The organism is Chitinophaga sp. LS1 (genome assembly GCF_034274695.1).
Classification (GTDB): Bacteria; Bacteroidota; Bacteroidia; order Chitinophagales; family Chitinophagaceae; genus Chitinophaga.
Map to the genome: position 1 here is coordinate 2,479,875 of NZ_CP128362.1, position 57,671 is coordinate 2,537,545.

Genomic DNA, 57,671 nt, shown 5'->3' on the forward strand with positions numbered 1-57,671 from the left:
CAAAACAACCTGAAGAACATAGATGTGGATTTTCCATTGGAAGTACTGTGTGTGGTAAGTGGTGTGAGTGGCTCCGGCAAGACCACGCTGGTAAAGCAGATCCTGTATCCGGCCCTCATGAAACTGAAAGGCGAATTTGCAGAAAGGGTAGGACAGCACCGTGCGCTGAAAGGTGCGCTGGACGATATCACTCAGATCGAAATGATCGATCAGAACCCGATCGGTAAGTCATCCCGCTCCAACCCTGTTACCTATATCAAAGCCTACGATGAGATCCGTGATCTCTTCTCCCGTCAGCCACTGAGCAAGATGCGCGGCTTTCAGCCAAAGCACTTCTCATTCAACGTAGACGGTGGCCGTTGCGATGCTTGTAAAGGGGAAGGGGAAGTAGTAGTAGAAATGCAGTTCCTGGCAGACGTGCACCTGCAATGCGAAAGCTGTGGTGGCCGTAAGTTCAAGGACGAAGTATTGGAAGTGACTTACAAGGGAAAGAACATCTACGACGTATTGGAAATGGGTGTGGACGAAGCGCTGGATTTCTTCAAAGATGAGAAGGATGTAGTGAATAAGATCCGGCCGCTCAGCAATGTAGGTTTAGGTTATGTAAAACTGGGCCAGAGTAGCGATACCCTGAGCGGTGGCGAGGCACAGCGTGTAAAACTGGCTTCCTTCCTGGGTAAGGGTAAGGCACAGGGGCACATCCTTTTTATATTCGATGAACCGACCACTGGTCTGCACTTCCATGATATCAAGAAACTGTTGGGATCATTCAATGCATTGATCGAACAGGGGCATTCAGTCATAGTGATCGAACACAATACAGATGTAATAAAAAGTGCTGACTGGGTCATAGACCTGGGGCCTGAAGGCGGGGCCGGTGGCGGACAACTGCTATATGCAGGGGTGCCGGACGGACTCAAAAAAGTAAAAGAAAGTTATACCGGACAATACTTATAAAAGAAAGGCAATGCTTATATAAAGAAAAAGGCGGACCATCTGGTCCGCCTTTTTTCTGAAAATGGGTTTCATCTTCGTTGGTGAATTCCCTCTTTCATGAATGTTTTTATGTTATCTCAATCTATCCAGAGATTTAATCAGTTTTTCATCCTTATAGATACCTCTCGCTGCCATGATCAGGAAGATCAGGATCAACACCGGTAGAAACGCACCTGGCAGGTAAGTAGACGAAGCAATCGTTTTGCCTGCTGACGCGAATGCATTTACAAAATCCTGCACTTTAAAGTACTGCAACGCGATCGCCACTATCGCCAGAAAAATATCCAACACCGTCAGTCTGAACTGTAGTTTCCGGTTTTTAAACAGGAAAATACAGAACACGGATAGCGCTACAATCAGCATGTAGACTACAAACACCATAAAATTTGACTGGGCATTGAAATACTTAGGTACCTGATCATCACTCAGGGTCACTTTGAAGATATCCAGAAACCATGTTCCTACAGCAGCTCCGGCAGCTACCAGAAGGTAAAGACTTTGAATGCGTTGTATCATGTTATTCAGGCAGATTAATACGCGGTAAAAGTAAGTAAATATTTCATTTATGGCCGTGAGCCACCTTAACATAGGATAAAAATATGGATAACCTGCCCATAACCCGGAGATAAGCCGTAGATAAGCCGCCTCTATATAGATGCGGCTTATCTACGGCTTATGGGCGGCTTATATGCGGGTTATAGGCGGGATATCCCCGGGAAAGACCTATAGTCGTGGTATAGCTGGTATAGCCCGATAGGATGTAGTCTGGATAAGGGTTTTCAAAGCCGTTAATTCATCAGGGAAGTGGTTGTTTTTATAATGATAATATACTGACCGGTATAATAATGTTGTTAAAAGTGTCATCCATACATATAATACTGACATATTACAGCATCCTTTCCTCCAATACTTTGTATATTTGACGCCCAAGAACAATCTCATTTTGAATTATGGCAAGAAAACAGAACAAGCAGGATGCTTTAGACTATCATGCTTTAGGTCGGCCTGGGAAGATCGAAGTAATACCTACTAAAAACACCAAAACACAATGGGACCTCTCACTCGCTTATTCTCCTGGAGTAGCAGAGCCCTGCAAGGAAATTCACAAAGACGTAGAAAATGTTTATAAATATACTGCCAAGGGCAACCTGGTAGCAGTCATCAGCAATGGTACTGCTGTACTGGGGCTGGGTGATATCGGCCCTGAGGCTGGTAAGCCGGTGATGGAAGGGAAGGCGGTATTGTTCAAGATCTTCGCAGATATTGATGTGTTTGATATTGAATTGAATACCAAGAATGTAGATGAATTCGTGAACGTGGTAAAAGCCATGGAACCTACCTTCGGTGGGATCAACCTGGAAGATATTAAGAGTCCTGAGTGTTTTGAAATCGAAGACCGCCTGAAAAAGGAACTGAAGATCCCGATCATGCACGATGACCAGCATGGTACGGCCATCATTTCCAGTGCTGCGCTGTTGAACTCTATGGACCTTGTGAAGAAAGATATTGCAAAGGTAAGGATCGTGTTCAATGGCGCCGGTGCGGCAGCTATGGCCTGTGTAAAATTGTATGTAGCCCTGGGTGCCAGAAAAGAGAACATCATCATGTTCGACAAAGATGGTGTAATTAGCACCAGTCGCGAAGGTTTGTCAGAACTGCACCGCCAGTTTGCAACAACAGCGAATGTAAACTCTCTGGCAGATGCGCTGAAAGGGGCAGATGTATTTGTTGGTTTATCGGTAGGTAATGTGGTCACACCGGAGATGATCAAGACAATGGCTGAAAATCCGGTCGTATTTGCGATGGCGAACCCTGATCCGGAGATCGCTTATGATCTGGCGATTGCGTCCCGTCCTGATGTGATCATGGCGACAGGTCGTTCCGATCATCCTAACCAGGTGAACAATGTATTGGGTTTCCCCTACATCTTCCGTGGTGCGCTGGATGTACGTGCCACACAGATCAACGAAGCCATGAAACTTGCTGCTGTCAATGCACTGGCAGAACTGGCGAAGGAACCGGTACCAGATATCGTGAACCTGGCTTACAACGAAAAAAATATCTATTTCGGTCCCCGTTATATTATTCCAAAACCCCTGGATCCACGCCTGCTCAGTCATGTAGCACCGGCAGTGGCAAAAGCAGCGATGGAAAGTGGTGTTGCGCAGCAACCAATAGCGAACTGGGAAGAGTATACGAATGTACTGAACAAACGCCTTGGACTGGACAACCAGCTCTTCCGCGTAATTGGTACCAAAGCCCGTCAGGATCCACGCAAGGTAGTATTTGCAGAAGCAGATAACCTGAAGGTACTAAAAGCTTCACAGGTAGTAAGAGACGAAGGTATCGCTTACCCGATCCTGCTGGGTAATGAGCAAAGGATCAGGACCCTCGCTGCAGAAAATGGTATCGAGCTGGAAGATACTGTGATCATCGATCCTAAGAGCGATGAGATGACAGAGAAACGCCATGAATATGGTGAACTGTTTTTCCAGAAACGTCAGCGTAAAGGTTTTAACCAGTACGAAGCGAAGAAGGTAATGCGTGAGCGTAACTACTTCGGCTGTATGATGGTGGAAACTGGTGAGGCAGATGCATTGATCTCTGGTCTGACACGTAACTATCCGGATACCATTCGTCCGGCATTGCATGTAATTGGCACTGCGCCAAATGTAAAGCGTGTGGCAGGTATGTACATCATCAATACCAAGCGTGGTCCGCTGTTCCTGGCCGATACGACAGTCAACTTTAACCCTACTGCCGAAGAGCTGGCCGAAATCACACTGCTGGTTGCTGAGGAAGTAAGACAATTCAATATCACCCCACGCATTGCGATGGTATCTTATTCCAACTTTGGTTCCAGTCCAACCCCTGAGGCACAGCTGGTAGCCAAGGCAAGAGATATTGTGAAAATGAGGGAACCGTCACTGATCGTAGATGGTGAAATCCAGGCTGCGATGGCGTTCAATAAAGAGATCCTGAAGGATAGTTATCCGTTCAGTGAGCTGATAGACCAGGAAGTAAATACCCTGATCTTCCCGAACCTCACTGCGGGCAACGTAGCCTACAACCTGTTGCAGGAAGTAGCGGGTTTTGATGCTATCGGGCCTATCCTGCTGGGTATCAAAAAACCAGTACATATTCTGCAGTTGGGTAGTACCGTAAGGCAGATAGTGAACATGGTGAATATCGCTGTAGTAGAAGCACAGCATAAATGCTGCAAATAATATAATTTACAGGTCTCTGTCCACGGGCAGAGATCTGTATCTTTATAGTAAAAAGCATGCAGTACATCTCCCGGAAAAAGACCTTCTTTCCACTGAATCCTGCATTTCGCGGGTACCTCAAATTGTACGAGCGGGAGATCCGGTTGCCGATATCTTACGAAGAGCTCCGCTATTATGATTCCTCCATTCCTGTGTATGACAAAGACGGGAAGGATACCCTCTGGGAATCTGTATTTTATCCTGATAGTATGTATGGTCAGCTGAAAGCGGGCCTCAAAAGAATTTACTCCATCCTCAAGGCTGGCGGTGATCAGGCTGCAGAAGAACATTTGCAGGTAGAGCGGATTGATTACTGCACATTTGGGAATTCACACCCTTTCCGTATCAGGATTGTCAATACCTACAACGAAGTTTACGATTATTTTTATATCAAGACGGCCGATGCTTCACGCATTTACGGTTTAGAACTGGAACATATTTTGTCTCCTTACTGGATGAGTTACATTGTAGATGGGAATACACTGGTAGAGGAGCATATTGCGGGTGTACCGGGCGATCAGTTTATAGACCAGTATTTACAACGGCCGGAGTTTAACCCTAAGCGTATAGCAAAGGAGTTTGTAAAGTTCAATGAACGGTGTTTTGTACGCTTGTTGGGGGATATGCGATCGTACAATTTTGTGTTTGATATCACACCTGATTTTGATGATGTACAGTTCAGGATCAGGGCGATTGATTTTGACCAGCAGTTTTACGAGGGAAAGCGCACATTGTACATGCCGCAGTACTTTAAGGAGAACAGGATTTTCGTAGAGCTGGCCATCAAACATTTAAATGCAGAGGTAGTAAAGCAATATCAGCAGGAGGAGCGATCGCTGATAGCCCGCAGGATTAAGGCGCACAGACATCGGATCAAGGATCTGAGGGATGTGATCATGACGGATAGGGTGTCGTTTCCTGAAAAGATTACGCAATTGGGAGAAGAGCTGGCGCAGTATTATGATGATGCCGTATTTGGGAGGTGTAAGACAATGGGGGAGATCATAGAAAGAAGTTTGAAGCGTTTATTGGTAAAAAGTTTAAAATAAGAATCAGCTGGCCACAGGTAAAAGCGTTCTTGAAAAGAGCAATATCTTTTGCGGCCGTAAGCAAAAGCGTTCTTTGCAAAAACCGTTTTCTATAGCCGGCCGCAGGCCTTACCGCCGGCGCGAAAAAGCGGCTGCTGCCGAAGGCGGAAGCCGTTTTCTCGCTGTTCTTCGCTCCTTAATGATTTAATTATTATTTAAATGGATACATTATCTTTGGCCCGTTATGGAATTTAGATTCTTTCATCATTTCGGCAGCTACCTGCTTATGCTCAAAGGAATGTTTTCCCGCCCGGAAAACATGAAGATGTATTGGAAAGAGTTCATCAGGCAGTGTGTGGATATCGGTATTGGTTCATTGGGTATTGTATTCATCATCTCCCTCTTTATGGGAGCTGTAACCACTGTACAGATTGCCTACCAGCTGGTCAGTCCTATCATCCCCAAAGCTACAATAGCCCAGGTGGTGAGGGATACCATCATCCTCGAATTCGCCCCTACACTGACCTGTATCGTACTGGCAGGTGTAGTCGGTTCCAAAATTGCCTCTGAGCTGGGTAACATGCGTGTATCCGAGCAGATTGATGCGCAGGAGATCATGGGTATCAACACCCGTGGTTACCTCATCATGCCAAAGATCGTCGCTTCACTGATCATGATACCATGTCTGATCTGTATCGCTGGTTTCCTGGGTATATGGGGTGGTCTCAAGGCCGGTGAAATGGGCGGCATTCTTTCTGCAGAACAATTCTGGCAGGGTTTAAGACAGGAATGGAAACCTTATAATATCTTCTTCGCACTATTCAAATCATTCGTATTCGCGTTCATTATATCCAGTGTACCATCATATTACGGATATTATGTGCAGGGTGGTGCGCTCGAAATTGGTAAGGCAAGTACCCGTGCCGTGGTGGTAACCTGTGTATTGATATTATTCATGGACTACATACTGGCGGCAATACTGCTGCAAAATTAACCTGGACAACATGATCGAATTAGTTAATATAAAGAAAGGCTTTGGGGAAAAGGTGATCCTGCCAGATGTGTCGGCAATTATGGAGACAGGCAAGGTGAACCTGATCATCGGCTCCAGTGGTAGTGGTAAGACGGTAATGATGAAGTGCATGGTTGGGCTGATGGAAATAGACGGTGGCAAGGTCCTGTACGATGGACAGGATTTCACGAACATGCCTGAAAATGAACGAAAAAATATCCGCCGCCAGATCGGGATGCTTTTCCAGGGATCTGCACTATTTGATAGTTTGACGGTAGAGCAAAACGTGATGTTCCCGCTCGATATGTTCTCTAAAGAATCAATAAAGCAAAAGAAAGCCCGTGTGATGGAGTGTCTCGAAAGGGTACAACTGAAGGACGCCGCTAAGAAATTTCCGGCAGAGATCAGTGGAGGTATGAAGAAAAGGGTCGGTATTGCACGTGCTATCGTTTTGAATCCCAAGTACTTATTTTGCGATGAGCCCAACTCCGGGCTGGATCCGCAAACTTCCCTGCTGATCGATAAGCTGATTAAGGAAATCACACACGAATTTAACATGACCACGGTCATCAATACACACGACATGAATACGGTAATGGAGAGTGGAGATCACATCGTATACATGTACCAGGGTATAAAACAGTGGGAAGGCAGCAATAAAGATATCATTTTCAGTAAAGATGAGCGGCTGAATGACTTCATTTTTGCATCAGACTTCCTGCGTGATGCGAAGGAAATGAGGCAAATGGAGATGTTCCAGGAGAAGGATTGGAGAAGTAAACTGAAGAAAGAGTAGTGCCGGAACTGAACAGGGTAGTGCTGAAAATTGAACCGTGTGAATACTGAAACGAAAAATGGCTGATGCCAGACCGGGCAATTTGACCCGCCCTGAGATAAAAGTTGCCAAAACATGACGACGGACATTAAAAAAACGTGAACAGGACCACAATCAGTAAATTATTGATTGGGAATGTGGGATTAGCGGGTTATTTTTGCCAATAACATTACAAACACATAAACCAAGCGCGATGAGTGTTTTAGTTAATAAGAACAGCAAAGTGATTGTACAGGGTTTCACCGGTACAGAAGGCACATTCCATGCCACACAGATGATAGAGTATGGCACGCAGGTAGTAGGCGGCGTTACGCCGGGGAAAGGCGGCACCAAGCACCTGGATCGTCCGGTTTTTAATACGGTAGATGATGCCGTAAAAGCAACCGGCGCCAATGTATCCATCATTTTTGTACCGCCAGGATTCGCTGCAGATGCGATCATGGAAGCTGCTGAAGCAGGTATAGAACTGATAGTTTGTATTACAGAAGGTATTCCTGTACAGGATATGGTTCGTGCAAAGAACTTCCTGGTAGGTCGTTCTTCCCGTCTGATCGGTCCTAACTGTCCTGGTGTAATCACTGCTGAAGAAGCTAAAGTAGGCATCATGCCAGGTTTCATCTTCAAGAAAGGTAACATCGGTATCGTATCTAAATCCGGTACTCTGACATACGAAGCTGCTGACCAGGTAGTAAAAGCTGGTCTGGGCGTATCTACAGCTATCGGTATCGGTGGCGACCCAATCATTGGTACCCCTACCAAAGATGCGGTTGAACTGCTGATGAACGATCCTGAAACCGTAGGTATCATCATGATTGGTGAAATCGGTGGTAGCATGGAAGCTGACGCTGCAAAATGGATCAAAGAAAACGGTACTAAACCAGTAGTTGGTTTCATCGCTGGCCAGACAGCGCCTCCGGGCCGTCGTATGGGTCACGCTGGTGCTATCATCGGTGGTGCTGACGATACTGCTGCTGCTAAGATGAAGATCATGGCAGAGTGTGGTGTGCACGTAGTAGAAAGCCCTGCAAACATTGGTAAAACAATGGCAGAAGTGCTGAAAGCTGTAAAAGCTTAATAATAAACTAACTGTATAATAATTATCCTCCTGTCAGGCTGTGGCCAGCAGGAGGATTTTTTTTTGGCCCGAAGCCTGTGGCTCTTGCCAGCATAAGACCTATATTTTTATAACTATCTTTATGGAATAGGACCCCTCACCTGCATCCTATCTGTGACGGAAATACACCAGTTATTCATATAAATGCTATCCACATATGCGCCTGATCGTAGCTTTTTTCATTCTATTTTTCATTAGTACAAATAGTACCATGGCTCAGTTTAACTATGACAACCACTGGAAAAAAGTCCAGGAGTTAGATGACAAAGGCCTCCCCAAATCTGCCCTGGAAGAAGTCAATGTAATCTACAGGAATGCACTGCAACAAAAAAATGAAGGTCAGCTGCTAAAAACCCTGATCTTCCGCATTAAGTATGTAAACGTAAAGAACGAAAACCCTGCTACCGACGATAACTTCAAGGTAGTAGATGAACAAAACGTCGTTTTTACCCCAGCGATCCGCGCCATCCTGCAAAGCATGCGGGCGGAACTGCTCCACAATTACCTGGAGAATAACAGGAGCAAACTCTATAGCCGTACTGCTATAGAAAGCGATACTTCTTCAGATATCAGCACCTGGACCTCAGACCGGCTTAATAAAGAGATTGCAGCAGCTTACCTCTCTTCCCTGAAAGATGTGGAACTGCTCAAAAAAGTGAATGTCAAAGATTTCGCAGTCATCATCGAAAAGGGCCAGAACAGCGAAAATCTTCGCCCTACATTATATGACCTGCTGGCACACCGCGCATTAGATTATTTCAAGTCAGGAGAGTACAATTTCAGACAGGCAGCCAAACAGTTCGAACTGCTGGACCCTGCTGCTTTTGCACCTGCTGCTACTTTTGCGGCACACACCTTTACATCTGCTGATACCACTTCTTATCAGTACAAAGCCCTCTTACTGCTGCAGGACCTGATCCGCTTCCATGCAAATGACAAAGCAGCCCTGCTGGATGTAGACATCGAGCGTATTGCCTACATAAAGGATGTAGCTGTGATGCCCGACAAAGAAGAGCTGTACGTACAGCAGATCAAAGCTATGCAGCAAACCTATGCTGGTGAAAAAGGTGTGACACAGGTGATGTACCTGGTAGCACTTTACTACCAGGGTGTAGGAAACGGTAAAGAGAATGTAGGCGAACTGACACCTTCCGCTGCTATGAAACAAGCTGTGGCTTTGTGTGAGCAGGCCATCAAACAAGTGCCTGTTTCCGTTGGCGCAAACAATTGCAGAGGACTGCTGCAAAGCATACAGGAAAAATCTATCGAAGTCACTACTGAACAGGTGAACCTGCCAGATGAACCTTTCCGCGCACTGATCGGCTATAAAAACGTGAATAAACTGTACTTCAGACTGGTGAAAATTGATGAGAGCTTCCGCACTAAATTAAAGGCACAGCTGGAATCAAATGAGGCATATGAAGAGCGTAATAAAAAGTACTGGAACCAGATCCTGGGTAAGAAAGCTGACCGTACATGGGACGTTGCCTTGCCTGGTACAGACGATTACAGGCAACATACTGCTGAAGCAAAAATAGAGGCGTTGCCGTTAGGTCTGTATATGTTGGTCGGTAGTATAAACAGTGCCTTTACAAAAGAACAGAATCTTATCGCGCTACAGTTTATACACGTTTCCAACTTAAGCTACATCGCCCGCTCTACTTATGCTGCTGGTGATGGAAAGGAATTGTTTGCATTGCACAGGAAAACAGGTGCACCATTGCAGGGGGTGAAATTCAATGTGTATGAACAGCAGAACAATGGCAAACTGAAGGTGACGCAATCAGCCATTTCAGCAAAGGATGGTTCCGTAACCCTGAAGCCTGAAAAGCAATACAGCACTAACAGATATGAGCTGATACTGAATGCCGATACACTGGCTCCGGATGATTACAATTACATATACAGATACGACTATTCTAATAACAATACAAATACCCCTGATCACCAGACATTCCTCTTCACCGACAGAGGAATTTACCGTCCGGGTCAGTTGGTATACTTCAAAGGGATTGTAGTCAGCCTCAAGGGAGGTGTAGATGTAGATACCGACAGAAAAATATTGGGCAATTATAAAGTAACTGTACGCCTGGTAGACCGCAATAGTCAGAAGGTAGATTCAATGGAATTAACGACCAATGAATATGGTGCTTATGCCGGTAAATTCAGACTGCCGGAAAACCAGTTGAACGGTGTATTCCGTATCGATGAAGATAACAATGGTGGCAGTGTTTCATTCAGCGTGGAAGAATACAAACGTCCCAAATTCTATGTAGAATTCGATACGTTGCGTGGTACTTATCGCCTGAATGATACGATTACTGTAAAGGGGAATGCACTGGCTTATGCTGGTAATAATATCGATGGTGCAAAGGTGACTTACCGTGTGATGAGACAAGCCCGTTTCCCTTACTGGTGGATGTCAAGGAAAGCGCCTGCTTATAGCCCTGCACGTCAGATCGCAACAGGTACTACAGAAACAGCAGCAGACGGTAGCTTTAAAGTAAGTTTTCCTGCATTGCCTGATCTGAGCATTGCTGCTTCGCAGAAACCAGTCTTTACTTATTCTATCGAAGCGGATATCACAGATGTGAATGGGGAGACCCGTACAGGTAATCAAAGCGTGAGTGTAGGTTACCAGGCCATGGAAATCAGCATTGGGCTGACAGACCGTGTATTGCCACAGGACCTGCAAAAGGTAAACATTTTGACTGAGAACCTGAATGGTGTATTTGAACCTGCTGATGTAGCGATTACCCTGAAACCATTACAACATCCGGGTCGCTTACTGCGTAGTCGTTATTGGGAAAAGCCTGATCAATTTATTCTGTCCCGTGAGGAATATGAAAAGGCATTCCCGCATGATATCTACAATGAAGAAGATGAGCAGGATACCTGGAAAAGAGGTAATGCAGTTTTCAATAAACAACTCAAAACTGAAGCAAATACAACTGTGCTACTCGATGCTAAATTACTGGCGCCGGGTTGGTATGAGCTGGAAGTAAGCACGACCGATAAATTCGGTGAGAAGGTGATGCAGAAGAAAACTTTTGAACTGGTGGATGCAAAGGCAACCCGCGTATCGTATCCTGTTTATAGCTGGTCTTATACAGATGATAAAACAGTGAAACCTGGTGAGACGGCGCATTTTCTGCTGGGTTCTTCTGCTTCAGACCTGCATATAATTGAAACGATCAGTACAAACCTGCAGTCTTCTTTAAGTAGTGATTTCTCTTTCAATAATAGTGTTACTGACAGGAAGTATGATGTGAAAGAAGCGGACAGGGGGAATGTGAATGTGCAGTATGCATTTGTAAAAGATAATCGTGTTTTTACTGAAGAAAGAACCATCGTTGTTCCATGGAGTAATAAGGAGCTGGATGTAACGATTCAGTCACATCGTGATAAGATCTTACCTGGTGCAAAAGAAGAATGGCGCATACAGATCAAAGGTGAAAAACGTGATAAGATAGGTGCGGAGTTGCTGGCTGCCATGTACGATGCATCGCTGGATGCATTCAGGGCAAACCAGTGGAGACTGCCTGATTTATATCCGAGTGCATCAAGATTGGCAAACTGGGATGGTCATACAAACTTTAAGCAGGTAAATGCAGAGACTTACAACTTCGTTGAGAATGATACGCATTATGATGATGTGAATGTTTCTTATGATGATCTGAATTGGTTTAGTGCACAACAGTTTGGTGTAACTGTGATTGATTTTGGAGAGGGGATTGGTGTACAGGCAGTGAAATTGACGGGTTATGGACAGCCTCGCTATTACAATTATATGTCCAGGGACGCAGCGCCCGGAGGTAAGGCAAGGGAAATGAAAAAAGGAGTGGCTGCGCCAGCGCCATCAGTAGCTTTTGCAGCACCAATGATGGAAGCAGACAAGGTGTCGAGCAGTAACGGGTTATTTGCCTTACAAGGAATAGCTCCTGGTGTTGTAACAGCGCAAACGGCAGCAACTGCTGAACCCGCGAAAAGCGTTGAAACTGTCACCCCCCGCACCAACTTCAACGAAACCGCTTTCTTCTTCCCTGACCTTCGCACTGATGAAAATGGCAACATCACCTTCAGCTTCACCGTGCCGGAAGCCCTGACCCGCTGGCGCTTCATGAGCCTCGCTCATACAAAAGACGCTGCATTTGGTTATGCTGAAAGCAGTGTGATCACACAGAAACCATTGATGGTGCAGCCAAATGCACCCCGCTTTATGAGAGAAGGCGATAAGATCATCTTCTCTGCTAAGATCAGCAACCTTGCTGATAGTGCATTGACTGGCGAAGCACGTCTTGAACTGCTGGACGCAACCACCATGAAACCTGTAGACGGCTGGTTCCAGAATGTTTATCCTGCACAGCACTTCACTGTATCTAAAGGACAAAGCACTGCTGTTACATTCCCATTAGAAATACCATATAAATTTGGTAGCTCCCTGTTGTACCGCGTAGTGGCTACCGCCGGCAAATTCAGTGATGGTGAAGAAAACGCTGTACCGGTATTGACGAACTCAATGCTGGTGACAGAAACCCTGCCACTGACGATGCGTGGTGATGGAAAGAAAGAATTTACTTTCGAAAAATTACTGAAGAGCGATGCTTCAGAAACTTTACAGCAGCATGCACTCACAGTTGAATACACCGGTAATCCTACCTGGTACGCAGTACAGGCATTGCCTTACCTGATGGAGTTCCCATACGAATGTTCCGAACAGGTATTCAACCGTTATTATGCGAATACGCTCGCTACTTACATCGTGAATAAACTGCCCGGTGTAAAAAGCATGTTCGAAAAATGGAAGACAACTGATACCACTGCGCTGCAAAGCAACCTGCAAAAGAATGAAGAACTGAAGAGTGTATTACTGCAGGAAACACCGTGGGTGCTGGCTGCTAAAAATGAAGCAGAACAAAAACGCAATATTGCCCTGCTCTTCGATCTGAACAGGATGAGTGCTGAACAACAGAAAGCATTGGAGCAACTGCGTCAGAAACAGCTGCCAAATGGTGCTTTCCCATGGTTCAATGGTATGTGGGAAGATCAGTTTGTAACACAGTATATTCTGGCTGGTGTAGGCCGCTTACAACAGGTAGGTGCTGTGAATAGTCCGGATGCGGATGCGATTGTGACCAAAGGCTTAGCCTATGTAGACAAGAAGATGGACGACTGGTACCATGAGCTGAAACGTAACAAAGCTGATCTGAGCAAACAGCATATCGGTTACATCGAATCGCACTACCTGTACATGCGTAGTCTGCTGAACAAACCGGTAGAAGATAAGTACAAAGAATCTTATCAGTTCTACCTGGCACAGGCTAAGAAATTCTGGTTGCAACAGAGCACTTATACGCAGGCCATGCTGGCGATTGTATTAAATGATAAGGGCATTATCCAATCATTGAAAGAAAACGCCACCAACAACGCAGAGATGGGGATGTACTGGAAGAGTGTAACAGCCGGCTACTGGTGGTACCAGGCGCCGATTGAAACACAGGCTATGCTCATCGAAGCATTCCAACGTGTAAGTCATGATTCAGTAGCCGTAGGCGATATGAAAACATGGTTGTTGAAGAACAAACAAACCAATAACTGGCATACCACCAAAGCAACTGCCGACGCTTGTTATGCAATGCTCTTAGGTGGTGGTAACTGGTTGACTGCAAATCCTGAAATCACCATCCAGTTGGGTAAAACAACTGTGAAGGAAGAAAAGAAAGAAGCAGGTACCGGTTATTTCAAAAAGCAATTTAACAATGAAGAAGTAAAACCTGCGATGGGTAAAATTGAAGTAAAAGTAGATGGCAGTAATGGTCAGCCTTCATGGGGCGCTGTGTACTGGCAATACTTTGAGCAGCTGGACAAAATCACCACTGCGGCTACACCAATGACCCTGCAGAAACAGCTCTTCATCGAGAAGACAAATGACAATGGTCCTGTGCTGACGGCTATCGAAGATGGCAATCAACTGAAAGTAGGTGATAAGGTAAAAGCACGTATCGTGATGAAGGTAGATCGTGACATGGAATATGTACACCTGAAAGATATGCGTGCCGCATGTTTTGAACCTACGAATGTGATTAGTCAGAGTGGGTGGCAAAATGGAGTAAGTTATTACCAGAGCACGAAAGATGCGTCTACTAATTTCTTCTTCAGCCGTTTACCAAAAGGTACTTATGTGTTTGAATACAGCATGTTTGTAACACACAATGGAGACTTCAGTAACGGTATCAGTACTGCACAGTGTATGTATGCTCCTGAATTCAGTGCACATAGTGAAGGAATCAGGGTGAAAGTAATAGAGTAAAAAGAATGCAACCTTTTTGCCAGACGGCTGTCTTTATATTAAGACAGCCGTTTTTCGTTAGTGAACATCCCATGTACAAAATCGGGGCAATATTGAATTTCCGGGATTGTCTAAACTATTGAAAATCAATTTTATCACAAAGTGGTATTTTTTAGTCCACACCAAGATTTCCGGGTCATGAAGCAAACCATCAGTATTCTCCTTGTCATGTTTCTGGCGGCCAATGCCACCGCACAACATATGAAGATCATCAGTGATTCCCTTTACTCTGACAACCTGAAAGAGATGCGTCAGATTGAAGTGGAACTACCGGATAATTATGATCCCGCTTCAGGGAAAAAGTATGAAGTGATCTATGTGACGGATGGTGAATGGAACAATGACATCGTTGCACACATGCAGCGTTTTGTACAAATTCAATTTGTACCTCCCTGTATTGTAGTCAGTATGAAAAACATGGGAGTGCGTGACCGGGATTTTACACCCAGCCGTTTGCAAGGCAATTCCCGCTCAGGGGGAGCCGATAAATTCCTCGCCTTTATGAAGACTGAACTGATGCCCTACATTGAAAAAAAATACCCTGCCCGTGCGGACAACCGGGTATATGTAGGCTCATCGCTGGCGGGTTTATTTGGGATCTACGCTTTTCTGCATGACCCAATGCTGTTTGAGTCTTACCTTATTTCAGACCCTGCGATGTGGTGGGACAATGGTTTGCTGCTCAAAGAAACAGGGGAGAAACTGGCGGGTATGAGCCAGGTACATGCATCGCTGTACATTACAGGCAGGGAAGGAGCAGCGATGCGTGATATGGGGGTATCTCAGCTGGATTCTATTTTCAGAGAAAAGGCACCTGCTTCATTACACTGGAAGGTAACACCGTATGCAGGAGAAACGCACAACAGTATGATCTTTAAAACCGTGTTCGATGGGCTGAAATTTACGTGGGCAGGTTATACCACAGATCAACCCAGGTACCATCCAATGACGGGTATTGTGCTGAAAGATAAATCATTCCCGCTCTACATCTGGCCGGACGAAAGGTCTGACTGGCATTATACCACAGATGGTACGGTACCTACAGCAGCATCACCACGCATCAATGGTAAACTGGATCTGACGATACCAGTACAATTTACCATCAAGTCTATTTGTGTGAGAGATGAATATAGTGATACGATACGTGGTAGTTTTAAAGTAGGAACAACATTGAAATCCGAACCATTGCCAAAGCAGTTGAAACCCGGTGGCCTGGATACTTTGCCGGGATTACTAAAAGGCGGGATCAGGATTGATACAGATGGTTATTATATATTTTTTATCGATACAGAAGACAGCGTGAAAGTATCTCTGGGCAATGCGATGAGCAATGTGACATTTGATAAACAAAGTTTTATCGTGCCCTTACAAAAGGGATATTATCCATTGAAAATTTCTTACAAAGGTGCAGCACCCCGAATAGAATGGATCACGCCTGCCAGCCCGGATTCGGGCCCTCTGCCAGCTGCTGTGTTGTACCCTCATCATTAAAGTTATGATCAGGTATCAAAAGATTTTTTAAAATTGGGGCTATTGCGGTACTGCCGGGCCTTATCAGGGGCCTGTGTGCAGAATAAGTCATTTCTTCCATTGACCACTATCATTACGAGCTAGCGATTTTCGCATTATTTTGCATATCAAATGAATGTAGATTATCTGGTAGTAGGTCAGGGCATCGCAGGTACGATGCTAAGTTACAGCTTGATGCAGGCTGGAGCTTCTGTACTCGTCATAGACGAATACAAGGAAAACAGTTCTTCCCGTGTGGCGGCAGGTGTGGTGAATCCGGTTTCGGGCAGACGTTTTACAGTGGCGTGGTTGTACGACGAGATCTATCCGATAGCCCTGCGCACTTACCGTGAAATGGAGGAATTGCTGGGGTTGCCTGTATATAAAGAGCGGGATCTGTGGACAGTGTTGCCTACAGAACAGCTGAAGACGGCATTCTTTGACAGAACGACAGGTCTGGATTATATGCGACTACCATCGGCCGCTGCTATAGCCCATTATGACCAGTGGCTGGATCAACCTTTTGGCGCAGCCATTATAAAAGGGGGGACAGTGCTGCTGCAACAGTTATTGCCCATCTGGAGAGAATACCTGAAGAAACATAATTCCCTGCTGGAAGAGCGTTTCCTGCCTTCCCAGCTGCAAGCAAAGCCAACCCGTGTCACTTATGGCGACATTCACGCCAGGGCAGTGATCTTTTGCGACGGCGCCCAGACTACCCATAATCCCTGGTTCAGTGCTATCCCTTTCCTCCTGAATAAAGGTGAGGTACTGACAGTGCGGGTACCCGGATTTGAAACAGCGGATATCGTAAAAAGAAGTATATCAATGGTACCCATACCTGGTCAAAACGACATTTATTGGGTAGGTGCCACATTTGCCTGGGACTATCCGGATGAAAACCCAACTGCCGAAAAGCGGGCTTTTCTCGAGAATGGACTCCAACAATTATTAAAAGTTCCCTATGAGGTGCTGGATCACCAGGCGGCAGTAAGGCCAAGCGGCACAGATCGCCGTCCTATGCTGGGTATGCACCCTGAAATGCCGTCTCTAGGCTTATTCAACGGCCTGGGAACCAAAGGTTCCAGCCTGGCACCAGCCATGGCGGCCCAGATGACGGCTCATTTGCTACGCAATGCCCCACTGTGGCAGGAAACCGATATAAAACGGTTTTTTAACAGGTATAAAGGTTAGAAATGCTGGCGGCAAACGTTATCTTTGCCGACCGTTCCAGCGAACTGCAGGATCGGTTGAAATGATATTTAAGAGCAACGCATAAGATATAGTATATGTACAGAACGCACACCTGTGGCGAGTTACGACTGGAGAATATAGGAATACCCGTAACCCTGGCCGGTTGGGTACAGACAGTCCGGAAACTAGGAACCAGTATCACTTTCGTTGACCTTCGTGACCGTTACGGTATCACGCAGTTACTGTTTGGCGAATCTCTGAATCCACAGCTGGAAGATCAACCGCTGGGTCGTGAATTCGTTATTCAGATAGAAGGTACAGTTACTGAGCGTTCTAACAAGAATAAAAATATTCCTACAGGTGATGTGGAAATCGCTGTGACCAAGCTTACTATTCTGAATAAGGCACAGACTCCTCCATTCACTATTACTGATGATACAGATGGCGGCGACGAGCTGCGTATGAAATACCGCTACCTCGATCTGCGCAGAAATGCGGTAAGACAGAACCTTGAGCTGCGTTATCGTGTTAATAGAGCAGCACGTAACTTCCTTGACAGCAAAGGCTTCATGGATATAGAAACGCCTTTCCTGATCAAGTCTACACCTGAGGGGGCACGTGACTTCGTGGTACCAAGCCGCATGAACCCTAACGAGTTCTACGCTTTGCCACAGTCTCCGCAAACCTTCAAGCAACTGCTGATGGTGAGTGGTTACGACAGGTACTACCAGATCGTAAAGTGCTTCAGAGATGAGGATCTCCGTGCTGACCGTCAGCCGGAATTTACGCAGATCGACTGTGAAATGAGCTTTGTAGACCAGGAAGATATCCTGAGCAACTTTGAAGAGATGCTGAAGTACATCTTCAAAGAGATCAAGGGTATCGAGTTCAACGAAGCATTCCCACGCATGACTTATGACTATGCGATGGAATATTATGGTAATGACAAGCCGGACATCCGTTTCGAAATGAAACTGGTGAACATGAATGATACTGTGAAAGGGAATAATTTCACGGTATTCGATGATGCTGAGCTGGTGTTGGCGATCTGTGCAAAAGGTGCTGGTGGTTATACCCGCAAGCAGCTGGATGACTTGACCAATTGGGTAAAACGTCCGCAGATCGGTATGACCGGATTGATTTACGCGTTGTATAACGCAGATGGTTCCATCAAGAGTTCTGTGGATAAATTCTTTGACGAAAGCAAGCTGAAAGTTTGGGCAGAGAAAACCGGTGCACAACCGGGAGACCTGATCCTGGTGCTGGCTGGCAAAGAAGAGCGCACCCGCAAAGCGATGAGCGAGCTCCGCCTGGAAATGGGTGAGCGCCTGGGCCTGCGTAATAAAGATGTATATGCACCGTTATGGGTGGTAGACTTCCCGCTCTTTGAATATGATGAGGAAGATAAACGCTGGGTCGCTAAGCACCATCCGTTTACTTCTCCAAAACCAGAACAGATCAGCTGGATGAACGATCTGTCTAAATATGCGGATATTAAGGCCAATGCTTACGACATCGTACTGAACGGTACAGAAGTAGGTGGTGGTTCTATCCGTATCTTCCAACGTGACCTGCAGGAGAAGATGTTTGCTGCGCTGGGTATGGACGAAGAAGAATTCAATCACAAATTTGGCTTCCTGCTGGGTGCCTTTGAATATGGTGCGCCGCCACATGGTGGTATGGCATGGGGCTTTGACAGGCTTTGTGCTTTACTGGGTGGTAGTGAGAGCATTCGTGACTTTATCGCCTTCCCGAAAAACAACTCCGGACGCGATGTTATGCTGGATGCCCCAAGCTCAATCGACCAGAAACAACTGGACGAGTTGCAGATAGCCCTCAAGTAATGGCATGGTATTTGCCAATGGCAGCATGCAGTTAAACAACTAAAATCCCCCTTGAAACTGTGGAAAATGCGGTATCAAGGGGGATTGTTGCAAACTACAAACTATCAGAGGCACAATATTTACTGAATCCCAAAGACTTATGTAAGTATAGCCCCTCATTCCTACAATATTTTAACATTTAAAAATCACATTATAGAATCTTTTAAACTATATTGCCGGTAAGAAGGAATGTTTCTGGCGCCCGATAATGATGAGATTGATAAAACATACATTATTCAGTACAAGAAAAATTACTGCCATGACATTGAACAAGATGTTCAGCAGAGGTTGGTTTTGTGCAGTGCTATGCATGCTCATACTGTTTGGCAACAGTGCATACTCCCAAAGCAAGAACCGTTATGTATCAAAATACAGTGAAACGGCGATTGCATTGATGAATGAGACCGGTATCCCTGCCAGTGTGATCTTAGGGATTGCGATGCTGGAATCAGGTATGGGAACCAGCAAAAATGCCCGTTTGCTTCACAACCATTTTGGTATTGTGGGCAGCAACAAGTTGCATAAAAAGAAAGGCGTGACCTATCGGTCCCGGTACAGGGAATTTGCATCTGACGATGCGTCTTTCCAGTTCTTTGCCAAAATGGTCATGAAGAAGAAGTATTACTCCAAAATGAAGGGGGATGCTAAATATAAAGACTGGCTGAAGCATATGAACAATAGTGGATACTCTGCAGCAGGGCATGAATGGGAGAGAAGAGTAGCAGGTATGATCAGCCGATATAAGCTGTACAAGCTGGATGAGCAAATGGCTTATTCAAAGAAATAAATTTTGTTAAAAAGACGAACTAAACGCATCTGCCTCAGGTAGATGCGTTTAGTTATGTTAAGGAATAGCGCTATCTTTATTAGCTTTAGTAGACCAATCCAATAATCAGAGTAATTCATGTCTGGCAATAACAAATCTGCCTATCCTTTTTATATCATTACGGGGGCTTTAGTGTGTCTGGTAGCATTATCACAGTTTGACAACATTGTGTTTTACGCAGGGTTCAAAACCCGTTCGCTGGATATGCTGGCGGATCTGCGACCTGATTCTTTACGAAAACAACAAGATGAGGATACCCCAGTCGATAGTTCCATGATACCCCAGATCCCTGACGAAGGAGACTCCACAGAAACTGCTGCTGAACAGGTAGCTGATTCTACCCTTGCTACGGCGCTGGCAGACGTTCCGGATCCTGACAACCACCTCGATTTTACTGATTATAAAGGCATTATCAGCTATAACCTGCCTCCAACTGCCGATACGGCAGCTGCCGGGCTCCAGCATTTCCTCGATGCACTGGCCCAGCTGAAACAAGGCAAACGTAAGAAAGTACGTATCGCCTACTTTGGCGACTCCATGATTGAAGGCGACCTGCTTACAGAAGATCTGCGCGATAGTCTGCAAAATGCATTCGGTGGCAGTGGGGTTGGATTTGTACCGATCACTTCGGTAGTGGCGGGTTTCAGAACCACGATCACCCATACTTTTTCCAAAGACTGGAAAGATTACAGTTATAAACAACAGCCACCTGCCAATATCAAACTCGGTATTTCAGGACACACATTTGTACCCGGTAGCAACAGTTATGTGCGCTACGCACCGGTACATAAAAAACGCCTGGACAAGTTTGAGCGCGTCACGCTTTTCTATGGTCCTGCCGGCGATGCGAATATCACCATCAACGATAAGGCATATATATTGAAAGAGCAGAACACGCTCAACCGTTTTGTATGGTCACAGGATCCGGCACAGAACAATGTGACGATCAGGTGGGCGGGTGGTACGACTACGCCATTTTATGGCGTGTCTTTTGAAGGCGATAGTGGTGTGTATGTAGACAACTTCTCCTTCCGTGGTATCAGCGGGATTGAACTGGGAAAGTTGTCAAAATCACTGGTGCAGGAGATGCAGAGTGAACATCCTTATGACCTTGTCATACTTCAGTATGGCGCTAATATATTGTTCAAACCAAAGTTGACAGACTACAGCTGGTATGCGCGACCGATGAAGAAGGTGATTGATTCTTTGAGAAAAGAGATGCCTGGTACTTCATTCCTGGTTGTAAGCACAGCTGATAAATCATATAAAAATGGTGGTGACTGGGTGACTGCGCCGGGTGTAATGGCCTTACTCAAAGAACAGCATGAGCTGGCTAAGCAGCATGGTACTGCTTACTGGAACCTGTATGCTGCGATGGGTGGTGAGGGTACCATGGCAAAGTGGGTAGACGGTGACCAGGTGTTAGCCCAGAAAGACCATACGCATTTTAACAGACAGGGGGCAGCCAAAGTAGCGGCGCTGCTGTATAAAGCTATGATGGATGAATTTAAGCAGGTGGAAATTCAATAAAACAACATTTTTTGCAGGAATACTTATGTTAACCGCCAGTCTGGCCTCAGGTCAGGCAAACCGGATAGCACAGGATTCTGCACTTTTTAAGTTCTTTGCTTCGCTGGACAGGTCCGATAGTATGGTGGTATCCATACTGCACCTGGGTGATTCTCATATTCAGGCCGGATTTTTCCCTGAGGCGACAGCCTCCCTGCTACAGCGGGATTTCGGAGATGCCGGCAGGGGATGGGTTTTTCCCTGGAACCTGGCCAACACCAATGGCCCTGGCGATTATCGTTGGAACAGCACGGCCAGATGGTCTGCTGATCGTATTATTGACAAGTACAGACCTTCTGTATTAGGACCGGGTGCCATCGTGATCAGTTCTACACAAAGCTCACCGGCACTGGCTTATAACAGGAGAGAAGATAGTAAGGAAAATGATATCAGCCAGGCAGAGTTATTTTATGACGCAGGACCTGAAGAGGCTACGGTGGTATCACCGGGAGCAGATATCAATGTCTTCGGACCTCCCTTCAGGAATGCAAGTTCTACGGTGAAGGTGGCCACCCTGAATTTTGAAGAGCCGGTGCAGAACTTCCAGGTTCGCTGGGATGATAAGGGCAGTCAGCCGTTTCATTTTTACGGCGCCCTGTTGTTCAACGGTAAGCCGGGGGTACAGTACAATGCTATAGGTATAAACGGCGCCATGTACAGCCAGTACAATGATGCCAACAATACCCTGATCGCGCAGATGGATGTATTGAAACCACAACTGGTGATCATCTCTCTGGGTACGAATGAGGCTTACAGTTCGCTGAACGCTGCCAATTTCAGGGATCAGATAGATAGTACAGTGGCGGTGATCCGCCGGTATCAGCCGGGAGCAAGTATTCTGCTGACAACGCCACCGGAGTGTAAGAAGGTGAGTAAGCGTGCCTTCAAAAAGAAAGTAGGGAAAAAGTATAAAACCTTTTATAAGATCTCCTATTATCCTAATCCTTACATAGCGGTTGTGACCCAACAGATCATGAGTTATGGTAAAGAGAAAGGTATTGCCTGCTGGAACTTTAATGCGGAGAACAGGTTCAGAGATGCTGAATTCGCAGGCGGTTGGTCGGGGGATCATATCCACTTCAATGTACGTGGATACCAGTTGCAGGGGAAATTACTGTACGAAGCATTGCACCAGAGTTATTTAAAGTATAAAAAGTACGCTACCGCACACTACAACGTGAATGAAGATGACGATAGAGCTGAATAAAATCATAAGTCTACTGACGTATCATAAGGAGAATCCTATCCTGTTTAACAGTGCCTTTTTCATGTACTACTTTGCCGTGTTCCTGCTGTTTTACCTGGCGGCGAGTAGTAATAAACGGGCCAGGGTGGCAGTGTTCACCGTATTTTCATTGTATTTCTTTTACATGGCCTGTGGCGTGTATGTAGGGTTGGTATTGTTGTCGGCGGTCGTGGATTTCAATTTGTCCAGGTGGATATACAAGTCAGAGAAAGCCGGGCTCAGGAAGCGGTTGCTCATATTGAGTATCGTGTTGAACCTGGGATTGCTGTTTTACTTTAAGTATACCGACTTCTTTATCGGGATGATCAATGACCTGGAACTGGGGCATATACATCCGTTAAAGTTGTTGCTGCCGATAGGTATTTCCTTCTATACATTCGAGAACCTGAGTTATACCGTCGATGTGTACAAGCGGGAATTTAAGCCTGTGGACGATTTCATGGACTACCTGTTCTTCCTCTCTTTCTTTCCTAAACTGATGATGGGACCGATTGTAAGGGCGGCGGATTTTATTCCGCAGATAGAAAAGCCGTATGTGCTGGATAGGGAGGATATTGGGAAAGGGATGTACCTGATAGTGAGTGGGTTGTTTAAGAAGGTGGTGATATCGGATTTTATTAACCAGAACTTTGTGCAGTATATATTTGATGATCCAAGTAAGCATACGGGGTTAGAGTGTTTATTGGGTGTGTATGGGTATGCGCTGATCATTTATTGTGACTTCTCTGGTTATTCAGATATGGCGTTAGGTATAGCCCGGTGGACCGGGTTTAAGATTCCACCGAACTTCGATTCTCCCTATCAGAGTAGCAGTATTACAGAGTTCTGGCGCAGGTGGCATATTTCGTTGTCTTCCTGGCTAAGGGATTACCTGTATATACCTTTGGGGGGCAATCGTAAGGGGAAGGTGAGGCAGTTTGTGAATTTGTTCCTGACGATGTTGATTGGTGGGTTCTGGCATGGAGCGAGCTGGAATTTTATATTCTGGGGAGGGTTGCATGGTACTGCGCTGGCGGTGGATAAGGTGAGGATTGATTATTTGAAGAAGAAAGGGGGAGGGCCTTCCGGTTTTTGGGGAGGTGTGTTGAAGGTAGTGGGCGTGTTGGTAACGTTTAATTTTGTGTGTTTCTGTTGGATATTCTTTAAGGCTTCGACATTCTCAGATGCGTGGGCGTTGATACACCAGGTGGTGTATGATTTCCAGCCGGAGGTGTGGTTGGAGTTGTATAATGGGTATACGGCAGTGTTCTGGGTGATGTTGCTGGGGATGTTCCTGCATTTTATGCCGAAGAAGATGGAGTTGGGGACTGAGAGTTTGTTGAGTAAGGTGCCGGTTGTAGGGAATGTGGTGATTATGGTAGTTTTTATTTGGTTGTTGGCGCAGGTGAAGAGTTCACAGACGATGCTGCCGATATATCTGCAATTCTAGTTTAAGTTTTAGTCGCATTTAGGGGCGCCTTTCCGGCGCCCCTAAATGCGACCGCAGCGAAAGGTTCTGGATTTTTCCGAAGGAAAAATCCAGAACCTTTCGCTTATTTAAGAAATTGTTAAATTTTTGCTTTCTTTGCCGCAAATTTCAACTTGAATGCGGCTTAAGCTCCTGCCGATTGTCGGTGTGTTCCTTCTCCTTTCCAGTCTTGCAAAGGCTCAGTTCCTTATGGACATGATTGATACCACCAAGAATCTTGGCAAAGGTATGTTCTCTCTCTACCAGAAATACGACGCTATGCGTTTCAGTGGCTACATCCAGCCTCAATTCCAGCTGGCCCAGGGTAAAGGCATTGAAACCTACGCCGGTGGTAATTTCCCGGATCATGTAAACAATCGTTTCATGCTTCGTCGTGGCCGTTTCCGCCTTGACTACCAGCGGTATAATGCCAATCAGATGCCTGTGGTACAGTTCGCTTTTCAGTTTGACGGAACAGAAAGAGGGGTATTTATTCGTGACTTCTTTGGGCGTTTGTTCGAAAACCGCTGGGATGTATTTTCTGTTACCACCGGTATGTTCGCCCGGCCGTTCGGGTATGAAGTCAACCTTGCCTCCAGCGATCGTGAAACACCGGAACGTGGGCGTATGTCTCAAATCCTCATGAAAACGGAAAGAGATCTGGGTGCCATGGTTACTTTTGAACCTCGCCGACAGGATAATCCTTTCCGCTTTATGCGTATAGATGCCGGTCTGTTCAATGGGCAGGGTTTAAATGCCAGCAGTGATTTTGATAGCCATAAAGACCTCATTGCCCGTGTATCTGTCAAACCACAGCGATTGAATGCTGCCAACTGGCTTTTATCGGGTAGTATTTCCTGCCTGTATGGAGGGTATGAACAGTTCACGAACTACATATATAAGGTTGGTGGCGATGTGTTCAAAGTAGATTCATCTGCTGCTAATGTAGGCAAGATCGCTCCCCGCCACTATTATGGTGCAGATGTACAATTGAAGATCCCTAACGGGAAGAAAGGAGGATTTACAGAGCTCAGGGCAGAATATATTCGTGGGGTACAGACAGCAACGCTCAGTTCTTCTGAATCCCTGTATGCGATTCCTATGAATGGAACAGTCAATGCGCCGTTATACGTTCGCAACTTTGATGGGGCATACTTTTACTTTTTGCAGAATTTAGGTTCACCCAAGGACCTGATAGTATTGAAATATGACTGGTATGATCCTAACAGGGATGTAAATGGCACACAGATTGGTGCTACTGGTGCTGGTTTTACCAAAGCTGATATTAAGTATAATACTTTTGGCGCCGGTTATGTGCATTATTTTGATGCGAATACAAAGCTGATGTTTTATTATGATTGGGTGAAGAATGAAACGACTGCACTGACCGGGTATACGGAGGATGTGAAGGATAATGTGTTTACGTGCAGGATACAATACAGGTTTTAATATTCTCCATTTGGGTTTTCAAGCCGGCTGCAGGTCCGTTTGCAAACAAAACATTCATGAAAGCGGGAATTCACCAACCGGCATGAAACCCATTTTCAGAAAAAAGCTTTTGCCGGAGGCAAAAGCTTTTTTGTTTGATTGTATTTTTAGTTGTGTATTACTCTCCTGACTCTAATGTAAATCCAAACGTACTACCAATTTCCGGCTTACTGCGGATGTTGATCGTTTGTCCATGGGCTTCTATAATATGCTTCACAATTGCTAATCCAAGGCCGGTACCTCCAATATCTCTTGACCGTGCTCTATCCGTACGATAGAACCTTTCAAACACACGTGGTAAATGCTCTTCAGCAATCCCGATACCATCATCAGAAATCTCTACCAGCACGCGCTTATCATCCATAATGTAGATGCTTGCTACCGTATGGCCATCTGTACGACCGTATTTGATTGAGTTGTCAATTAAGTTAATCAGCACCTGTCTTACTTTCTCTTTATCTGCCAATACATGTATTGGTGCTTCACAGCCTTTCTTCACATTGAACTTAATTCCTTTGGTATTCGCCTTTAGTGAAAGGGTGTCGAATACATCCCTGATCAGTTCCTGTATCACAAAGTTCTCTGCATTGATCGTCATCTCTCCACTTTCCAGTTTAGAGATCTCATCCAGGTCATCTATCAAGCGACAAAGGCGTTCAATATTCTTGGTAGAATTCTTCAGGAACAGTTTATTCACTTTCGGATCATCCATGGCACCATCCAGCAGTGTATGAATGTACCCCTGTACCGCGAAGATCGGTGTCTTCAGCTCATGGCTCAGGTTCAGCAGGAACTCTTTACGATACGCCTCGTTTCTACGCAGGCTATCCAACTCTTCTTTCTTTTGACTGGCCCACTTCTCCACATCTTCACTCACCTCTTCAATCGTCTTTAGGGGAAGAATATTCTTGTTGAAGAACTCTTCTCTCTTAGACGCTTTGGTCTGATAAATGAATTTATAAATCAGCTTGATCTTTCTGTAGATAAAGTTCTGTAAGGTATACAGATAGAGATAGTAAGACGTGAGGAAGGTGAGCACGAATGCTGTGACAATGATCTTCCAGTCACTATCAATTAATACAGACCCCAACGTGATGACCGTTGCGAGAATCAGTGCGGTAAAACCCGCTAATTTTTGCGGGGAAAGGTTTTTGGCTTTGAACATACTCCACAATGAGTAATGATTATAATACCGGGAAATTAATCCAATTTTTTCACTTGCCATACAAAGGAATTCCTCCGGATAACTGTTGCAACCTATGATTGCATCAGCTATCCGGCCAGGTTCGGCCTGCTGCCGTTATCAACACAATTTACATTTCGAACTTATAGCCAACGCCTTTTACAGTGGTAATGAGATCGATCCCAATTTTCTGGCGGATCTTACGGATATGCACATCTATGGTACGGTCGCCCACGATGACTTCTGTACCCCATACCTGATTAAGGATCTCGTTGCGAAGGAATACGCGGCCTGGTTTAGAAGCCAGCAGTTGCAGTAATTCAAATTCTTTCTTAGCCAGGATGATCTCCTGTCCTTTGTATGTCACTGTAAACTTCTCTCTGTCGATGATCAGGTCGCCCAGATGTACCTGCATTTCTTCAGTCTTGTGCAGACGGCGGAACAATGCATTGATACGGCTTACGAGCAACTTTGGCTTGATTGGTTTTGCAATATAGTCGTCAGCACCCATGTTCAGTCCATCTACCTCCGATTTTTCATCATTGAGGGCAGTCAGAAAGAGCACCATGGTATCTTTAAATTCAGGAATTTTTCTGATCTCCCGACAAGTGTCGATACCGTTTTTATTGGGCATCATAATGTCCAGCATAATCAGGTCCGGACGGAACACTTTCGCCTTCTGAATCGCCTCGATACCGTCTTTGGCAGTTACTGTATCATATCCTGCAGACTTAAGATTATAACTGATAATCTCAAGGATATCGAGCTCATCATCCACCACTAAAATCTTACCTGCTACCGCTTGGTCCATCATATAGTTTGACATTTTTAGACGGCACAAAATTATATCGCCGGCCCCGCTATTAATGAAAAGTTAATATTATCTAATTGTTAATTCGGACGTATGGCACACCCATAGCCGGTATACGGGAAAATTAAGACATATGAATTTACGTCATTTTCAGGGGATTCAGATGATAGCTATTCTGTTTTTTTGTTATTGCCATTTATTTCCCTGTGATTACCATTCCCTTCGCCACCGAGTTTTTTGATTGCCTGCGACATTTCGGACAGCATTTCGATCTGAGTTTGTTGCATTTCCATCATATCCTGCTGCTGGTGAATGATTAGGTGATCGATTTTTTCATGTAAGATCCTGACTTCCAGCTCGGACTTCAGGTTGATCATATAGTCATTTTTTGCCCTGATCCTGTCCTTTTCTTCCGTACGGTTCTGGCTCATCATGATGACAGGGGCCTGTAAGGCTGCCAGGCAGGAGAGGATGAGGTTGAGGAGGATAAAAGGGTAGGGGTCAAAGCCTTTGTTGAAAAGCCAGAAGACGTTGAACGCCATCCAGAGGAGGATAAAGACGAGAAATGAGATGATAAAGGTCCAGCTTCCGCCGAATTCGGCAATTTTATCGGCTATCCGCTGACCGAAGGTGAGTTGTGAGCCATCGCCGTCCTCCAGTTTGTCTGTAAGTGTATCGTGGTCACGAAGCTTTTCGATCACGGTTTTCTCCATTTCGGTGAGTTCTCCGATTTCCTTGGCGAAGAGGTGCTCGAAATAGTGTTGCCTGTATTTGTTGAGCTCAGAGAGCGAGATCTTTGATTTAATGCTGAGGTTGGGATGGTCCTTGCGGATCAGGTCGAGAACGGACTTACGAACATTACGGCAGTGGATCTTTTCATTGGCGGGGAATTCGTTGCCTGAAAGATCGCTGATGAAGTTTTGCATAAATAAAGCGGATTTCCGGGATGAAGGTACTAAAATTACAACAGCATCCTCCGCCGGGGGGACTTCCTGCTCCTGAGATACGATTGCCGGGGGCAGAAGTATCTCAGGGGCGATTGGTGGCCCGATCCGTGGGGCGCCAATGAGCAGAACTCCCTTATTGTAGGAAATTGGTAGTAAATTTGCTATACTAGCCTTTATTAAGCATAGTTGTATTAATGAAAAAAATTATAATAGTCCTGTTAATGATTGTCTTTCAGGACAGTCTGGTTCATGCACAAAGTACTCAGAAGATAGACATCCCTATCGGGCGTATCGGATTCCATGATAATATCGACAAAGAGCAGGCAGCAGCACTAAAATTTGATGGCAAGGCGGACGACCTGGTAAAGGTGTCGGATGATCAAACGATCAACCTACAGGTAACCAATGCCCTGATCAGGCAGGTGGATGATATGCAAACCCAGATAGAACTGGATTCTTCACTCGATCATCGTTTGAAAATCAAGTACCTGTCAGGGCTATATGTTATGCTGCACGATTATAATATGAAACGTGCTTACCATAAAATACAGGCTGAAGAAGCTCCTGTAATGGTAGAAGCTTACAGGAATATGATGGCTGCCGATATCAAAGGGCAGAGCATCAAGCCTTACCTGCAGGACCTTTCGTTCGACGCAGGCGAGAAAATGATCGAAGTATTTAAGGATAACCCTGGTTATAGAGACGCCAGGGAAATACTCTTTGGTAAATATGCCTTCAATCACCTTGAAACTGTGATGACAGAGATTTCAAGTTACCTGGAATACCCTATCACCGACTCCGTAATTGCAGCAGTAGCAAGTAAATATCCTAACCAGGTATTGACTTACGCTACTTCGTACACACCGATAGCAGCCAGCATCCGCAAGAACCCGGATCCTATTGTACAGCAGATCGTAGCCATCGGCAAAACGAGCCAGCCTACACTGATCCTGCCTTTCATCGATGAACTGATGGCCGGTACCACTACCGTGGATAAACTCACGACTGTAATCAGCAATGAAGACCTTTACTTCAAACAGCTGGTGAAGAGCGCCATCGCTTTGCAACACCGCCGTAACAACGGAGAACACGTACTGGGTCTGAAAGCGATGATGGAGAACCTGCAAGCCAAGTCCCTCCGCTATATCCGCGAAGTGGATGACCTTCATGAAGAGCCTGCTAATGTACGCTTTGCTATCGTTAAGAACTTTACACCAGAAGAACTGTATTACCTGATCGTAAACGGTCAGGAAGAGTTATATACTTCCAGTTACACCAACCATAACAACGCCGGTCTGTACGACCAGATGATGGCTCGTATGAAACCGCCGCGTGGTGATAGTTTGCTGATGCTGGTAGAATTTGACCGCTTTAAGAAATTCATCGCTATGGCGGCTGGTTATAACACCCTGGATAACTTCCTGAAATCCATGGATCCGGCAAATGCCAACTACCTGATGAAGAAATATGTGAGCAGCCTGGAGAAAACAGAAGACCTGGAAGATGCAGTAGATGTGGCTAACTCATTCGGTAGTATCAGAGATACAAAGCTGCTGGCTTTCCTGCGTGAAGAGGTTGCTAAGAACTATGCTTACCTGTCTAAGAAAAAGGATAGAAGAGGGATGGTGATCTATGAACTGCTGGGTAGCCTGTTCGACACTGAAACAGAGAAGACCAGTGATTCTTCCAAAGCCACTGAAATGGCGACCAAGCTGAAACTGCCTCCGATCAACTTCGTGACTTATAATAGCCTGCTCAATGACAGCGGCAGAATTATACAACAGGTATTTTTCTATGGAGATAAAGATGGTCATGATTCATATGTAAGCTTTATGGGCAACTTCCCATCAAGCGAGTGGAGAGTGACTAAGGGTAAATACTGGACAGTGATCACTTCTATCAAGGGTAAGCCAATTACTATCTATGCGAACCTGCCACTGGAAGAGCCGGCGGATAAGGAAGCGATTGAGAAGCTGAGTGAGTTCCTTGATGAAAATGATATTCATCCGACCGTATTCATTCACCGTGGGCATAGTTATCACGTGAATACTACGCTGGATAATTTGCAGGCGACTGCGAAGATAGTGGTATTGGGATCTTGTGGTGGTTATCATAACCTGGCGATCGTGTTGGAGAAGTCACCAGAGGCGCATATTATTTCTTCCAAGCAGGTGGGTACCAGGTTTGTGAATGAGCCGATCATTCGTCAGTTGGATGAGACGCTGAGAGTAGGGAAGAATGTGGATTGGGTGGATATGTGGAGTGTGTTGACCAGGAAGTTTGCGGGGGATGCGAGGAATAAGGAGTTGTTTAGTGATTATGTGCCACCGCATAAGAATCTGGGGGCGATATTCATAAAGGCTTATAAGCAGATAATGAAAGACGAGAAATTATAATTGGAAATTATATAAAAGCTCCTGCCAGAGGCAGGAGCTTTTCTTTTGCGGGGCTACCATGAACGGTTCTGCTACTGCACAACCGTTCATGGTAGATTATTCCTTAAAAAAGCTGTAGGTTTGCTTACTGTAAAGCGATATTAGGGTGGAAAAATCAGCGGAAAAGAAGAAAGTATTCGATGTCAGTCTATTAAGGCGCATATTCAGTTTTACATTTCCTTACAGACGTTCCTTTTACATTTCAATGTTTTTGACGGTATTACTGGCAGTGATCTCGCCCATGCGACCTTACCTGATCCAGCTTACTGTCGATAAGTACATTGCCAATCAGATGATGCAAATGTTGATTACCATCTCCATCATCCAGGTTGGTTTACTGTTGCTGGAAACAGTATTTCGTTTTTACTTCTCGTACCTGACCAACTGGCTGGGACAGTCAGTAGTGAAAGATATGCGTGTAGCAGTGTACAAAAAGATCGTTCATCTCAACCTCGCTTTCTTCGACAAGACCCCCATAGGCACGCTTACCACCCGCACCATCAACGATATCGAGGCTATTAACGACGTATTTTCCGAAGGATTAATTTCCATCATCGCAGATATGCTCATGATCGTAGCTATCCTCGGTGTGATGTTCTACGAAGACTGGCGGCTCACGTTGATCAGCCTGTCTCCATTCCCGATCCTGATCATAGCCACTTATATCTTCAAGGAAAGCGTGAACAAGTCATTCTTCCGTGTTCGAAATGCAGTGGCGGCATTGAATGCATTTGTGCAGGAGCACCTGACAGGGATTGTGATAGTACAGGCATTCTCCGCAGAGAAAAGAGAATTTGCCCGTTTCAAACATATCAATAAAGAACACAGGCAGGCCAACGTAGATGCGATCTTCGCTTATTCGGTCTTCTTTCCGGTAGTAGAAATTATTCTCGCCATCTCCCTTGGATTAATGGTGTGGTGGGGGGCAAATAAGGTACTGAATTACGAAGTGACACGGGGTGTGATGATTGCATTTATTATGTACCTGAACATGCTGTTCCGTCCACTGCGTATGCTGGCAGATAAGTTCAATACTTTGCAGATGGGGATGGTGGCCAGTGAGCGTGTGTTCAAGATCATGGATAGTGACGACTATATTCCTGATACTGGACAGGAGAGTGCTGCGAAGATGCGTGGTGCGATCACGTTTGATCATGTCTATTTTGCTTACAAGGATCAGGAATATGTATTGAAGGATATCAACTTCCACGCGGAACCGGGTGAGACCATCGCCATTGTAGGGCATACGGGATCAGGGAAGACGACCATTATCAGTATCCTGAATCGTTTGTACGAGATTCAGCAGGGAGTTATCCGAATAGACGGAACAGACATTACCAAGTATGGCTTGCAGTCGTTGCGCAGCAAGATTGGCGTAGTACTACAGGATGTATTTCTCTTTGCTGGTTCTATTTATGAAAACATTACACTCCGTAACCCCGAAATTTCAAGGGAGCAGGTAGAGCAGGCGGCCCGCCTCATCGGTATGCATGAGTTCATTATGCAGTTGCCGGGAGGGTATGATTATCAGGTGATGGAAAGGGGAAGTACCCTTTCACTGGGACAACGTCAGTTGATATCATTTGTAAGGGCTTTATTATATGACCCTGCCATTCTTATACTGGATGAAGCCACATCATCGGTAGATACAGCGTCTGAAATGTTGATCCAGCGGGCTATTGATAAATTGATTTCCGACCGTACCTCCATTGTGATTGCACACCGTTTGTCTACCATCAGCAAGGCAGACAAGATCATTGTGCTGGACAAGGGAGTGGTGAAGGAAATGGGTTCACATGAAGAGTTGTTGAAGCTGGAAGGGTTTTATTTTAAGCTGCATAGTATGCAGTTTAAACAGCCGGATACGATATAAGAGTATGTGTTTTGGGGCCTGGCGGCGAACCTGGAATGAATAGAATATTAACCCTTTTTTTGTTATTTTTATTAGAATAAACTCCCCTACCTATTTATGAGAAGTACGATGAGAGTGCTATTATGCTGTATTGCGTTCGTAGCGGTCACCACCCAAACCCATGCTGGCGATTATGAAAAAGCGTGGGAGGCACTGCACAAAAACGACAAAGTACACGCTTATGAACTGTTCCGGAAAGTACTGAAGAGTGACCCGGTCCACAAACAAAACGCTATTGCCGCCCTGATTCTGCTGGAAAGCTATGATGGGCGCGGTGATACATTCCTCAACAGGTATCCTTCGCCATTTACGGTGATCACCGACCTTAACCCGTATACCTACGCTTTATGGTTCACTGACGGTATCTTCGGCGCTTATGGCATCAAGAAGGGGAAGCAACTTGATAACCTGAACACAGTAATTACCGACAACCGCTTTAACGGTTCGCTACATGCTGCGGCTAAGTATTACAAAGGGCTCCATCACCTGATAGGCATGCAGCTAAAGGAATCCGGTAATATGTACAGCCAGATTGGCGCCTTAGGCAACTGGCAGTTCGTTGGTTCCTTTGACAACATCAGCGGTAGTGGTTTTAACAAAGACTACGGCCCGCTGAAAGAGCCTAATACCGGAAAAGGCTTTACCTCTTACAATAACACACATATAGACTGGTTCAAACCAGCGGTGACGGACAGTGCCGGCTGGCTGTTCGTAGGCACACTGTTCCCTGCTGCCAATTCAGTTGGGTATGCACAGACTTTTGTGAATTCGCCGGTAGATCAGGATGCGATCCTTTGCCTGGGTGGCAATGGTAGTCTGAAGGCCTGGCTGAATGATAAATTGCTGATTGCACAGGAGGATGAAATTGCTACAGAGCTGGATAAATTCAATGTACGTGTACACCTGAAGAAAGGTTACAACCGTGTACTGGTGCAGATAGGCTTTACGAATCCCGGTTCCAACTTTATCGTTCGTCTTACAGATGATAAGTATGAAACCCTGAAAGGGCTTACCACAACTGATAAGGTAGAAACTTACCCTGTAGATAAAACTACAGATGTACCGGAATTGCTACCACACTTTGCTGAAGCATATTTCAAAAAGCAGGTAGAGAAATATCCGAACGATCCTATCTATGCTATTCTGTTGGCTAAAGTATACAACCGTAACCAGCAATATGATAAAGCAAAAGATGCATTGTTTAAATTCTTTGAAAAGGATCCGCAGGACCCGCTGCTGGCTTATCAATACCTGGAATGCCTGTCATCCAAATACGACAGAACTGACATCTCTGCACTGGTAGAAATGCTGAAACAGATAGATCCTGAAAATACGCTTGTATTGCAGGGGCATGAGTCAGAACTGGAAGATGAAAAGAAATGGAATGATGCACTGGAAGTAGTGAACAAACTGGAAGCCCGCGAAGGACAAAGTCTCTGGACGATCTCGAAGAAAATGTACCTGCATGCAAATCTGCAACACGTAGATAGCATGGTCACCATGTTGAAGAAAGCATATGAACTGTACCCGGATGAATACGATGTGGTAAGTGGCATGTATGCATATAACCAGAAGATGGTGAGAGACCCGGCAGAAGCCATGAGAATACTGGAGAAGTACCTGGCTGGTCACAACAATACCAAAGTGCAGGAACAACTGGCAGAGGATTACTTTCAGCAGAAAGAACCTGAAAAGGGGTTGGCTGTATTACGTAATATCATCAAGACGGCGCCGTATGAACTGTATGTGTATTCACCAATTATCACGCACTTCTTTGCAGCACAGCAATATGATTCTGCTATTCATTATCTGGAAATAGAACATGCTATCAGCCCATACAATTCAAGTCCGCTGGGTACTATAGCTGCCTGTTATCTGCAAAAGGGAGATAAGGAAAAAGCATTGGATTATTACAAACAGGCACTGGCCCTCTATGCAGGTGGTACGACTTACAGAGAGAAGATCCGTGAGCTGCAGAATAAGCCGGATGTATTCAGTTACTTTCCCAAAATGGATTATTACGCAGCAATCAACAAGGACCTGAAAGCACCGCAGGATACAGCAAAGAGCTATTACTACATCTTCGATGAAGAGAATGTAGTACTCTATGCAGAAGGCGCCAGTGAACAGGTGACGAATACGGCTATCTATATCAACAAGAAAGATGCGATTGATCAGTGGAAAGAAATTTCCATTCCTTACAACAGTACTTATTCAGACCTGACCATCATCAAAGCAGAAGTGGTAAAAGCGAATGGTACCAAGATTTCTGCAGAAACCTACGACAATGATATTGTATTCACCCGTCTGGAACCAGGTGATGTGATTTACTATAATTACAAGGTGGCCAACTTTGGGATTGGTCGTTTAGGACGTGAGTACTGGGATAAGTTTTACTTCCAGGCGACAGTGCCTACCAGGCTGGCGCGATATAGCCTGATGGTGGCTGCGCCGCTCAGCATCAACTATGTGATGAAGAATGCAGATGACGTGAAACCTGTAGAAAGTCAGCATGAAGATTTCCACATGTATACCTGGGAAATCAAGAACGTGCCTGCTTTCAAAGACGAATCTTACAGTCCTTCACTGGGTGATATTGGCAAGGTATTGCATGTATCTACTGTAAAATCCTGGGATGTGATTGCGGAGTGGTACAGTGATGTGACCCGTCAGCAATCCAAAGAGAACTTCGATGTGCTAAAGACGTTGCAACGGATCTTCCCGAATGGTGAAGAAAAGAAGCTGAGCAATGATGAGAAGGCAAAACGCATTTACAACTTTATCGAGCAGAATATCAGTTATAGCTCAGTGGCTTTCAGACAGGGGGCATATATCCCACAGCGGGCAAGTAAGACCCTTGCCACCCGTTTGGGAGATTGTAAAGATGTGAGCACCCTTTTTGTATCCCTGGCCCGTAAGGTAGGGCTGGATGCCAACCTGGTGCTGGTGAGTACACGTCGCAACGGTCAGCAGGGCATGGTATTACCATCTATGGAGTTCAACCACTGTATCGCCAGATTCAAGGATGGGGAGAGTTATCGCTACCTGGAGCTGACTGATAACCAGTTGCCATATCATGCACTGCCCCAGAATGACATCAGCGCGCAGATCCTGAATATTCCATTTAACTACGATACAAAGGAGACGATTAGTCTGCTGAAGCCGACTGATAAATACGATGTGAAGCTGAACCGCCAGACTAAAATAGATGTGGGTGCTACGGACCTGAAGGTAAAGACTTCCATGACAGTGAATGGAGAGCTGGCTTCCAATATGCGTGGCCGCTTTGCGGACAAGGATGAGGAGGAGATGCGGAAAGCGCTGCAGCAGAGTGCCGCCAGCCATTACAAGAACCCGGTGACACTGGATAGTTTTGAAGTGGCGAACCTGGATAACCTGGAGGATTCCGTGACGATCAGTACGACCTATACCGTTAAGAATGAGGTGATTGGAGTAGGAGACATCAACATGATCAAGCCACCGTTCATGGATGTGGTGGCTACCAGCGATGTATTCAATAATGAGGCCCGCCAGTATCCGTTTGAATACTGGTTGTACGAAAATACAGATCGTTACACAAGTGAGATAGAGCTGAACCTGCCAGCGGGAAAAACCTTCGACCAGATACCTGCGGATGTAAAAGCGACCTTCAAGGATATGAAATATGAGCTCACTTACCACAAGGTAGCGCAGGGCAAACTGATCATAAACAGGTCGTTCATGACGAACATCATGGACAACATTCCGGCATCTGAGGTTGGTCAGATGAAAGATTTTTTCAACTTGATAGTCAACGCAGAACAAAAATATATTTCCTTTAAATAGGATAAACGGTATGACGAAAGTCGGGTAGGCAATGTATTATTGCATTAATATGTAATGTGACATTGTTTTCCCGGCTTTCCTTTTTTCGTCGTCCCCTTTGTTTAATTATAATTCTGGTTATCTTTGCGCAAAATTTCAGAAAGCGGTGATTTCCTCCAAACTGTTTAAACTTAAGCTGGTAGCACTTATTGCAGTTTTCTGCATGAGTGGGTATAGTACGTTTGCAAACCCGACTGAGGGCGAGCCTCATGAAAAGAAAGGGTTTAATGCCAAAGAGGTGATCCTTGGCCACGTTAAGGATGCCCATGACTGGCATCTGTTGGACATTGCAGGCACTCCTGTAACGATCCCTTTACCTGTTATCATTTATAGCAAGGAAAGAGGGTTATCCACTTTCTCGAGCTCGCAATTCCACCATGGACATGCTTCGTACGACGGTTACCGTCTGGTAAACGAGCACTACCTGGAAGAAAAGGGTCTGGCTGCTAACAAGTACGTTCCTGGTAAAGTCATTGCAGTAGATGCAAATGACAATCCAACGAATGAAGAGATCTATGACTGGTCGATTACCAAGAACCTGACTTCTATGCTGATCGGTGCTATTTTGCTGATCTGGATTATGACAAGTGTAGCGAAAGCTTATCGTGTCAGAGGTTCCAAGCAAGCGCCAAAGGGTATGCAAAGCCTGTTGGAGCCTGTGATCATCTTTATGCGTGACGAAGTTGCCAAGCCAAATATTCCAGGTGCTTATGAAAGATATACTCCTTTCATTCTCACAATCTTCTTCTTTATCCTGATCAACAACTTGTTGGGTCTGTTACCTGGTGGAGCGAACGTAACCGGTAACCTGGCAGTAACAGCTGCGCTGGCGCTGATTAGCTTCCTGGCAACGATGTTCAGTTCTAACAAGCATTTCTGGGCTCACACCCTGAATCCTCCTGTTCCGGGATGGGTAAAACCAATCCTGGTGCCAGTTGAAATCATCGGTATCTTCACTAAGCCGGTGTCTCTGATGATTCGTCTTTTTGCGAACATCCTGGCAGGTCACATCATCATCCTGAGCATTATTTCTCTGGTATTCATCTTTGGTTCACTGCAGCCAATTGCTGGTTTCGGTTTTGCACCGATTACGATTATATTCAATATCGTAATGATGATGCTGGAATTGCTGGTAGCTTTTATCCAGGCTTTCATCTTCGCTAACCTGACAGCTGTATTCATCGGTCAGGCAATGGAAGGCGGTCATGATGATCACCACGAGGCAAAACATCACTAAGATCAAAATTCGTATTAAACAATAAATACACATTTATCATGGCTATTTTAACTGTTTTATTGCAGGCTTCTACTGAAGCAGCTGCTTCTGCTGCTGGTCTGGCAAAAGCTGGTGGTGCTGTTGGTGCTGGTATCGCTGCTATCGCAGCTGGTATTGGTGTTGGTAACATCGGTAAGAGCGCGCTGGAATCTATCGCTCGTCAGCCTGAAGCTGCAAATGACATCCGTGCTAACATGATCCTGGCAGCGGCGCTGGTAGAGGGTGTTGCCCTGTTCGGCGTTATCGCAGGTCTGCTGGCAGTAGTGCTGTAAGGCCAAAACTTATTACTGCATCCGGCGCACAGGGCAATGGATGCAGTAATCTCTATCTTTAAAAAAGATCGCTGATCTGGCAGTATACCGGTAAAAATGTTTGTGTATTGCATTGGTACACTGGCATCATCAGCAAGAAAAAAATAATGCGAACCAAATAAATTCTAATAATCATGGATCTGTTGCAGCCCGCGTTAGGCTTGTTTACCTTCTCATTAGTTATATTCATCATTCTTTTCATTATCCTGAAGAAGTTTGCATGGAAACCGATCCTCTCTATCCTGAAGGAAAGAGAAACCTCTATATCTGACTCAATCGCAGCTGCTGAAAGAGTAAAAGAGGAAATGGCTCAGATGAAAGCTGAACATGAGCACGTACTGGCAGAAGCTAAAGCTGAAAGGAGCAAAATCCTGAAAGAAGCTAAAGACGCTAAAGATCACATCATTGCTGAAGCTAAGACACAAGCTCAGGCTGAAGCTAAGAAGATCATCAGCGAAGCTTACACTGCTATCGACAACCAGAAAATGGCTGCCCTGACTGATGTTAAAAATCAGGTTGGTAAACTGGTTATTGAAGTAGCTGAGAAAGTGCTGCGTAAAGAACTGTCTGACAAAAAAGCTCAGGAAGGTTATATTAAAGAACTGGCAGGAGACATTAAATTAAACTAAGAGCTAATCGCTATATATATGCGGAATCCTCGTTTAGCATCCAGGTATGCAAAATCTTTGATAGATCTGTCCTCTGAAAAAGGACAGCTGGAGGCTGTACAGGCAGATATGCTCTTCCTGCAGCAGCTCTCAAAAACAAATCCTGATGTGGTGAATTTGCTGAAAAGTCCCATCATCAAGCCTGATAAAAAACAACAGATCCTCGCTGCCATCTTCGACAGCCGTGTGAGCGCCATGACTTCCGCTTTCATTAAGTTGCTGGTAATCAAGGGAAGGGAAAGCAATCTGCCTGAGATCGCAGGTGAATATCTGCGTCAGTACAATACACTGAAAGGTATCAGTAAGGTGAAAATCACCACTGCTGTACCAGTAGATGCAAGTGTACTGAATGTGATCAAGCAGAAAGCAGAAGCAGGTTCAGACAAGAAGATCGAACTGGAATCAGCAGTAGATGCTGCCCTGATCGGTGGTTTTGTACTGGAAACAGAGGACAAACTGTTTGATGCATCAATACTGCGTGATCTGAATGACATCAAAAAGCAATTCGCAGGTAACATCTATGTTCCTGAACTGAAATAAAACAATTTACAGCAGCCGCTGCGTACCCGCAAAGCTGTTGTCGTTATACATCAATTTATTTAACGACTCTTTCTAAAAGTATATCACTATGGTGGAGATAAAACCAGATGAAATTTCGGCGATATTACGCCAGCAACTAAGCAACTTCAATGCTGCTGCTGACCTCGAAGAGGTTGGTACCGTATTGCAGGTGGGAGATGGTATCGCACGTGTTTATGGTTTGAACAACGTTCGTTCCGGTGAACTGGTAGAATTCGAAAATGGTGTTCAGGCGATCGCGCTGAACCTGGAAGAAGATAACGTGGGTGTGGTATTGATGGGTGAATCGGGTGACATTAAAGAAGGTAACAAAGTACGTCGTACCGGTAAGATCGCCTCTATCAATGTAGGTGAAGGCATGGTAGGTCGTGTAGTAAATACCCTGGGTGCTCCTATCGATGGTAAGGGCCCAATCACTGGCGAACTGTATGAAATGCCACTGGAACGTAAAGCTCCGGGTGTATTGTTCCGTGAGCCGGTAAAAGAACCACTGCAGACTGGTATCAAAGCGATCGATGCGATGATCCCTGTAGGTCGTGGTCAGCGTGAGCTGGTGATCGGTGACCGTCAGACTGGTAAAACTGCCATCTGTATCGATACCATCATCAATCAGAAAGAATTTTACGAAGCTGGCAAGCCAGTATATTGTATTTATGTAGCGATTGGTCAGAAAGCCTCAACAATCGCAGGTGTAATGAAAACCCTGCAGGATGCAGGTGCTTTGGCTTACACTGTTATCGTAGCTGCTTCTGCTGCTGATCCTGCTCCTTTGCAGTTCTACGCGCCATTTGCTGGTGCTGCTATCGGTGAGTTCTTCCGCGATAGCGGTCGTCCTGCACTGATCGTATACGATGATCTGTCTAAACAGGCGGTTGCTTACCGTGAGGTATCTCTGCTGCTCCGTCGTCCTCCTGGACGTGAAGCTTATCCTGGTGACGTATTCTACCTGCATAGCCGTCTTCTCGAGCGTGCAGCGAAAATCATCAGCAAGGATGAAATCGCTCAGCAGATGAATGACCTGCCAGAATCAATCAGACACCTGGTTAAAGGTGGTGGTTCCCTGACGGCATTGCCAATCATCGAAACGCAGGCTGCGGATGTATCTGCATACATCCCAACCAACGTAATCTCCATCACTGACGGTCAGATCTTCCTGGAGTCTAACCTGTTCAACGCTGGTATCCGTCCGGCTATTAACGTAGGTATCTCCGTAAGCCGTGTGGGTGGTAACGCTCAGATCAAATCCATGAAGAAGGTAGCTGGTACCCTGAAACTGGACCAGGCGCAATACCGTGAAATGGAAGCGTTCTCTAAATTCGGTGGTGACCTGGATGCTGCTACCAAGCAGGTACTTGATAAAGGTGCCCGCAACGTGGAAATACTGAAACAACCTCAGTTCTCTCCGTACACTGTAGAAAAACAGGTAGCAATGATCTATCTGGGTACAAACGGTCTGCTGCGTGAAGTTCCGGTTAGGAATGTGAGGGCTTTTGAAGAGGCTTTCCTGAATGAAATGGACGTTCGTCTGCCAGATGTAATGGCTGAGTTCAAGAAAGGTAACCTGCCTGAAGAAGGTTTGAAGAAAATGGTTGCGCTGGCTAGCGAACTGAAACCAAGATTTGCATAAGCCTATCAAGGTAAGAATATAAGAGAACGGCCTCTCCCTTTGGGTGAGGCCGTTCTTTTTTACCGACTGTTCACCCGCTTTTACCGGCAATACTCCCTACATTTGCCTTATATGGATTGATAGCCCCCTGGCCCCGATGTAGCTTTGTTAAAAATTCAACACCCCCTATGTGTAAGTTTTACCTAATTCTGTTTTTATCAACCATCCCGACAGCTGTTCTGCAGGCGCAAACAAAGATCAGTGGAAAGATCACCGACAAGAAAAATCATCCATTACAGGGAGTGAATATCTCCATTAAAGACGCTTACGACGGTGCTACCAGTGCCGCCGACGGTACCTTCTCTTTTACAACCGACGTCACCGGCGAACAAAGTGTTTTTTTCAGTTTAGCCACTTATCAGACACAGGAACAAAAAGTAAATCTCTCAGGTCCCGTGACACTGAATATCATTTTAAGAAATGATATCAGCCAGCTCAAAATCGTGACCATCTCCGCAGGGAGTATTGAAGCCAGCAGCGAGAAGAATAATACTGTACTGAAACCGCTGGATATTGTAACCACTGGTGGTGCGATGGCAGATATTGTGAGTGCATTAAAGACATTGCCGGGTACACAGCAAACCAATGATAAGGAAGGCCTTTTTGTACGTGGTGGTACCGGTTACGAAACACAGACATTTATAGACGGATTACTGGTGCGTAATCCTTTTTATTCAGGGTTGCCTGATATGCCGGGAAGAGGGCGTTTTTCACCGTTCCTGTTTAAAGGCACGACCTTTAGCAGTGGGGGGTATTCAGCTCAGTATGGACAGGGTTTATCTTCTGCACTGGTATTGGAATCACAGGATCTGCCGGAACGTTCTTCCTATTCACTGGGTGTATCTCCGATTGGTGTGAGTGGTGGATTGGATGAACTGGCAAAAGATAAGAAAGGCTCTTTTGGTATAGAAGCTGACTACACCAACCTGGGACCTTATCTGAATGTGATCAAGCCTAAGTTTGAGCCGAGTGTGAATCCAGAGATCATTGGTACTTCTGCTAATTTCAGAAGGAAAACATCTGCTACAGGCATGCTCAAGTTCTATGGGTATAGCAACTGGACACATATGGGGAGTATTCGTCCCAGCTTTGAATATGCAGGGGATAAGGAGTTGTTTGAAATGAAAAATCAGAATGTGTATACGAATCTAAGCTATAAGGAGTTATTAAATAATGACTGGAAGATAAATGCAGGGGTATCATTTAGTACGAATACAGATAGGATCACTTTAGATACGGTGCCGAAGAACCCCGACCCGATGAAGATCCATAACCTTTCACAACTGGCTCAGGGTAGAGTGATGCTTACAAAGAACATTGGTAATTTCTCTGCACTGCGCTTGGGTGGTGAGTATCAGTATGCCGTGGAAAACGCTGAATACAATGGATATAAGGCGAACTATACAGATAATTATTCTGCTGCATTTGCAGAAGGTGATATCTACTTCACACCACAATTTGTAGGTCGTGTAGGTGGTCGTATGGAATACTCATCGAAGATTGGTAAAATGAATCTGGCACCGCGTGTATCATTAGCGTATAAGTTAGATCAGAATAGCCAGGTGTCATTAGCTTATGGTGATTACTATCAAAAGCCGGAGCAGCAATACCTGCGATTCAAGCCAGATTTGGATTACATGAAGGCTACGCATTACATCGCCAGTTTCCAGCGGGTAGCCAATAACTATACACTGCGTGTGGAAGCGTTCTATAAAAAGTATCATCACCTTGTGAAGACAAGTCCGGATACAGTTACTAACGGTACTGGCTATGCAAAAGGCATTGAACTCTTCTGGCGTGATCGTAAGAGTGTGAAGAACCTTGACTATTGGGTATCTTATTCTTATCTCGATACCAAGCGTAACTATCTCACTTATCCATATGAAGTACAGCCGGACTTCGCTGCAAAGCATACTTTCAGCGTAGTGACCAAATACTATATTTCATCTATCACTACTAATATTGGTTTGACATACACCTTTGCTACAGGTCGTCCTTATTATAATCCGAATCTGCCTGTGAGCCAGTTTATGTCGCAAAAGACCATCGATTATAATTCAGTCGGATTGAGTGTCAGTTATCTGACATCTATTCACAAAGCCTTTACCATCCTCGTATTATCTGTGAATAACATCGGTAATTTCAAACAGGTATATGGCTATCATTATTCAACAGATGCGTTGCGCAGGGAAGCGATCACACCGAATATTCCCCGCTTTATTTACCTGGGTATGTTTATGAGCTTTGGTATAGACAGGCGTCAGGAAACGATTGATAACTTATAAAATCTAAACTTGTATATGATGAAAACTTTTGTTCTCTCCTTCTGCCTTTTAGTAACTACATTTTCTATGACTTTTGCGCAGAGCGCGCAATATGAATCAGCCATGAACAAACAGATTGCACTGCTGGATGATCCCGCCAACCGGGGGCCTGAGAAGATGCAGGAAATTGCCAACACCTTTGAGCGTATTGCTGCTGCTGAAAAGACACAATGGTTACCTTATTACTATGCTGCTTATTGCTATGTGATGAATGCACTGATGGAGAAAGATAAGAGCAAGGTGGATATGATCGATGATAAGGCGCAGGCTGCCATTCTGCAGGCAGACGCGCTGAGTCCTAAGAATGATGAGATCTATTGCATCAGGTCATTGATCGCTACAGCACGTATTGGTGTGGATCCGCAAACAAGAGGTATGCAGTATGGTACGGAAGCTGCTACCTGGCTGGCACAGGCTGCGCAGATCAATAAAGAGAATCCACGTGTGGATATGCTGCAGGGACAATCTTTGTATTATACACCGGAACAGTTTGGTGGCAGTAAAGAGAAAGCGAAAGAGAAGTTTACAGTAGCGCTGAAGAAGTTTGCAGCATTCAAGCCGGCAAGCGGGATTGCGCCACATTGGGGAGAGGAGTATACCAGGCAGTTATTAGCAAAATAAATAAATTTATAATTAAATGGACCTGCATGCGCAGGTTCATTTAATTATAAATCAAGCCCAACAGGGAGGAATGGCGAAGCCATTCCTCCCTGTTGGGCTTATATCCCTGTTATTACATTTCAGTCTTTACCGTTAACTTTAAAACACACGTTAACCTAAAAACTGAACCCCATGAAAACCGTGGAAAATAAACTCTCCGTGGCTTCTTCTTCCGCCTTATTACTCTCTGTAGTAAAAAGCCTGTACATGGATGGCTGGGGGCATGCATACTTATCACACATTGATTTCAGTGCTGTAGAAAAACCGGCAGAAGAGCTGTCAAGGATCACGCCTTTATTCAGTGAGATCTTATTGCTTCGCAAACAGATGGTGCGCTACCTGATCAAACAGCTTATGATAGAACACCCCCATCAGCAGGTATGCATATTAGCAGCGGGCCTGGACCCTCTGGGGCTGCAGATTGCAGAATACTTTCCCGAACAGCTTACCAGCATTTATGAAGTGGATACCTGCCATATGCAGGAAAAACAGGCGCTCTATGCCGCCGTGTCCTACAATGACGCCCGCCTGCATACATTACATGCAGACATTACCCACACACAGCAAATGATGGAACTACTGATAGCCGCAGGCTACAGACCGCATGAACCTACCCTCATCGTATTTGAAGGTATCATGCATTATATTCCCGAAGAGCATTTTCTGAAAGTGATGCGTTGTTTTTGTTCCAGGGGGCGGAACAATGCGGTGATTATGGATTATACCATTCCTGAGGAGGAGATGCCGGCTTCTTTTATATCCCGGGCAAGGGCATTGTCAGATATTATGGAAAACAATATTGGGGCTTATACACGGGCTTATAGCCGTAAGAAGGTGATGAACCTGCTCTCATTGTTAGAAGCGGAAATAACGGGTGTTTATGACATGCAGGCAACGGAATATGTATTGCACGGGTATAACAAGTGGTTCAGGAGCAGGGGAGAGGGGTTGCTGGAAATGGCAGCATTTCATATTTAAGGAAAGCATTCCAAAAATAAAATGGCGGGGTATTATCAGGTGTCAGAAAAAAACTTCATGAAAGAGGGAATTCACCAACGGGGGATGAAAAGCATTTTCAAAAAACATGGCCGTCCCGAAGTTTTGAGACGGCCATTTTTCTATGCTATTCAGAAGCTAATTCAATTTTCTTGAGTGGGTTCAGCGTGTTCTCGTCATACTGTTCTCTCTTCTCAATAATATCCAGACAGGAGAAGATCGCCTGGCGGAAAGAAAAGTGATCTGCCAGGTTTTTACCTGCAATATCAAATGCAGTACCATGGTCAGGAGAAGTGCGTACGATAGGCAGACCTGCCGTGAAGTTGATCCCTTCGCCGGTAGCCAGTGACTTGAATGGTATCAGGCCCTGGTCGTGGTACATAGCCAGTACGCCATCGAAGGCGGCGTGCATATTCCTTGCAAAGAAGGCATCGGCGCTATAAGGGCCAAAGCAAAGAATACCATGGTTCTTTGCATGGTCAATAGCAGGGATGATCTCTCTCAGTTCTTCGTCACCGATCAGGCCATCATCGCCGGCATGTGGGTTCAGACCCAGTACTGCAATGCGTGGCTGGTCGATACCAAAGTCTCTGATCAGGCTATCTTTCATCATGGTCAGTTTGGCCAGGATGTTTTCGCGGGTCACATATTTTGCTACATCACGGATAGGTACATGCTCGGTGAGCAATCCTACACGCATATTATCGGCAGTCATAAACATGAGCACATCTTTTGCTTCAAAGGCATCTCTGAGGTAAGGGGTGTGACCAGTGTAATTGAACTGCTCGCTCTGTATGTTCTTTTTGTGGATCGGAGCGGTCACCAGACCATCTATTTCACCGTTTTTCAGGCATTCGATGGCGACTGCGAGGGAACGGGCAGCGTATTTACCGCCTGTTTCATTCAGTATACCTGGTGTGATCTGTACTTCTTCTTCCCAGCAGTTGAATACATTCACCTGCTTGTGGTTCAGCCTGGAGAATTCTTTCAGACTCTGATAGTTGAAGTTGTTCTCATTCATCAACTTGCGATAGAAGTTGATCGTCTTGTTGGAAGCAAATATCACCGGGGTACAAAACTCCAGCATTCTGTTATCCGCAAAGGTCTTGATAATCAATTCGGCGCCAATGCTGTTAATATCACCAACGGTGATACCAATTACCGGCTTGTTTGTCTGGGCGTTGCTACTCATGCGTTTTGAGAAATAATGGGCAAATATAACAAGAATTAAGGGAGAAACTTATTCAAACTGATTTCCGTAATTTTGACACCTGAACATGTATACACTTAAAAAATCGCTTGGGCAGCACTTTCTCAAGGACGAAAACATCTGCAGAAAGATTGTTGATTCACTACCTGTAATTCCGAATCAGCAAGTGCTGGAAGTGGGGCCTGGTGCGGGCGCCATTACAAAATACCTCCTTGAACTGCCAGATACTTCATTCAAGGCTGTAGAGCTGGACACTGAAAAGGTAGCATACCTCCAGAAGACATATCCCGCCATTCAGGGAAAGCTCATTAATGAGAGTTTTCTGGATGTGAAGCCGCCGTTTGAGGGGAAATTCAATGTTATTGGCAACTTCCCGTACAACATTTCTTCCCAGATCATGTTTCGCATACTGGACTGGAAGGAGCAGGTACCCTGTGTAGTCGGGATGTTCCAGAAAGAGGTGGCTTTGCGCATTGCTGCAAAGCATGGGAATAAGGACTATGGCATTTTGAGTGTGTTCATTCAGGCTTATTACAGGGTAGAATACCTGTTTGAAGTGAGTGAGACCTGTTTCAATCCGCCTCCGAAGGTGAAGTCGGCAGTGATTCGTTTGCACAGGCTGGAAGAGAATTATGATATTCAGAATGAGCGGAAATTTAAGAACCTGGTAAAAACTGCTTTTGGCCAGCGTCGTAAGCAATTGCGAAATCCGTTAAAAACATTATTTGATAAGGAAGTACTACAGGACAGCATCTTTACCAAACGGGCAGAAGAGCTGACCGTAGCAGATTTTGTAGCATTATCCCACAAGATGATATGAGCAGGAAAGTATTAATTACAGCTAAAGCGCACAATTACTTAATTGACAGGTTGGAAGAGAAGGGATTTGAAGTCAGCTACCAGCCTGCCATTACATACGAGGAGCTACTTGGAGCTATTCACGAATACGTAGGATTGATTGTAACCACCCGCATGAAGATAGACCAGCCTGTTATAAACCGTGCATCGCAATTGCAATGGATCGGGCGACTGGGTAGCGGTATGGAGCTGATCGATGTGGCGTATGCGGAGAGCAAGGGTATTCATTGTGCCAGCAGTCCGGAGGGAAACAGGGAAGCGGTTGGTGAGCAGATGGTTGGTATGCTGTTGTGTATGATGAACAATGTGCTGAAGAGTAACCTGGAATTGCGCCAGGGCATTTATGAAAGAGATGGGAACAGGGGTTTTGAAATAGGCGGCCGTACGGTAGGCATCATTGGGTATGGTAATACTGGCAGTGCTTATGCGCGTAAGCTGAGAGGCTTTGAGCCAAAGATCCTGGCTTATGATAAATATAAAACCGGTTTCAGCAACGATCATGTACAGGAAGCGACGATGGAGCAACTGTTTGCCGAAGCTGAGATTGTGAGTGTGCATCTGCCACTGACAGCGGAAACCAGACACCTGGCGAACCTTGCCTTCTTCCGTTCCTTCCACAGACCCATCTGGTTCCTGAATGCGGCGAGGGGGAAGATCGTGCACACACCGGATCTGATCCAGGCGCTGGAAGAGGGATTGCTGAGAGGGGCGGCACTGGATGTACAGGAGAATGAAAAGCTGGCTACTTATAGTCAGGAAGAGAGAGCGCAGCTGCAAAAACTGCTGAATTTTCCGAATGTAGTGATGACACCGCACATAGCGGGATATACCCATGAGGCGAGCATTAATATGGCCAGGATTGTGTTAGAGAAGTTGCATGTGATATAAGCTTGCAGGGAGAATTTATCATTAGGAATGCTTACAATTCCGGGATGGCAGATTCATGCATTAAGATTACCCTATATGTGACATTCTTTAGGGGATTCAGCATTTTTTCGTTATATTTGCTTTAATACAAATTTACAACGCTTCTGTGCAAACGGGGGCGTTGATTTTTTTTCTTTATTCTTAAACTAAATAACGTTATGTCTGGTATTAACTACGTTACCAAGGAGACCCTGGACCAGATGCGTGAAGAGCTCAATTTCCTAAAAACAAAAGGCCGGGCAGAAATTGCCAGGGCTATTTCGGAAGCCAGAGAGAAAGGTGACTTGAAGGAAAATGCGGAGTATGACGCAGCAAAAGAGGCGCAGGGTTTACATGAGGCCAAGCTGGCCACACTAGAAAATGCGATCGCTACTGCCAGAATAGTAGACGCAGAATCCATTGATACCTCCAAAGTATCTATTTTATGTAAAGTGACTATTACAAATGTAGGTACTAAGAAAACCGTGACCTATCAGTTGGTGTCGGAGAAAGAGGCGGACCTGAAAGCGAACAAGATCTCAGTGACTTCTCCCATTGGGAAGGGATTGCTGGGCAAAGTGATAGGTGATGTTGCAGAAATCTCTACTCCTAATGGTGTAATTAAACTCAAGGTAGAGGATATTACAATATAATAATCTCTCTGAAGATATCAGGGCCTTCCGTATCATGCGGAAGGCTTTTTTTTTACCTTTAAGCTTCTTTAAAAAACCGCATTATGTCATCTGTATTTACGAAAATCATCAACGGTGAAATTCCCAGCTACCGTATAGCTGAGAATGATAGTTTTTATGCTTTCCTGGATATTTTTCCATTAGTGAAGGGGCATACATTGATTGTTCCAAAGGTGGAGATAGACAAATTCTTCGATGTGACGGATGATTTGCTGGGCGAGTGGTTGTTGTTTGCTAAGCCAATTGCGCAGGCGATAGAGCATGCATTTCCATGCAATCGTGTAGGTATGAGTGTGGTTGGTTTGGAAGTACCGCATGCACATATGCATCTGATACCTATTAATTCAATTGACGATATGAACTTCCAGCGTCCTAAGCTCAAGCTGTCAGAGGCTGAGTTCAAGGCTGTTCAGGAGCAGATTACAGCTGCCCTGGCACGTTAAAGCGGAAGCCTACACCATGGAGGGTTTCCAGCTTTATAGCGGGATCTGTTCTGAAATGTTTCCTCAGCTTGGTAATGAACACGTCCATACTGCGGCCCAGGAAATAGTCATCTTTGCCCCAAACGTGGAAGAGGATCTCTTCTCTTTTCAGCGTTTTGTTAGCATTATCGCAAAGGTATTTGAGCAGGTCAGCTTCTTTTTGTGTAAGCGTGCTGGAAACCTCTCCGTTCTTTTCGCGAAGAATGAGGTCATTATAGTCAAAGGTGAGTTTGCCGATGTTATACTGCGTGCGTTTCTCAGTCGTAGTGTTTACGGCACTTTTGGTTCTTTTCAGGAATACTTCAATGCGCAGCAAGAGTTCCTGCATGCTGAATGGTTTGGTAATATAGTCGTCTGCTCCTGTTTTAAATCCTTTAATTTTATCTTCATCCATTGCTTTCGAGGTGAGAAAGAGGATAGGAATGAAGTCGTTTTTTCTCCGGATTTGTTCTGCCAGTGTGAAACCGTCTTTTTTGGGCATTACCACATCCAGTAAACATATATCAAAGGTTCGTAACTGGAACTGCTCCCAGGCCATTTGTCCGTCTGTGCTATGTACCACATCGTAGCCTGCTTCTTCTAATCGCTTCTTTGTTACCGCACCAACATTTTGATCATCTTCCACCAATAGGATTCTTGCTTTCATAGCTTGATGCTGATTATATAAAATACCATAGTTTATGGCGTATAGCTCCATGTGTCATCAGGGGGAGCGAGTTATGAAGATTTTGATTCAAAGTAAATACAATTTATTAACTTCTGGAAAACCTATACGCTAATCCCTATAATTAACCGACTATACGACCAGGATTTTTCTGTAGAAATGCGTCCCAACCCTTTGCCTTGCTGGTATCGGGCATGACGGTGGACTCCTGGAAAAAATGGCAGACAGCCACTGCGACAGCATCTGTAGCATCCAGATAATCAGGGCGTTCTGAAAATTTCAGGATCCTTTGGAGCATTTGCCAGATTTGTTCTTTATTAGCATTACCATTGCCGGTAATGGACTGTTTTATTTTTTTGGGTGAATACTCAGTCACTGGTACGCCGGCCTGCATGGCAGTAGCGATGGCCACCCCCTGTGCCCTGCCCAGTTTGAGCATACTTTGTACGTTCTTACCAAAAAAAGGGGCCTCAATTGCGCAGGAAGCCGGTTTATGCAAGCGTATCAGTTCATTTACACGGGCGTGTATCAATTGCAACCTTTCGTAGTGATCTTTGTGACGGGATAGTTTTAACACATCCATTTCCAGCAGGCTGGCTTTCGTCCCTTCCACCAGAATGAGTCCGTAGCCCATTACCAATGTACCCGGATCAATACCGAGAATTATTTTCGACTTGTTTGCCAACCACAGTTTATTTTTGCCAAAATCTTGATGTCTGAACAAAAATACCAAAATAATTCTCAATTACCTGCTGGGAGCAGTCCTTTTTACCTGGTTAGCCTGGTCCATTTATACCCAACTGCTCCACCAACCTAATTTAAAGAGTTCTCTTCAGCAAATGGTAGATACCCTTGAGCATAAAGGCGTTGTGGCCATGCTATTGGTTTTGATAGGCATGCTGGTCAACTGGGGGCTGGAAGCCCGCAAGTGGCAAATGCTGATCCAACCCCTTCAGCCCATGTCGTTTTTTCGTGCGTTCAGGGCCATTCTCTCTGGTGTCTCATTTTCCATCAATACACCTAACCGAATCGGAGAATATGGGGGGCGGGTACTCTATGTCCGTAATAATAGAAGCAAATTAAAGGCAATCGCTGCTACAATGGTGGGTAGCTTTAGCCAGCTCATAGTTACTATTATCTTTGGGTTAACTGGCTTTGTCTACTTTGTGGCTAACTTCACGCCAGTCAGGGCTGAGCATAGTACGGGCTATTCCATATGGGAAAAAATATCGTTTGGATGCCTCCTGATAATTTGTGGCTTGATCATATTGTTATATTTTCGGCTGCAGATCATCCTATCAATCTTTGAAAGAATACCATTGTTAAGGAAGGCCCGGATCTTTGTGCAAATTATTGTTCGTTACTCCGATACAGACCTCGAACACTTATTGCTCCTCTCGGCCTTACGGTATATGGTCTTCTCGGCACAGTATTTGATTTTGCTAGACACATTGGGCGTGGAAATGCTGTGGTGGCAAGGATTTTTGATGAACGCTGTCATTTATCTCGTTATGGCTATGGTTCCAACCATCGCCATCGCGGAACTGGGTCTGAGAGGCAAAATAAGCCTGTATTTCATGGGATTCCTCAGTATGAACAGTCCTGCTATCATAGCTGCAACCGTCATTATCTGGTTGGTAAACCTAGTGATACCGGCCATTTTAGGTAGTGTGCTGTTGCTGGGAATTAAGATTTTTAAGGAAAAATAGCTTCGTCAATGCGGTTCATTCTACTCACAGTTGTTTTTAGTCTGGCCATTATCCGCCCCCTGTATGCACAAAACGAATTTTGTGGTATCACGAATACCAGCTTTAAAGCAGGCGAGAGTATTACGTTCAAAGTTTTCTATACCCTGGGAAGAGTATATATTGGTGCCGGTGAAGCTACGTTTAACTGTAATCTTGAAAAGTTCAACGGCAAAGACGTCTACCACATCTCCGCAGAAGGTAAGACTTACAGAACCTACGACTGGTTCTTTAAGGTCCGCGACAAATACCAGAGTTTTATAGATACGGCCAATATGATGCCCATGAAGTTCCTCCGCGATGTAGAGGAAGGCGGGTACCGGCTACATAATGATGTAAGCTTTTATCAGGCACAGCATACCGCAGTCAGTACCAAAGGCAGTTACAAGGTGCCCCCCTGCGTGCAGGACGTGATCAGCGCTATCTACTACGCCCGTAATATTGATTTTAATAAATATAAGCCAGGCGATAAGATCCCTTTCAATATGTTCCTCGACGACAAGGTCTACAACATCTATGTACGCTATATTGGTAAGGAAATCGTAGAAACCAAGTTTGGTAAGTTTCGGGCCATCCGGTTCGCCCCCCTGCTGCTGCAAGGTTCTATGTTCGAAGGCGGGGAGAAAATGAGCGTATGGGTAAGTGACGATGGCAATAAGATCCCTCTCCGTATTGATAGTCCTATCTCCGTGGGTAGTATTAAGGTAGATATGATCGGGTACAAGAATATTCGCTATCCATTTTCCTCTCTCATCTCAAAATAATCGCAGTTGGGCTTATTTTAACTTTATGTGAACATCTGACTGACTATATTTGTTTGTACATTAATACTTTATTATATATGGAAGAACGTAAACCAAAGATATTACTGGCAGAGGATGATACCAACCTGGGTATGGTGCTCAAAAATTATCTTGAACTGAACGATTATGACGTGGAGTTGTGCCGTGATGGCATTCTGGCGCTGGCTGCCTTCAGGAGGGAGAAATTTGACATTTGCCTGCTGGATATCATGATGCCTAATATGGATGGTTTTAAACTAGCCGAGGAAATCCGGGATGTAGATCCTGATATTCCTTTATTCTTCCTCTCTGCCAAAACAATGAAAGAAGACATCATCCAGGGATATAAGCTGGGTGCTGATGACTATATTGCCAAGCCATTTGACAGTGAACTGCTCCTGTTGAAGATCAAAGCGATCCTGAAAAGAAACCAGGAACTGAACAGCAAAGAGGAAGATATACACGAATTTAAAATAGGTCGCTACGAATTCAATTCCCGACTGCGTACCCTGGCCCGCGATGGTGAAACACATACGCTCTCTCCAAAAGAGAACGAACTGTTACGCATGCTGTGCGAGCATAAGAATGACTTGCTGCCACGTGAACTGGCGCTGAAAAAGATATGGGGCAGCGATACTTATTTCAACGGTCGTAGTATGGACGTGTATATTGCCAAGCTGCGCAAATACCTGAAGGAGGATACGAATATTGAAATCGTGAACATTCACGGTAACGGTTTCCGTCTGGTGGTGAAAGATTAGACTTTAAAATAGCTCTTAGGCTGACTGAAAAGATTCGTATCTTTTCAGTCAGCCTTATTTTTGATAGCGCATGAAATTATTGTTAATAGAGGACGAACCGGCAGTTGTATCCTTCATACACCGATATCTTACTGAAGCAGGATATGATGTGACTGTAGCCATGGATGGGCCCACCGGTCTGCAAATGGCCATGGAACATCCGTTTCAGCTCATCATACTCGATGTGATGCTACCGGGCATGAGTGGAATTGCCGTGTGCAAGGAACTGCGCACCCAACAAAATAAGACCCCCATCCTGATGCTTACCGCACTGGGTTCTACGGAGAATGTAGTATCCGGACTGGATAGCGGGGCAGATGATTACCTGATCAAACCCTTTAAACAGGCGGAGCTGCTGGCCCGGATCCGCTCTTTATTAAGAAGACAACCGGACAATACTGTCGCCGTTCTTCCTGCTGCCAACCTGCTCAAACTCGCCGACCTGGAACTGAATACAGATACTAAAAGCGCCAGCCGTAGCGGGGAAAGCATCACACTTACTGCTACAGAATACCGGCTGCTGGAATATTTTCTGCGCAATCCCCGTCGTGTGTTGTCAAGAATGGAGATCCTGGAAAATGTGTGGGGCATCGACTTTAATATGAATACCAAGGTAGTGGATGTATATGTGAATTACCTCCGCAGGAAAGTAAACCGAAAAGACCTGCCAGCCCTTATCCAGACTGTGGTTGGTATGGGTTATATGCTGAAAGAAGAAGCATGAGTATACGTGTCAAAATACTGATCCTGTTTACTGCACTGACAGTTTTTATCATCACGCTGATAGCTGGTGGTGCTTACTTTCTCGCCAATCAATACTCTTTTACTGACTTTTATAAACGTCTTGAAATACGCGCCATCGTTGCCGCGCGTGCTGCCCTGATCAAAGACAGAGATAACAGTGCTACCTATACGGAAATCCGTAATGAGCACCTGGAACGTATGCCTTATGAAAAGGAATACTTCCTGAAGCTGGATAAGGAAGGGCATTTTAACCGCCCCACTTCATTGGCTGCCCTGCCTGGTTCTTTCTTTGAAATGGTACAGTTGCAGGGGAAAGCGAATCATCGTAGTGGTGATATTTTCTTTACTGGTGTTGAATTTGGCTCAGATCCTGACCGCTATATCGTGATTGTCTCTGCCCGCAATGACTTTGGCCGCCGTTACATGGCGGATCTGAAGCACGTACTGACCATTTGCCTGGGTACTGCCGGCATACTGGTACTGGCAGCGGGGTTCTTCTTTTCGAGATACATTCTGCAACCCGTAAGGGTCATGACTGCCCAGGTAAAAAACATCAGGGCCCATAACCTTCACCTGCGGCTGGATTCGCCTGATAGTAACGATGAGATGTTCGAACTGGCACAGACGTTCAATAACATGCTGGACAGGCTGGAAACGGCTTTCGAAACACAGAACAACTTTGTAAGTAATGCCTCTCATGAACTGGGAACACCGCTCACCGCTATCATTGGCGAAGCGGAACTGGCATTGAATAAGCAACGCTCAGATGCGGAATACAGGCAGTCCATACAAGTGATACTGGGAGAAGCCGAACGCCTGGAACACATCACAAAGAGCTTGCTGCGCCTTGCCCAGACAGGGTTTGGCGGTAAGGGCCAACAACGTGAACGGATACGGGTGGATGAGCTGATCTTCTCCGTAAAAGATACCATTGACCAGATCAATCCTGATAATAAAGTAGAAATAGATTATTCCATGTTGCCGGAAGATGAGGCAAAGCTCTTCATTCTGGGAGATGCGCAGTTATTGCACCTGGCATTCAGCAATATTGTACAGAATGCCTGCAAGTATTCTGATAACCACCCGGTGAGTGTGGCTTTGGCCGCTACTGATACCAATATTATCCTGTTGATCCAGGATCAGGGGATTGGTATTCCTGCATCTGAATTGCCATTTATCTATGATCCTTTCTTCCGCGCTTCTAATACAAGTGGTTATAAAGGATATGGTATCGGGTTGCCATTATCCCGTAATATCATCCGTCTGCACGGGGGCAATATCATTGTAAACAGCCAGCAGGGCAAGGGAACAGAGATAAGGATCACCCTGCCGGTAGCGTAGTTCTTACCGGTTTCTTACCCCATTTTACCGGATTCTTACCACATTTTTAATCTTCTTTTATCTCCTGCTTACGGGTTCTTAATCTCGTGGAAATAGTTTTGTGTTATAAATCAAAGCACATGAAACATATTTTGATCCCTACAGATTTTTCCATCAGGTCTCTTCGTGTAGTTCATCATGTTGTAGATCGCTTTGGGGCTGGTGAACCCTTGAATATTGTGATGATGCATGCATTGCAGATGCCGGGTTCTATCATGGATCTGATGATGTTGTCAAGGAGGTCATCACACTATGATCTGATCACCGAAGATTATAAGGAGGCCAGTGAAATATTAAAGAATAAATATGGCTCAGCCATCCGGTCGCTGAAAACCGAGTTTCTGATGGGCCGCAGCAATGGGGTGTTCCGCAACTTTTTGTTGTACCACAATATTGATGCGATTGTATGTCCTGCTGAATTTAATTTCCGCAAGGCATCACCCAACAGTTATGATCCGGCAGCACTGATCAGGAAGAGCAACCTACCCGTACACCATGTATCGCTGAAGAAGAAAGAGCGGATGCTGGTGTCGGCAATGTCAGAACTATTTGAAATATAGATGTGTCTGTTTGAGTAGTGCTCTTTCCCTTTAAGGAGGGGGGAGCGCTATTTGTAAATCACTCTAAAACTACAGGTCTTATGCTACTCAAGAAAAATATACCCTTTAGATATGTGTTTGGGAAGATAAAATATGAAATCGCGTTGGTTGTATTATATACTCTTGTAATAGTGTTATTACATGACCGGTTCAATCTGAAAGAAACTATCAACATCCCATTGAGTGTACCAATGATTATGGGTACAGTAATATCACTGCTGCTCGCGTTCCGGTCTAACCAGGCGTATGATCGCTGGTGGGAGGCACGTACAGTGTGGGGCGCCATCGTGAACGATTCCCGCTCTTTTACAAGAGAAGTACTCACTTTTATACATAGTAATGAATTTCCGGAAGAGGCAGAACGGTTGCGTGAAAGAATGATACGCAGACAGATGGCATGGTGTTATTCACTGGGTCAGCAACTGAGAGGATTGTCTGCAACAGAAGGGCTGGAGCGACTGATCCCTAAGAGAGAAGTAGCGTATGTAGCACGCTTTGCGAATGTGCCGATGGCATTGCTGGAGCTGCATGCAAAGGATTTGCAGATAGCGCTGCAACGTGACTGGATCAATGCTTATCAGCAGGTGCAGATAGATTCTACATTGAATAAGTTCAGTGATAGCATGGGTAAGTGTGAGCGTATTAAGAATACTGTATTTCCTTCAACCTACAGCTTGTATATACATTTTGCATTGAACTTCTTTATCATGTTATTACCGTTTGGAGTGATAGAGTTTTTTGGTTACGCAGCAGTGCCGCTGGTAGGTGCGATCGCATCGTCTTTCCTGTTGATTGAGAAGATGGCGATACACCTGCAGGATCCGTTTGATAACAAACCAACTGATACGCCAATGACGGCTATTGCGCGTACTATTGAAAGGGATCTGCGGCAGATGCTGAATGACAATCATGTACCGGAAACACCGCCCGTGTACTCTTATTATGTGATGTAGTAGTTATATATATTGGTAAAGATTGATTGGTACGAAGGGGGAGTAAATTATAAGAAGAAAAGTTTGGTTAAAGATTAAACAAACTCCCTGATCACCGTTTTGAGGAGGAAGGGCTGACCAGCGATACAATGGTCAGCCCTTTAGTATTTTAATTAAAATAGTAAGCCACCGCTGGCACCACTTCTGGGTGTTTTGCCGAGGTGTACATATGCTTTCTCTGTTACTTCCCTTCCACGTGGGGTACGCTTGATAAACCCTTCCTGTATGAGGAATGGTTCATACACTTCTTCCAGTGTGCCGGCTTCTTCGCCTACAGCTGTAGCGATGGTGGTTATACCCACCGGACCACCTTTAAAGTTTTCGATAATAACCTGCAGGATACGGTTATCCATTTCGTCCAGCCCGTATTCATCTACGTTCAGTGCTTTCAGGCTGAATTTAGCAATATCCATATCGATGGTG

Annotated in this window: 45 protein-coding genes (2 of these 45 cut by a window edge); 37 read left to right on the plus strand and 8 right to left on the minus strand. The window is 45.1% G+C overall.

All coding sequences use genetic code 11. The annotated features are described in order from the left end of the window. On the plus strand, positions 1-957 hold the 3' end of the coding sequence (gene uvrA / locus QQL36_RS10360) for an excinuclease ABC subunit UvrA (RefSeq protein WP_321569672.1). It extends 1,860 nt beyond the left edge of the window; only the last 957 of its 2,817 coding nucleotides appear in the window; its start codon lies beyond the left edge, outside the window; its stop codon occupies positions 955-957. A 111-nt stretch (positions 958-1,068) separates the two neighbouring features. On the opposite strand, the gene QQL36_RS10365 is transcribed toward uvrA, so the two are convergent. After that, positions 1,069-1,512 (minus strand): DUF4293 domain-containing protein, encoded by a 444-nt coding sequence (locus tag QQL36_RS10365; protein ID WP_179091341.1) that lies wholly within the window; start codon positions 1,510-1,512, stop codon positions 1,069-1,071. A 434-nt stretch (positions 1,513-1,946) separates the two neighbouring features. Between QQL36_RS10365 and QQL36_RS10370 the strand changes: the two genes are divergently transcribed. From QQL36_RS10370 to QQL36_RS10435, 14 genes are all read left to right on the plus strand, one after another. Beyond that, positions 1,947-4,223: an NADP-dependent malic enzyme gene (locus QQL36_RS10370; RefSeq protein ID WP_321569673.1), complete on the plus strand. Its 2,277-nt coding sequence runs from the start codon at positions 1,947-1,949 to the stop codon at positions 4,221-4,223. A gap of 56 nt (positions 4,224-4,279) precedes the next feature. Then, positions 4,280-5,311 (plus strand): hypothetical protein, encoded by a 1,032-nt coding sequence (locus tag QQL36_RS10375; RefSeq protein WP_321569674.1) that lies wholly within the window; start codon positions 4,280-4,282, stop codon positions 5,309-5,311. Between the two features lie 223 nt (positions 5,312-5,534). Then, a complete protein-coding gene (locus QQL36_RS10380; protein WP_083729892.1) occupies positions 5,535-6,284 on the plus strand; it encodes an MlaE family ABC transporter permease in 750 nt (249 codons plus the stop codon). Between the two features lie 10 nt (positions 6,285-6,294). Next, complete coding sequence (locus QQL36_RS10385; protein WP_321569675.1) at positions 6,295-7,098, plus strand: ABC transporter ATP-binding protein; 804 nt, start codon at positions 6,295-6,297, stop codon at positions 7,096-7,098. A gap of 232 nt (positions 7,099-7,330) precedes the next feature. Further along, the gene (sucD, locus tag QQL36_RS10390) at positions 7,331-8,212 is read left to right on the plus strand and encodes a succinate--CoA ligase subunit alpha (protein WP_083729894.1); all 882 of its coding nucleotides are present in this window, start codon (positions 7,331-7,333) and stop codon (positions 8,210-8,212) included. A 250-nt stretch (positions 8,213-8,462) separates the two neighbouring features. Beyond that, on the plus strand, positions 8,463-14,561 hold the full coding sequence (locus QQL36_RS10395) for an alpha-2-macroglobulin family protein (protein WP_321569676.1): 6,099 nt from the start codon (positions 8,463-8,465) through the stop codon (positions 14,559-14,561). A gap of 177 nt (positions 14,562-14,738) precedes the next feature. Beyond that, complete coding sequence (locus tag QQL36_RS10400; RefSeq protein ID WP_321569677.1) at positions 14,739-16,091, plus strand: alpha/beta hydrolase-fold protein; 1,353 nt, start codon at positions 14,739-14,741, stop codon at positions 16,089-16,091. Positions 16,092-16,241: 150 nt separating this feature from the next. Continuing rightward, positions 16,242-17,303 carry an FAD-binding oxidoreductase gene (locus QQL36_RS10405; protein WP_321569678.1) on the plus strand — a complete coding sequence of 354 codons (1,062 nt, stop codon included), beginning with the start codon at positions 16,242-16,244 and terminating at the stop codon, positions 17,301-17,303. Between the two features lie 95 nt (positions 17,304-17,398). Continuing rightward, positions 17,399-19,147 carry an aspartate--tRNA ligase gene (gene aspS / locus QQL36_RS10410; protein WP_321569679.1) on the plus strand — a complete coding sequence of 583 codons (1,749 nt, stop codon included), beginning with the start codon at positions 17,399-17,401 and terminating at the stop codon, positions 19,145-19,147. Between the two features lie 298 nt (positions 19,148-19,445). Beyond that, entirely contained in the window at positions 19,446-19,973 is a 528-nt protein-coding gene (locus QQL36_RS10415; protein WP_179091343.1) for a glucosaminidase domain-containing protein, read from the plus strand. 117 nt (positions 19,974-20,090) lie between these two features. Then, the gene (locus QQL36_RS10420; RefSeq protein WP_321569680.1) at positions 20,091-21,542 is read left to right on the plus strand and encodes a hypothetical protein; all 1,452 of its coding nucleotides are present in this window, start codon (positions 20,091-20,093) and stop codon (positions 21,540-21,542) included. A gap of 25 nt (positions 21,543-21,567) precedes the next feature. Then, positions 21,568-22,788 carry a GDSL-type esterase/lipase family protein gene (locus tag QQL36_RS10425; protein ID WP_179091344.1) on the plus strand — a complete coding sequence of 407 codons (1,221 nt, stop codon included), beginning with the start codon at positions 21,568-21,570 and terminating at the stop codon, positions 22,786-22,788. Next, positions 22,763-24,256 carry an MBOAT family O-acyltransferase gene (locus QQL36_RS10430; RefSeq protein WP_321569681.1) on the plus strand — a complete coding sequence of 498 codons (1,494 nt, stop codon included), beginning with the start codon at positions 22,763-22,765 and terminating at the stop codon, positions 24,254-24,256. The genes QQL36_RS10425 and QQL36_RS10430 overlap by 26 nt, the downstream gene beginning before the upstream one ends. A gap of 156 nt (positions 24,257-24,412) precedes the next feature. Then, positions 24,413-25,723, plus strand: a complete 1,311-nt coding sequence (locus tag QQL36_RS10435; RefSeq protein WP_321569682.1) for a porin — start codon at positions 24,413-24,415, stop codon at positions 25,721-25,723. A gap of 157 nt (positions 25,724-25,880) precedes the next feature. Here the strand turns inward: QQL36_RS10435 and QQL36_RS10440 are convergent, their stop codons facing one another. The 3 genes from QQL36_RS10440 to QQL36_RS10450 form a co-directional block, all read right to left on the minus strand. Continuing rightward, a complete protein-coding gene (locus QQL36_RS10440; protein WP_083724041.1) occupies positions 25,881-26,987 on the minus strand; it encodes a sensor histidine kinase in 1,107 nt (368 codons plus the stop codon). A gap of 88 nt (positions 26,988-27,075) precedes the next feature. Next, on the minus strand, positions 27,076-27,759 hold the full coding sequence (locus QQL36_RS10445) for a response regulator transcription factor (protein WP_083724043.1): 684 nt from the start codon (positions 27,757-27,759) through the stop codon (positions 27,076-27,078). Between the two features lie 167 nt (positions 27,760-27,926). Further along, positions 27,927-28,682 (minus strand): DUF1003 domain-containing protein, encoded by a 756-nt coding sequence (locus QQL36_RS10450; RefSeq protein WP_083724045.1) that lies wholly within the window; start codon positions 28,680-28,682, stop codon positions 27,927-27,929. Between the two features lie 215 nt (positions 28,683-28,897). On the opposite strand from QQL36_RS10450, the gene QQL36_RS10455 reads away from it, so the two are divergent. The 11 genes from QQL36_RS10455 to QQL36_RS10505 all read left to right on the plus strand — a co-directional run bounded on the left by QQL36_RS10455 (position 28,898) and on the right by QQL36_RS10505 (position 45,376). After that, positions 28,898-31,099, plus strand: a complete 2,202-nt coding sequence (locus QQL36_RS10455) for a hypothetical protein (RefSeq protein ID WP_321569683.1) — start codon at positions 28,898-28,900, stop codon at positions 31,097-31,099. Positions 31,100-31,244: 145 nt separating this feature from the next. Then, complete coding sequence (locus QQL36_RS10460; protein WP_321569684.1) at positions 31,245-33,011, plus strand: ABC transporter ATP-binding protein; 1,767 nt, start codon at positions 31,245-31,247, stop codon at positions 33,009-33,011. A gap of 96 nt (positions 33,012-33,107) precedes the next feature. Next, positions 33,108-36,875, plus strand: a complete 3,768-nt coding sequence (locus tag QQL36_RS10465) for a DUF3857 domain-containing protein (RefSeq protein WP_321569685.1) — start codon at positions 33,108-33,110, stop codon at positions 36,873-36,875. Positions 36,876-37,077: 202 nt separating this feature from the next. Continuing rightward, positions 37,078-38,151, plus strand: a complete 1,074-nt coding sequence (gene atpB, locus QQL36_RS10470) for a F0F1 ATP synthase subunit A (protein ID WP_321569686.1) — start codon at positions 37,078-37,080, stop codon at positions 38,149-38,151. Between the two features lie 38 nt (positions 38,152-38,189). Beyond that, on the plus strand, positions 38,190-38,462 hold the full coding sequence (atpE, locus tag QQL36_RS10475; protein WP_083724053.1) for an ATP synthase F0 subunit C: 273 nt from the start codon (positions 38,190-38,192) through the stop codon (positions 38,460-38,462). 173 nt (positions 38,463-38,635) lie between these two features. Then, on the plus strand, positions 38,636-39,130 hold the full coding sequence (gene atpF, locus QQL36_RS10480; RefSeq protein ID WP_083724055.1) for a F0F1 ATP synthase subunit B: 495 nt from the start codon (positions 38,636-38,638) through the stop codon (positions 39,128-39,130). 18 nt (positions 39,131-39,148) lie between these two features. Then, entirely contained in the window at positions 39,149-39,709 is a 561-nt protein-coding gene (atpH, locus tag QQL36_RS10485; RefSeq protein ID WP_083724057.1) for an ATP synthase F1 subunit delta, read from the plus strand. 88 nt (positions 39,710-39,797) lie between these two features. Next, positions 39,798-41,375 (plus strand): F0F1 ATP synthase subunit alpha, encoded by a 1,578-nt coding sequence (gene atpA / locus QQL36_RS10490; RefSeq protein ID WP_083724059.1) that lies wholly within the window; start codon positions 39,798-39,800, stop codon positions 41,373-41,375. A gap of 167 nt (positions 41,376-41,542) precedes the next feature. Next, positions 41,543-43,699, plus strand: a complete 2,157-nt coding sequence (locus QQL36_RS10495) for a TonB-dependent receptor (protein ID WP_321569687.1) — start codon at positions 41,543-41,545, stop codon at positions 43,697-43,699. Between the two features lie 66 nt (positions 43,700-43,765). Continuing rightward, a complete protein-coding gene (locus tag QQL36_RS10500) occupies positions 43,766-44,359 on the plus strand; it encodes a hypothetical protein (protein WP_321569688.1) in 594 nt (197 codons plus the stop codon). Positions 44,360-44,530: 171 nt separating this feature from the next. Next, positions 44,531-45,376: a class I SAM-dependent methyltransferase gene (locus QQL36_RS10505; protein WP_083724065.1), complete on the plus strand. Its 846-nt coding sequence runs from the start codon at positions 44,531-44,533 to the stop codon at positions 45,374-45,376. Positions 45,377-45,521: 145 nt separating this feature from the next. Here the strand turns inward: QQL36_RS10505 and pdxA are convergent, their stop codons facing one another. Continuing rightward, on the minus strand, positions 45,522-46,586 hold the full coding sequence (gene pdxA / locus QQL36_RS10510; RefSeq protein WP_083724067.1) for a 4-hydroxythreonine-4-phosphate dehydrogenase PdxA: 1,065 nt from the start codon (positions 46,584-46,586) through the stop codon (positions 45,522-45,524). An 85-nt stretch (positions 46,587-46,671) separates the two neighbouring features. Between pdxA and rsmA the strand changes: the two genes are divergently transcribed. The 4 genes from rsmA (at position 46,672) to QQL36_RS10530 (ending at position 49,503) form a co-directional block, all read left to right on the plus strand. Beyond that, positions 46,672-47,424, plus strand: coding sequence for a 16S rRNA (adenine(1518)-N(6)/adenine(1519)-N(6))-dimethyltransferase RsmA (rsmA, locus tag QQL36_RS10515; protein ID WP_321569689.1), 753 nt, complete (start codon positions 46,672-46,674; stop codon positions 47,422-47,424). Further along, complete coding sequence (locus QQL36_RS10520; RefSeq protein WP_083724071.1) at positions 47,421-48,350, plus strand: NAD(P)-dependent oxidoreductase; 930 nt, start codon at positions 47,421-47,423, stop codon at positions 48,348-48,350. The genes rsmA and QQL36_RS10520 overlap by 4 nt, the downstream gene beginning before the upstream one ends. A gap of 197 nt (positions 48,351-48,547) precedes the next feature. Continuing rightward, positions 48,548-49,021, plus strand: a complete 474-nt coding sequence (gene greA / locus QQL36_RS10525) for a transcription elongation factor GreA (RefSeq protein WP_083724073.1) — start codon at positions 48,548-48,550, stop codon at positions 49,019-49,021. An 83-nt stretch (positions 49,022-49,104) separates the two neighbouring features. Next, on the plus strand, positions 49,105-49,503 hold the full coding sequence (locus QQL36_RS10530) for an HIT family protein (RefSeq protein WP_083724075.1): 399 nt from the start codon (positions 49,105-49,107) through the stop codon (positions 49,501-49,503). On the opposite strand, the gene QQL36_RS10535 is transcribed toward QQL36_RS10530, so the two are convergent. Beyond that, entirely contained in the window at positions 49,481-50,188 is a 708-nt protein-coding gene (locus QQL36_RS10535) for a response regulator transcription factor (RefSeq protein ID WP_083724077.1), read from the minus strand. The two genes, QQL36_RS10530 and QQL36_RS10535, sit on opposite strands and share 23 nt — an antisense overlap. A 142-nt stretch (positions 50,189-50,330) precedes the next feature. Then, positions 50,331-50,891, minus strand: a complete 561-nt coding sequence (ruvC, locus tag QQL36_RS10540; protein ID WP_235643754.1) for a crossover junction endodeoxyribonuclease RuvC — start codon at positions 50,889-50,891, stop codon at positions 50,331-50,333. 154 nt (positions 50,892-51,045) lie between these two features. Here ruvC and QQL36_RS10545 point away from each other — a divergent pair, with 154 nt between their 5' ends. From QQL36_RS10545 to QQL36_RS10575, 7 genes are all read left to right on the plus strand, one after another. After that, the gene (locus tag QQL36_RS10545; protein WP_415751056.1) at positions 51,046-51,915 is read left to right on the plus strand and encodes a hypothetical protein; all 870 of its coding nucleotides are present in this window, start codon (positions 51,046-51,048) and stop codon (positions 51,913-51,915) included. Between the two features lie 8 nt (positions 51,916-51,923). Continuing rightward, positions 51,924-52,715, plus strand: coding sequence for a DUF3108 domain-containing protein (locus QQL36_RS10550; RefSeq protein WP_083724083.1), 792 nt, complete (start codon positions 51,924-51,926; stop codon positions 52,713-52,715). Between the two features lie 77 nt (positions 52,716-52,792). Further along, on the plus strand, positions 52,793-53,494 hold the full coding sequence (locus QQL36_RS10555; RefSeq protein ID WP_083724085.1) for a response regulator transcription factor: 702 nt from the start codon (positions 52,793-52,795) through the stop codon (positions 53,492-53,494). 70 nt (positions 53,495-53,564) lie between these two features. Continuing rightward, the gene (locus QQL36_RS10560) at positions 53,565-54,257 is read left to right on the plus strand and encodes a response regulator transcription factor (RefSeq protein ID WP_083724087.1); all 693 of its coding nucleotides are present in this window, start codon (positions 53,565-53,567) and stop codon (positions 54,255-54,257) included. Next, positions 54,254-55,618 carry a HAMP domain-containing sensor histidine kinase gene (locus tag QQL36_RS10565; RefSeq protein ID WP_321569690.1) on the plus strand — a complete coding sequence of 455 codons (1,365 nt, stop codon included), beginning with the start codon at positions 54,254-54,256 and terminating at the stop codon, positions 55,616-55,618. Before QQL36_RS10560 ends, QQL36_RS10565 begins: the two co-directional genes overlap by 4 nt. 119 nt (positions 55,619-55,737) lie before the next feature. Further along, positions 55,738-56,217, plus strand: a complete 480-nt coding sequence (locus QQL36_RS10570) for a hypothetical protein (RefSeq protein ID WP_083724091.1) — start codon at positions 55,738-55,740, stop codon at positions 56,215-56,217. An 80-nt stretch (positions 56,218-56,297) separates the two neighbouring features. Beyond that, a complete protein-coding gene (locus QQL36_RS10575) occupies positions 56,298-57,209 on the plus strand; it encodes a bestrophin family protein (RefSeq protein ID WP_083724093.1) in 912 nt (303 codons plus the stop codon). Between the two features lie 152 nt (positions 57,210-57,361). On the opposite strand, the gene ruvB is transcribed toward QQL36_RS10575, so the two are convergent. Then, positions 57,362-57,671 carry the 3' end of a Holliday junction branch migration DNA helicase RuvB gene (ruvB, locus tag QQL36_RS10580; protein ID WP_415751073.1) on the minus strand. 707 nt of this gene lie beyond the right edge of the window, so the window shows 310 of its 1,017 coding nt (coding positions 708-1,017); the start codon falls outside the window, past its right edge; the stop codon is at positions 57,362-57,364.

Bases quoted from the DNA above. Each gene is read 5' to 3' on its own strand.
- QQL36_RS10420 (WP_321569680.1), top strand. From the start codon at position 20,091: ATGTCTGGCAATAACAAATCTGCCTATCCTTTTTATATCATTACGGGG.
- atpF (WP_083724055.1), top strand. From the start codon at position 38,636: ATGGATCTGTTGCAGCCCGCGTTAGGCTTGTTTACCTTCTCATTAGTT.
- QQL36_RS10400 (WP_321569677.1), top strand. From the start codon at position 14,739: ATGAAGCAAACCATCAGTATTCTCCTTGTCATGTTTCTGGCGGCCAAT.
- QQL36_RS10395 (WP_321569676.1), top strand. From the start codon at position 8,463: ATGGCTCAGTTTAACTATGACAACCACTGGAAAAAAGTCCAGGAGTTA.
- QQL36_RS10560 (WP_083724087.1), top strand. From the start codon at position 53,565: ATGAAATTATTGTTAATAGAGGACGAACCGGCAGTTGTATCCTTCATA.
- QQL36_RS10455 (WP_321569683.1), top strand. From the start codon at position 28,898: ATGAAAAAAATTATAATAGTCCTGTTAATGATTGTCTTTCAGGACAGT.
- QQL36_RS10570 (WP_083724091.1), top strand. From the start codon at position 55,738: ATGAAACATATTTTGATCCCTACAGATTTTTCCATCAGGTCTCTTCGT.
- QQL36_RS10380 (WP_083729892.1), top strand. From the start codon at position 5,535: ATGGAATTTAGATTCTTTCATCATTTCGGCAGCTACCTGCTTATGCTC.
- QQL36_RS10405 (WP_321569678.1), top strand. From the start codon at position 16,242: ATGAATGTAGATTATCTGGTAGTAGGTCAGGGCATCGCAGGTACGATG.
- QQL36_RS10450 (WP_083724045.1), bottom strand. From the start codon at position 28,682: ATGCAAAACTTCATCAGCGATCTTTCAGGCAACGAATTCCCCGCCAAT.
- pdxA (WP_083724067.1), bottom strand. From the start codon at position 46,586: ATGAGTAGCAACGCCCAGACAAACAAGCCGGTAATTGGTATCACCGTT.
- QQL36_RS10365 (WP_179091341.1), bottom strand. From the start codon at position 1,512: ATGATACAACGCATTCAAAGTCTTTACCTTCTGGTAGCTGCCGGAGCT.
- greA (WP_083724073.1), top strand. From the start codon at position 48,548: ATGTCTGGTATTAACTACGTTACCAAGGAGACCCTGGACCAGATGCGT.
- QQL36_RS10465 (WP_321569685.1), top strand. From the start codon at position 33,108: ATGAGAAGTACGATGAGAGTGCTATTATGCTGTATTGCGTTCGTAGCG.
- sucD (WP_083729894.1), top strand. From the start codon at position 7,331: ATGAGTGTTTTAGTTAATAAGAACAGCAAAGTGATTGTACAGGGTTTC.
- atpE (WP_083724053.1), top strand. From the start codon at position 38,190: ATGGCTATTTTAACTGTTTTATTGCAGGCTTCTACTGAAGCAGCTGCT.
- rsmA (WP_321569689.1), top strand. From the start codon at position 46,672: ATGTATACACTTAAAAAATCGCTTGGGCAGCACTTTCTCAAGGACGAA.
- atpH (WP_083724057.1), top strand. From the start codon at position 39,149: ATGCGGAATCCTCGTTTAGCATCCAGGTATGCAAAATCTTTGATAGAT.
- atpA (WP_083724059.1), top strand. From the start codon at position 39,798: ATGGTGGAGATAAAACCAGATGAAATTTCGGCGATATTACGCCAGCAA.
- QQL36_RS10495 (WP_321569687.1), top strand. From the start codon at position 41,543: ATGTGTAAGTTTTACCTAATTCTGTTTTTATCAACCATCCCGACAGCT.
- QQL36_RS10505 (WP_083724065.1), top strand. From the start codon at position 44,531: ATGAAAACCGTGGAAAATAAACTCTCCGTGGCTTCTTCTTCCGCCTTA.
- QQL36_RS10575 (WP_083724093.1), top strand. From the start codon at position 56,298: ATGCTACTCAAGAAAAATATACCCTTTAGATATGTGTTTGGGAAGATA.
- QQL36_RS10375 (WP_321569674.1), top strand. From the start codon at position 4,280: ATGCAGTACATCTCCCGGAAAAAGACCTTCTTTCCACTGAATCCTGCA.
- QQL36_RS10370 (WP_321569673.1), top strand. From the start codon at position 1,947: ATGGCAAGAAAACAGAACAAGCAGGATGCTTTAGACTATCATGCTTTA.
- QQL36_RS10550 (WP_083724083.1), top strand. From the start codon at position 51,924: ATGCGGTTCATTCTACTCACAGTTGTTTTTAGTCTGGCCATTATCCGC.
- QQL36_RS10530 (WP_083724075.1), top strand. From the start codon at position 49,105: ATGTCATCTGTATTTACGAAAATCATCAACGGTGAAATTCCCAGCTAC.
- QQL36_RS10445 (WP_083724043.1), bottom strand. From the start codon at position 27,759: ATGATGGACCAAGCGGTAGCAGGTAAGATTTTAGTGGTGGATGATGAG.
- QQL36_RS10520 (WP_083724071.1), top strand. From the start codon at position 47,421: ATGAGCAGGAAAGTATTAATTACAGCTAAAGCGCACAATTACTTAATT.
- QQL36_RS10500 (WP_321569688.1), top strand. From the start codon at position 43,766: ATGACTTTTGCGCAGAGCGCGCAATATGAATCAGCCATGAACAAACAG.
- QQL36_RS10535 (WP_083724077.1), bottom strand. From the start codon at position 50,188: ATGAAAGCAAGAATCCTATTGGTGGAAGATGATCAAAATGTTGGTGCG.
- QQL36_RS10385 (WP_321569675.1), top strand. From the start codon at position 6,295: ATGATCGAATTAGTTAATATAAAGAAAGGCTTTGGGGAAAAGGTGATC.
- QQL36_RS10545 (WP_415751056.1), top strand. From the start codon at position 51,046: ATGGTAGATACCCTTGAGCATAAAGGCGTTGTGGCCATGCTATTGGTT.
- QQL36_RS10565 (WP_321569690.1), top strand. From the start codon at position 54,254: ATGAGTATACGTGTCAAAATACTGATCCTGTTTACTGCACTGACAGTT.
- atpB (WP_321569686.1), top strand. From the start codon at position 37,078: ATGAGTGGGTATAGTACGTTTGCAAACCCGACTGAGGGCGAGCCTCAT.
- QQL36_RS10440 (WP_083724041.1), bottom strand. From the start codon at position 26,987: ATGGCAAGTGAAAAAATTGGATTAATTTCCCGGTATTATAATCATTAC.
- QQL36_RS10425 (WP_179091344.1), top strand. From the start codon at position 21,568: ATGTTAACCGCCAGTCTGGCCTCAGGTCAGGCAAACCGGATAGCACAG.
- aspS (WP_321569679.1), top strand. From the start codon at position 17,399: ATGTACAGAACGCACACCTGTGGCGAGTTACGACTGGAGAATATAGGA.
- QQL36_RS10435 (WP_321569682.1), top strand. From the start codon at position 24,413: ATGCGGCTTAAGCTCCTGCCGATTGTCGGTGTGTTCCTTCTCCTTTCC.
- QQL36_RS10415 (WP_179091343.1), top strand. From the start codon at position 19,446: ATGACATTGAACAAGATGTTCAGCAGAGGTTGGTTTTGTGCAGTGCTA.
- QQL36_RS10430 (WP_321569681.1), top strand. From the start codon at position 22,763: ATGAAGATGACGATAGAGCTGAATAAAATCATAAGTCTACTGACGTAT.
- QQL36_RS10555 (WP_083724085.1), top strand. From the start codon at position 52,793: ATGGAAGAACGTAAACCAAAGATATTACTGGCAGAGGATGATACCAAC.